Here is a 57671-nt window from a genome sequence, read left to right as displayed (position 1 = left end):
TTTCATATGTTTTACTTGTTACTGTCGAATTTTAGAGAAAGTGTATCTTTGGTAGATACCTTTACTTCCTCCTCTCCCTAAAAAATAAGTACTTATCTAAATTCAGATACATGTACCTGTTGATGCATCGTCTTATTTGTTTGATATCTAGTATAGATACTAGTGGTTTGTTTGTTGTGAGGAAGAGATGAAATTACATGCCGTCACTCAGATTGGAGCCAATACGTTTGGTTGCCGCATTAATGGCAAAGCCTGGGTACCTGAAGCAGATAAGCCTGTTGACTACGATACTATGCTAGTGTACGAATTTGAAAAATATCTAGATTCAGGGGTATTTCAGATTCGGGCATCTAATACAAAGCGGGGAGAGTATGTAGATTTTTCTCCAATGTAGCCGGATCGGTTGGTGCCTCTCCCATGGGTCGGACGGATAGCACACATGTAACTGAGGTTATTTTGGGTTTAGCAATGCCAGTATTTTAGCGATGACAGTGCTATATGTCAAGGCAATGTTACACTGACTCTTGTAGATTATCAGGCTGAAATTCTGTCAGGTACTTTTGCATTCAGGATTATTTCCTTACCTGATTGTGAGACCATTCATTTCACCGATAGACGGTTTGATCTGAAAACCAATTAACCACTTTATTTCTACTCTTATCTATACTATATCCAAAGATGTTGCAAAGGTTATATTTTGAACATATGGATTCAGATACAAGCAGTGGTCATTTATTACTAAAAGTTTCGACATATATGTGGCTTTTAGTATGGAAGTTTCCCTGAAAGTAGAATGTTGTAGGATTTATTTTAGATAGATAAAGGCTACCGTTTAAAATATTTGTGTTCACCCCGATACTGCAAGCCTACTGAGTCCTGTACTATATTTTGCACAGTAATATCTGCTTCACTACAAGACTCTGCAATCAGGTGGCTTTTACCATTAATCTTTAAAATAGCAATCTTTATCTGAGAGCTTCCATTTTGAATCATACCTACATATTTAACAGTTGGCCAGGCTATAACTACTTTGGGGGCAGGTACAGTGGGTGTACTGCTATGTACTGCCTGGATCGAACTCGTTGCCTGTGCTGGATGAGAAGTTATAGAGGGTGAAGGCTCTCTCCGGATTCTAGCAGGTCCTGATCCCAGAAAAGGATCACGATAGTTGACCAGTAAATGTACTGTATCTGGAAGAGTAGTCGTAGAAGTATGAAGTTTTCTGTTAGGTTCTGAATATGTATCAGGTACATCCTTTTCCTGTACAGCATCTACAATGCGATAAATGATAAGGCCCCATATCAGAATAACTGCCGGAAGAAGCACGAACATCATCTTTTTATTTTTCATGGCAAGTCCTGTTTAAAATAATAAGGTAAAGCTTCGCATTTCTGACAAACTACTGGCTTTACCACTGGTACTCACTGACTTCACTGCCCAATAATAGGTGCCTGCACCAAGGTTGGTAGTAGAAGATGTGATTTGATAGGATGTGGTTGTAACCGCTTTGGGATAACCTGTGATAAGTGTCTGTGCATTGGTATATAAGTAGACACTATCCCGTACAACCGCAGTAGCACCTCGCTGCCAGCTCAGTGTGACAGGTAGGTTTTGTAATGTTGCATTGCTCAGCGGACTCACCAGAGTTGGGGCTGTTGGATTACTCATGTCGATAGAGAATGTAAATGCCTGATCTGCTGCCTTGCTGGATTTAGCGTTCAGGGCTGTAACCTGCCAGGAATAACTGCGTGAGTCTGTAGCAAAGGTTTTAATAAATCTATTCGATGATAAGGTATCAATAGTTTCTCCATCCAGTTCAAATACATATCTATCAGCCATTGGTAGCGCTTCCCATTGAAATGTAATGGCATTACTTCCCTGAGTACTGTTGTTGGCAGGATAAAGCAGACGGAAACTTTGTTGACCCAGGTCAGAAGATGTATCAATGCGAAGATACCGCTCTGCTGATTGGGAAGTATAACCCGCATTTAAAGCTGTAAGGCGCCATTCAAAGCGTCCAGGCTGAAGTACGAGACGCAATGAGGTAGCTGAGGTTGTTGTGTCTATGAAATAATCAGAGGCCTCAAGCAAGGATGGTGAACCTATTTCCAGACGATACTGTCGGGCTCCTTCCAATGTTTGCCAGCGGAAGGTCTGGGTTACTTTAACGGAGGCTGCACTATCGGCAGGAGCCATCAAGACTACTTTCTTGTTGGTAATGTCCTGTTCAAAAATCTCGTCACAACCCATTACCATACATACACAGCTTATAAGAAATGCTGGCAGTATATAGGTAGTGTGGAAGTTCAGTAAATAAGTAATCGCATTATATGTTTTTTTCATGATAAAGCTTGATGTCAATGTAATTAGTGAGTTTCCTCAGATACTGATTTTTTGCGTTCGTACATCTGTTGCAGAAAGCATTCGGCATATAAGGTTCGTTTTTGATGGAAGATATCTTCCTGTACACTAAACTGAACAGAGGCTAGCCGTCCGGTTTCCAATTCGTATTCCAGCCGATGAACAATCTGTACCAGTGAAAGGTAGTCGCCCTGCAGTCTTACTGAGCGGGTGACAATGATATGGTTATTTTTTTGTTCTTCTTTGGCCGGCAATAACGCATCTATTCGTACACCATACTTGCGGCAAAGAGGTGTAAGGCCTGCCAGCAGAGGATCGGTTCGGTTGCTGTCTGCTCCTTCCGAAACCATATAGGCATTGGCACGCTGCATTTCCTGATGTAATCGGGCTAGCTGGTCTGGTGCGGAAGATCCCTGTGCTGCCTTGCGGGCAAGATCCTGATAATGCTGGTATGCTTCGATAGTAGGAGAGATGGCTATTGTATAGGCAATCCATAGAAAGATCACTACTACAAACCATAAAAGGCGGTAGCGTTTCTGATAGGAAAAGGATTTCCAGTTTAACAGGTTTTCAAACATATATAATCTGCTATCGTCTCTCTGAAATTTATGGAGTTTGGTAGGGTTTCAGGTATATCCATACTGTGAACATCGCTACACCGTTTTGCTGGTCGTACTGATAACCAGGTTGACTTACCTGACTTACCCAGGAGGCTTGTTCCAATATGGTCATCCATTCCCGAAGTGGTTCCGGTGTTGCACAGGCTCCTTTTACCAGGATTACATCCGGAGTAAACACAGATCGTTTTTCCTGACGGGATAAGGCTTCGTTTCTGGGATAGATGCTTAATTCTGTTAGCCGTATTCCTCCTGGCAGACTAGCTGCCAGCGTATCTGCAAAGAAGCTATGATGAGTAGGGGATAACCAGCCACTGGTAGCCAGAAAGTTTCGCTTTTCTTTCAGGTTCTTTACTAATACATTCTGTCGTTCAGAAGATTCCATCTGGTGACCTACCTGTTCTTCGAGTACAGATGCTGCCTGTTGAAAATGCTGAAAAAGAAAGAAGTTGAGTAAAAGTCCCAGAAATATAGCTATTAGTATACCTTTACCTGTAGTTTCAAAACGTTTTCGGTATTTCCACTGCTTTTGCTGAGCAGAAATAAACTCTGACTCAGCAAAAGGGGTTACGTTGCCTGTCAGTAATGTCTGAAAGGCGACTGCATAAGCTGTAGTCCATTCTCGCCCTATTATATCCTCTCCAATTGTAATGGTCGCTTCTGCCTGTGCTAAAGGATATAAGGCATATGGCCTGCCATCCTGGATGTTCAATACCTGACAGGCAGTAGGCAGGTTATTAGCTGAATCAGATACAATTGTGGCCAGAATAGATGCTGCAAAGGGGCCTAATGATAAGCCTGTTATGCCAAAGCCTGCTGTCTGCCATTGAGTAAGTACAGGGTCCAGTAAATCTTTGCGGATCAGTGAGGCAAAATCCTTTCCCGAACCTTCGGCAAGTTGTATATAGAAGTCCTTGGCTACAACACCTGGAACGGATTCTTTGATACGCTCCAGTAAAGGTTTACCGGATGTAAGAGGTAAAGATTTATGCAGAATACCTTTGCCATCCACACAAAGTGTATAGGCAACAGATTTAGGCATTTGTTCTGTAAATGCAACATCCTGAATCAGTCCCTGCCATTGTTTCTGAATAGTAATGACGCCCTTCTGTTGTTGCAATACTAAGCCATACCCCATCCATTGTCCGTCATCTGCACGGACCAGTGCAATACCTCCTGCCTGACGGGGAGGAGTGAGTATGTCTGGTAATTTTTTCATACAAATAAATTGACTACAATCCGAAACTGCTTAATACATCAGGGTCGGTTTAATGAATATCAACAAGCGTTTGTCACTTCTTTCACGTTTACGTGAACTAAACAACCATTTCAGGATGGGTATACGAGAAAGGATAGGAACTCCAGAACCGCTGGCAGACTTACGTGCCTCTTCCAGACCACCCAGGATAATCATTTCTTCGTTTTTAATTCGGATCATAGAGGTAAACTTTCTGGTTGCGTTACCAGGAGGAGCACCTGCTATGGTAGGGGCTGTAAAGTCTGAGAATTCCGCGTTTATGTCCAGTGTAATGTGTTCATCACCCGAAACCATTGGATTGATTTTAATACTCATATCCGCATTCACCTTATTATACCTTTGTGTAACAGAGGTAGTTGTTGTTACACTTCCCGTAATATTCTGTGTTTGCTCGAGATAATAAACCGACTGTCCTATGGTTAATGTTGCTTCGTGTCCGTTTAGTGTAGAGAGCTTGGGCGTAGAATGCACCTGTACATTGCTGTTTTGCTCAAGCGCTTTCAACTGAAGATAGAAGTTTGGAGTAACCCTGCCAATATTGACAAGGCCATTGGAAGACAAGGTACTTAGAAATTTATTAATGGCTCCCGAACCAATGGTCATATCCAGACCTGGAAATACTGTTCCACCTGTCTTCTTAGTCGAATCGGAGAGTAATGCACTGATACCTGTCTCTACAGAGAAAGACTTGTTGACCTCCATGACAATAACTTCAATCAGTACATTGAGTACAGGCTGGTCAATGGCTTTCAGAAAGTTGGTAATCTCTTCAATTTGTGGCAATCCCCCGGATAAGATGACACTGTTTAGTTCTTTAAAGATTTTAATATCAACTCCCTTTTTCAATTCAGGAGGAATAACCTCATCTATCTTATCTGCCGGACGAAATTGCATCTTAACTAAACGTGTATTCCGAAATCCTTCCAGGTTGCGTTCTCCGATCAGATAGATCCCATCCATCCGTTTCATTGTATGGCTGGTCCCCTGCAGCAAAAAGCTAAGCAGGTCATCATATCGTACATTCTGAAGTCGCACAGTGGTATTGCCTGGAAGATTGGAAAAAAGAACATAGTTTATATTTAACCGCGAAGAGGCTTCATTGATAATGTCTACAATAGGCACTCCGGATGCATCTACCGTGAGCCACTGATTCCCATCAGGACCTTGTTTTACATCGATAAACAGATTGTCTGCATTGTTACCTCCGCCACCTCCATTTCCTTGGCGGTTAGACGGATATCCTGCAGACACCAGTCCGTTCTGACCCAGACGGTTTCGTGATCCTGAGGCAGCTGCTGGACTATCATTGCCTTCCAATAAATAGGCATTATCGGAAGTCTTTACCAGACGCAATCCGTTTGCATACGCAATCTTATCCAAACCTGCTTCCAGTGGCATTCCTTCGATATAGCTACTTACCATTTTTCCATTGAGACCAGGAGCCAGTACCACATTTTTCTTACTAAGCCGGGTGAGTTGTCGGGCTACGGCAGGAAGGCTATCATTGGCAAGGTCTGCCACAAGTCGGTCATTTGAAATATCATATTGTATCTGTGGAATTCTGACCTGAGGCGTGGGTTTAGGCTCTGCAGGAGGCTGATAGCGTGAAAATGCCATGATCGTTCCTGTAAAACGAATATCCAAATTGTATTCCCTGCAAAGGAACAATAGCAGATCCTGTACTTTTACACCTGTAAAGTTGTTGGTCACCTTATTGTCCAGTCCTGGCTCTACACTGATATTAAGTCGGTGTGTTTGTGCAAGTCCACGAAGGAAGTCACCCAGAGAAGCCTCAGAAACGGTCAGAGAGGCAACTTCCCGTAATCCAGGGACCAGAGAGTCTGATAAGGCTCTCAATTGATTTTCTACCTGAAAAAGATATTTTTCCCTTTCCTGTCGTATTCTATTTGGGTCTTGTGCCTGCAGGGATGTGGCTACCAAGCTGTATAACAGAATAAGTAATAAGGATAAAATGCCTGTATATAATTTTTCAGTAAGTAACTTTCGGGTAAACAATTTTTTCGGTAATAGCGCTGGTTTCATTAGTAATTCAATAACAACGGGTATATCTCTTCCAGAGAGGTTTGTCCTGTTTCAAAAAGCGAAAAGGCATTTTCTGCCAGAGTTTTAACTTGTTTATTTGATAATAGATCGTCTGCATTCATTTTTCCTTCCTTTACATAGGTTGCCAGTTCATGGTCCATTGGGATCACCTCATAAATAGCTTTACGACCCTTGAAACCTGTCTGATGACACCGGGAGCAGCCTGTGGGTATAAAGTGGTGTGTTATGTGTTTGTTTGTTACAAAACCAGGAGGATACATACTTTCTTCAAAAGATTCTTTTTGTTTACAATCCGGACACAGCAACCTGACAAGTCGCTGAGCTACGGATGTATGCAGTGTGTTGGCTACCAGAAATGGAGGCACCCCCATATCGATCAGACGTGACACAGTGCCCCATGCCGAATTGGTGTGGATAGTAGAGAGCACCAGGTGTCCGGTAAGAGCAGCCCGAATAGCCATGTTGGCAGTATCCGTATCCCGTATCTCACCCACCATAATCACATCCGGGTCCTGACGCAGAAATGTCCGTAAGGCTGCGGCAAAGCCCAGGCCAATATTTTCCTTAAGTTGTACCTGGTTGATACCTTCCAGGGTATACTCAATAGGATCTTCAATGGTCAGAATATTACGGCTTTCCTTGTTGAGCAACTTAAGCGTTGCATACAAGGTTGTGGTTTTTCCTGAACCTGTAGGACCGCTGATCAGCATCATACCTGTGGGTCGTCGTATCCCTTCCAGATAGCGACGAAGATCCTGTGGTTCAAAACCCAGGACCTGAATATCTATACGTGTAGCATCCTGACTTAGAATACGCATTACCACCTTTTCTCCATGTAAAGTAGGTAACACAGATACCCGGATGTCAAAGCGATCTTCTCCCTGATGATAGAAAATCCGTCCATCCTGAGGCAGACGTTTTTCGGCTATATCCAGATTGGACATAATCTTGATCTGGTTAATCAGAGCCGGATATTCATGCTTTTCCAGTTGATACCGTTCTACCAGCATCCCATCAATACGAATGCGGATACGTGCCCTCTGCTGATACGATTCGATATGAATATCTGAACTGCGCAGGCTTTTGGCTTCCCGAATGAGTTGCATCAGAAAAGCTTCTCCTTCCGTATCGGGTTTGGAGGTTATAGCCGAAGAGCCTCTGGATTGTTTAGCGTCAGATACTTGTGTAGTAGGGAAATATCGTTGTAAGGCTTCTTCAATCAGTGATGTTTCTACACATTCAGCTTTAATTGACTGGCCTAAAACCATCTCTAATTCTTCTTCTGTTGAAGAATCAAATCTACTTTCATCGGCATATATATATAACGTAGACCCTTGTAATTCCTTAGGCAGGATACGATAATGCCATACCTGTGCAGCAGATAGCACCTGCATCATCTCTGCCGGAACTTTGAGAAATACGCCGCTATCTCCCGCTCGTTTGTCTACAGACTCATGCATGCTGACCTCCTATCTGAAGACAAGCAAAGAGTGGCGTAGGATCAAGTTTGCTAACGCCAACATAGCCTGCCATACACAATGCCTGCATGCCTGCCAAAGGGACAGTAGATGGATACGTTGCTGACAACAGCGAACGAAAAATCAAATGCCCTGCCAGCGCAAACAGCAAACTGAAAACCCAATAAATCAGAAAAGATACAGGTGTGAAAAACAAGGTGGGTACGATCCAGAAAAATACATCGCCCAATCCCAGAAATTGACCTACAGGTTGCGTGAGCTTTCGGTTCTTTACAGATACATACAGTGTTAAAAAGAAGAGTTGCCAGAAGATAATCAAAACATTTATACCCATCTCATACCCTACAGCTAGTACGCCATTTCCTGCATCTGCAAAGCGAATGATTATGACAATACCTGTCATGACAGCCCATAGCCATACACTAAGTATGCGGCTGCGCATATCCTGCCAGAAAGTGAGCAGTAATAATACTATCAGGGCAATAGTCATAACGGATGAAAGCAAGGAACAGAGTTGGTGTTACAGAATTTGTGTTCAATGATTAGTCAGGTGTTACTTCCCGTAAATTCTGGTTGTTATCCATTTCCCAGACATTCATTTGTCCATCTCCATCGAAGTCTACTACAGCTGTAGCACGAGCTGTGAATCCGTTTACCGATGCATCTACGATTTCTATTCTGTAGTTTGCTTTGCCCCCCTCTACTTCTGTCGAAAGCTTTTCGCTTTCAAAGCCAATGGCTTCTACACTCGAACTATATTTGGCATGTTCGTAGAAGTAAGTTTTCTCAAGAGTATATACATGTTTCAGTGCCTGTTTGGCTTCCAGGCTGCGTGTCCTACTAATCAGTGGCATCAGTACAGGTAACGCCAGCAAAATGAGAATTCCTACTATTACCAGTACAATGAGTAATTCTGTAAGGGTAAAAGCAGGTAATGTTTTGTGTTTGAATACGTTGAGTCTTGGTTTCATTTGTATTTTACTTCTGTAGAATTTCTCTGCAAAAAGCAAAATCTTAGATGATGAAACCACATGGTTTTTATTAAAAAAGAACAATGTATGAAATTGCTCATATTTAATTAATTATGAGAAGCATATGAGTAGGGGAAGATTGAATAACAATCCGTAATTATATCAGTGAACCATTACCTGTTGTGGAATACTATATACTAATGAGTGTGTATTTGAAGGCTTTGTGAGTGCTATTACGAAGAATAAATATAGTATAAGAATGATTGTGAAAAAGGAAGCTTTGCAAAGCCAATTTTTGTCTGTATCCAGGTAAAAGCACACATGTTCAGTACTTATTTTCTTCTCTTTGCGAGGGTAAACGTTAGTGTAATCTTTGTTTTTGAACCAGAATTCACCTGTTTTATGTATAGATAGGAAGATTTTTCTGATGTAAGAAAGCTACAGGATTATGATAGATGGGTAGTATTTTTATCGTTTTTTTTTACAAAAAATAAGCTTACTACATATACTCATTTAGTGGATTTGTATCCCGATCGTGATAAATATGATAAAATTTATGGTAGAACACGTGTAACTCAGCATTTATAGATTCTTATGTTTTTTTGTGATAGTTGATTTTGCTAGTCTTACTACTGTGTATAGAAAAAAGCGAAAATAAAGATATTTTGTATAGAATGTACTGTTGTTTTGTGAGCTTATATAGGAGTTACTTTACAATAAATATCCGGATAACAGAGATATTGAGTTATGCTTCAAAGTTCTAGTGGTGAGTTATATTATTCTACATCTTGTTCTAAAGTTAAAGTCAAAAGAAAATACTTCTATTTTTCTTTCGTTGCCTTATCTATTTTTCTTTCGTTTTGTGGCTGTGGTTCAGATATCCTGACAGCCAAAGAATACAAAGTGTATCTGAGTAATCCTTCCAATGGATTGGTGCAGTCTCACGCTATTGGCGATAAACTAAAGATGAGTGTACACTATATGCCAGCTGCCTATCTGGCCTATGGAGACATACAAAAATCCGGATTGGCTTTTACTCCTGCTTTGCTCGATAGTACACTCAAGTCCTATGCAGGTCATACTACGTTCTATCTAACCATCGAAAGCCTGAGTGAAAAAGTAGATCTGCAAAAATTCTTACAAAAAGATGTTTCGATTACTCTTTCCGATGCCTTAAATCAGTTGGATATGCAATTACCTGAAGATATTACCTTGCAGGTAGACAAGCAGTCGTATACACCCAGCTTGTGTATTCGGGAAAGTGCTCCCGGCCTGAATCATAAGATCACTTTTGTGACTGTTTTTCCTGTCAACCTAACATCCACACAAGCCGAAAAATGTATACTGAACTGGAAAGACCGTTTCTTTCAGCAAAGCGAGTTTGCTTTTATTTTTACAGTTTCAGATTTAAAAGTAACTCCTCAAATACGTGAGTAACACATAGATACATAGTACACACTCATGTAGTTTACATGTGAATTTTAGGAGGATATTTATATTTTTACCTTGCAGGAGACTTTATCTATAGTTTGCTTGTGTTAACTATTCCGTGTCCACAGGAAAGTTCCTATTCACTTACGCTGTCCTATCATAGTGGAGTCTCTCCTGAAGAAGCTTCCTGGATAGGATAAGGATGGTTTTGACACCTGGTTCGATAAATCGCAATATGCGGGGTATTCCAGATGACGATATGACAAATAGAGTAAAGTCTCAAGATGTCTTTCGATTACCAGCTCTCTGGCTAGCTTCTCATAGATCTTATGCCAGCAAGGCTTCTGAAAACTGCATACCGAGATAACAATAGCCTCTGTGCTTACGGTCTTCATCCAGTCTTCACGTTCTAAGGAAACGCCATTTATAAAGAAGGTATTGAGTATAAGAAGGCAGGTATCCTGCTGGATGGGATTTACTCTGCTCATAGCCAGTAAACGAATTTGTTTGAGGAACACCCTTCCAATCCGGCTCTGAATGGTGGTGGTTTATAAGAGTTATATTTTGCGCAGACATCGGAGTATAAACGTAATAGTCAACAATGAACGCATACCTGCCATGAATTCAGGAACAGTGGGATGTTCTCTCTAACTATTCATTATTCTCTTATTCCTTACTAAAATCATTATAAACTTCAAGAAAATAAGGGCAGGCTGGGTAGAATTCATGCCATTCCATATCTTCTTTAAATCCTTTGATCATGTCTGAACGGAGCAAGTCCAAATTATTATCATATTCTGACCAATCTATATTGTCATGAAATCCGGTATCATCAGTATAACGATATAGGAATGCAAGTAAACAAATAGCATCCGCCAACTCACTCATTGCCCATTCCGTATTTTTGAATGAAACAGTGAATAATACACTCCCGTCTTCTTCAATAGGAACAGATTGATATTGAAAATCACTTTCAAAATCGTCTCCATTATCTTTAGCAACCTCCCATATTGCTTGACCACAAAAAGCCAGGTTGAGATAATCAGATGCAATTTCAGCTCTTGAATGAATAGGCCATTGGGTTGTCTTGGGAATGGATATAAAAAATGTTTTCGAATCTCGTGTCCATAATATATTTCTCTGATCCCATAACAGGTCTTTTATCTTGTTTATAGTAAATCCTTTCAGGTCTTATAGCTTAATCATGAATGCAAATTAAACTGATTTTTTACTACTGTGTTATTATCTGGGAAAAGAAACAGGGTGGAAATTTTCGAAAAGAAAAATGGGTTCTATAAGCCCTTAGTGGGAAACAACTCGCTGGTGATAACACCAACGACGGAAATGAAAACCTGAACTTGGCTCTCTTTGTCCCAACGCAACAGACATTGCTTTCATTTTGGGTCCTAACGGACGTTCGAACCAGCCTCTTTCTATTTAAACCAGTCCCTTTTTTGCCCTAAAACCCTCATTTCCTCAAAAGATATGAGACAGGGTACGAGCATAAGCTGCCAGTTTGGATAAAGCCTATATCAGTTGCTGAACTTAGTCCGTATATAAAGTTGGACTAAATTCAGCAACTGCTCTCTTCGTAAATATATCCTTCCACAGATGCTATTGATATTCTATAATGTATTAATATTAATCACCAGATCAAAGAACGTAGAGCCTTCAAAATCTTTATCTGTGAACAGTCCTTCCACAGCAGGGGCATAGTCCTGGAAAGCACCATTAATGGCAACTCCCAACTGCTGACCGGTAACCTTGTCACGAGCCGTAATTTTATATTTACCTACAGGTATATCCTTGATACGGTAGTCATTTTCTGGCAGACCAACAACCAGGGTTTTGCCCGTACTGCCATCCACCAGCGGGCCCATAGGTTCAAGCGTAATTTCCAGGTTTTTATCATTGACGTTATCCGGCTGGGCATGTACTTCCAATGTACCACCCAGTGGCATATCCTCTGCATCGGAAGTGGTTGACCGGGGACCATTGAGGCGAAAGACAAAGTTACGTACTGCTCCATCATAGGCAGAAAATACCCCTTCCTGTTCAGGATATAAAGCCATCGTATAATTCTTCCCCTGATATTGAAAGGTGACTGTTCCGCTTACTGAATAGGAACCTTCTGCAATGCCTGTTGGCAGAGAAAATGAATAGTTGCCGCTCGCATCTGAATAACCAGTACTGTTTTTGTTGTAGTAATCAGTGCTGGAGGCCACAATGACTGCATTGGCAACGGGTTTGCCGTCTTTGTCCAGGACACGACCTTTTACCACTCCTTTTTCGGCCTGGTTGGGATTGCTGTCTGGCGCAGATGGACTGCAACTACTTATCAGCAGGGACAATACAAGTCCCATACAAATGAATATTTTAGGTTTCATAGTTCAACTTACAGCTGAATGTAAATGGATAGGTGATCGGATAAATCTGTATTGGATGATTCAAAGCTAGGACAGGTTGAATGGCTGGCGAAAGACTATCCGTTGGATTGGGGCTTTGGGTGAATTTACTGCACAAAGCAGGGGATGAGTTGTAAGCTAAATTGAAAACTTGTTTGAGTATTCAATTAAAAGCTTTCCTGAATTCCAGTGGCGACTGCTGAGTCTTGGACTTAAATAGCTTGCTGAAAGATTGGGAATGTTCAAAGCCCAGCTGATAGGCAATCTCGCTGACAGATAAATTGGCGGGTTAGATAACTTCCTACAAACCCGGATGCCCCAATGACCAGAATCTTTTTCATGTTTGATGTATTTGTTGGGTCAAAGGTCGGTACTATCCGGAAGAGGGATGTAGTCAAATTCGGTTTTGTTGTATCCGAAATCTGCTGAGTGGATAGTAGATTTGTAGGTTGTCAGATACCCTGCCACTCTGTTTTACAATCTATCCGGTTTACGTATCCTTTGCAAACAAAAGTTATCTTTCGAGTCAAGCTTTCCTACCATCAGATAGGAGGAGTATATACTGTGTTTTCTTGACGTCCCTATCATATAGCCCTCCCATATGTAGATAGAATCAATTCGCTGTTCGAGTTTTACAGGTGGATTCACAATACCCAATGCTTTATAAGTAGAATCCTGTGATTCATAGTACTGAAGCGATCGGTAGGGAAGATAAAACTGTTCTTCTTTTCCTTTTTTAATTTCGTAGGCCTGATCACCTTTAAACCTACTAAAATATGATACATGAAGGGATTCACTTTCTGTATATATTTTCCGTTTCTCATCTTTATATAGTGATTGTCTATATCTACCAAGATAGGGTCCAAATATAGTAAACTCTCCTATCAACAAACATTTGTTATTTGCATAGACAGCAATGCTTGAATCCAGCTGATTGGTAATAGATAGAATGCAATATTTATCATAGTAGTTGGCAAATAAGCCTTTTCGTTCACTATCTCCCAACTTTTCATTCATAGCTGCGATCGTGTTATCTTCCGGATGAATGATTTTATACACAATACCATCTAACTCTATCTCTTTGTTCTGCGGTTCTTTTTTAATAGTATCAGCTATATTGGAATCTGTACAGCCACTACCTGCAAGCAGACATATCCCTAAGGCTATTTTTTGCAGAAATGAATAAACTCTTTTACAATACATTGTTCTCTAGGTGTATAGCAAGTAGTGGTAGGTAGCCTACTATTATTTTATCGATTGTACTCTACATGTGAAAGAATTAAGGGCAAGGGGTTGTTGGTTACCCATTGTACACCCAGTTCACACAGTCTGGACGTATCGCCTGATCTTCGTTTAATTTTTCTTACAAGTTCTTGTGCCTCCACAATTTCAGAAGAGGAGAGGGGATTTCCCTCTTTAATGAAAGCAAGGAATGCATCTGCCATTTTCTTATACTCACTATCCCAATTTATGCCTCCATTGCCTTGTACTTCATTGGCAATTCGTCCTGTGATTCGAATCACCTCACCTTGTAGGGTTGCTGCCGGGCCACTGGAGGGAACCAAAAGATTCCAAAGTTCTGTATGTTGTTGTTGCCAGGTTTGAGTAGTAGTGGTTATAGGAGATTTTCCATCATGCAGTATTCGTTTTGCCACAGGTTCCACATCAAATAGCTGGTATAATTCTTCCAGAGCTGCACTTACCTCTTCCACATACTCCTGATTGAAACCAGCTCGGTAGAATTCGAACTGTTTCCCTATAGCGTGTACAAATCCTTTCATTTTGGGTGTTATTTGTACACCAGCCTGCAGGTATATTTTAGCTAGTTTTACAGTGTTAACAATATAGGCATTCCGACACATTTGTAATGCTTGTTCCAAAGGAGTATTGCCATCGGAATTGAGGGCATGTATGTATGCTCCATAGGCAAGCAAAAGCTCTGTATTCTCAACGTTATGGGCACTTGCTGCCGTATGCAGAGGTGTATCTTTATGGTTGTTTTTAGCATGTACATAGGCACCCAGTGTCAACAAACTTTTTATATTGCCATGTACACTACGTGACCGATTGTGTAGAGGGGTGTTCCCCCAGGTATCTGTGGCTTGTAAATATGCTCCTTGTTGCACTAACCATACAGCCAGTTCATGGGGACAGTTATCAAAGTCCAGTGCTGTTGCTTTTGCATACCCTCCACGAGCATCTGGCTCACATGTAGTAAACACTGCTTTCAGTGCCTGAAGATCTCCTGTGCTTAATAGCTCTTCAAAATTTTTGGGTAAGGTTTTCCTTTTCTTTGCCATGGCTTAGTATTAAATAGTCTGAGGTCTCCATGCGAGCAAATCTTCCAGGTAAAGATCTGTTGCTTGTTTCTGGTTTTAAAATGGGTTAAAAAGACTAATAAAGTAGAAAATAACACATAGTGCCGTTATAACACTCACAATACCTCCTATTTTCCCTATCAGCTCTGCTGGTAATGAAACAAAAATACTTTGAATGGAGCGAACGAACTGCCATCGTACGCACTTTCCATACAACTGGTATCTATTTTTAAAGCTAATTGTCGGGCTGAGGCATAGGCAACGCAATCCTCAAGGGTTGGTAAAAGGTAGAATGAATTTACTATATTTATAAACTGGGTTAAAAGCGGATTTCCACCTATGCGTACTTCATTGATCAGTGAGGAAAAAAAGGGATACGTATAGTCTTCATATACTACCCCATAATCATAGCCTATAAAAGTGAATCGAGGGTCTGGTAGTGTGGTATCCGATTCTTCACACAGATATAGTAGATTAACTGTTTGATCTGGGTAAGTACGAACAAACCAGTTGAAATACGATAGTACTTCTTCAAGTTCTATACAATGCCAGCTATCTTCATTATATCTGTCTATGGATGAGTTTGAGAACTCAATCCACTCATCTACGTTGGGATAAGTACGAAAGCCATCAAATCCCATGTAGGCAGTATTCTTACCTCTTGAAATCGGATGATTCAGCCAAATTAAGTCTGGCCGTCTTTCCACAACTACGTATCCTTTCAGATGCATCGCTTTTAATTGGTTTGATGGGGCTTCGCTGATTTGTATAGTATCATCATTGGACCTGTGAATACATTCCGACAGAATTACCTTTCGTCAAATCTACGTACTACTTTCTTTCCATTCACCACTACCAGGTTAACTCACTTCTATCTATTTCCAGACAAAAGTTCTCTGTAAAAATAGGAAATAATTGTAGTTGCCATAAAACGTTGTATTTGTTTAGCTACTTTTGTAATTGAATTGCTGTATTTATTCTATGATGAAAACTTTACAAGTTACTCTTTTATTTATACTTGTTACTATTGTATTCTCTGTTTCAGGATGGGGCCAGGAGTATACATTTAAACGGACTATAGGGAAAATGGCTATAGATGCACCAAATGATATAGCCGTAGATAAACAAGGCTTTGTATATGTTTCCAGTGATAATGGTTCTGTAGTAAAGATGGATCCAGATGGAGGTTATTATTCTACTATTGTTGCTGCTAATAAGACATCAAAGATATATGCATACACAGACTTGATAAAATATATAGCTTTGGATGCAGTAGGCAATATTTGGGTGACTGATGGCTATAATAACCAGATAACCAAATTGGATGCGCTTGGAAATGTATTACTTAAACTTGATTCAAAAGGAAATGGTAATGGGCAGTTAAACAACCCAGGCAAAATAACGCTGGACTCTGAAGGGAATGTTTGGGTAATCAATAGAGGAAACTCATGCATCCAGAAGTTTGATCCAACTGGCAGATTTTTAGTAAGATTCGGCTCATATGGAGATGGAGATGGACAATTACACACTCCAACCGGCTTGGCCATAGATAGTCAGGGAAATGTCTGGGTAGCAAATTACGGGAGCAGATGTATGCAGAAGTTTGACCCAACTGGTAAATTTCTGCTCAAACTTACCAATTTCATAGGGGATAATAACCGGGTAATCGATCCCTGGGGCGTAGTAATCGATAAGGAAGATAATGTCTGGATTATAAATCAATTGTGGAATTGTATTCAGAAATTTGACAAAAATGGCTTCGTGATATCCACAGTTATATCTTTTGGCTCACAGAATGATACATTTTATGACCCACGTGGAATCACTATCGATAATCATGGTACTGTCTGGGTAGCAGATTATCATTACAATCGTATTCAAAAGTTTGACAATATTGGAAATTTTATTGGCAACTATATATATCCCAAATCAAAAGATGGCGATTTTATATCTCCACGGGGGATTGCAGTGGATAAACAAGGTAATACATGGGTAGTAGAGCGTAGTAATCATCGTATTCAGAAATTTGATGTAGAAGGTAATTTCTTATTTTCATTTGATCCTGTTGCACCTGGTGATTATCCTCTTCACCTAACTAATCCTTATGGTATCACAACAGACGTTCAAGGGAATGTATGGATTACAGATATAGGCAACTGGTGTGCTAAAAAATTTGATTCCAATGGTAAGTTTTTACAAAGGATAGGTCATGTAGGAATTCTCATTGGAGAGCTTTATTCTCCAGGTGGAATAGCGGTAGACCCTCAGGGAAATGTATGGATTACAGATCTCACCAATCTTACAATTCAGAAATTTGATTCGACTGGCAAGTTTTTACTGGCAACTAAATATTATGGGGATGAGGTGCAAGAGATGCCTTATGGGATTACAACAGATAGACAGGGAAATATTTGGGTAACGAATTATTCTTCAAATAATATCAAAAAATTTGATACGAATGGCAATTTTTTGTTAAAGGTAGGTGGGATTACAGATGGAAAGTTCTCTTATCCTATAGGAATAACAACAGACTCTGAAGATAATGTATGGATTGCTGATAGTGATAACTATCGTATTCAAAAGCTGGATTCTACAGGAAGATTGTTATCTAAAATAGATATTCCACACTGTATGCCTACTGAGCTTGCTGTGAGTAAAGAGGGAGATGTCTATTGGACAAATCCTAAAGCAGGTGTTTTTGTGTACAGTACAGATCAAAAATCGTATATCAGTGGTAAAATCTATGCTGACAGAAATCAGAATTGTGGCTTTGACAACACAGATGCAGGGATTCCATCTATTACAGTAGTAGCGAATCCTGGTAAATATTATGCCAGCACAGATAAATTAGGCAACTATCGGATACCAGTGCCTGTAGGAACGTATACAGTGAGCCAGGTACTCAATGCAGACAAGATATTGCTACAACCTGTGTGTCCTGCCAGCAACGTATCCGAATCGGTTACAGTAGCTAAGGAAAAAGACCAGGTAACCGGTATCAACTTTGCCAACACGGTTATTGATGTGCCTCATCTGGAAGTATCTGTAAATTCAGATCGTCGCCGAAGATGCTTTACCAGCATGATGGCTGTTACCTATTCCAACACTGGGTATATAGCTGCTACCAATGTGAAGGTATATGTAAAACTGCCTCAGTATGTTATTTTTAAGTCCGCTAACAAACCATATACTATTGATGCAGATAACAACTATGTGTTTAGTATTGATAGTCTGAAACCTAACCAGTCAGGCAGTATTTATATCATGGATTCGGTAGCATGCGTGGCTAATATTACCGGACTGACACAATGTACCAAAGTCTGGATTACTCCTCCAAATGAGTATACCGCTACGCTACCCGCAAATTCACAATGGGATAAGTCGGATATTATACTAATAGGTAAGTGCGTGGGGAATGGTCGGGTACAGATGGTGATTAAAAACATCGGACAGTCAATGGCTGATAGTGCTGAGTTTAGAATATTGCTGGATGCTCAGTTAGCTTTTCGGAAGAACTATAAGTTAATAACAGGAGATAGTTTGGTGTTAAAAATACCTGCCAATGGCAAAACCATTCGTCTGGAAGCTGACCAGCGGCCGGATCACCCACGTAAATCCCAATCCAATCTCACTATTGAGGGGTGTATAGCTTCTACTAGTGATGTAGTGAGCAAAGGATTGGTAGATATACTGCCACAGGATGATATCGAGCCCGAGGTAGCCATTCAATGTATGCCAATCATTGATTCGTTTGATCCCAACGACAAACAGGTAAGTCCGGCAGGAACTGCCAATGACCATTATACACCAACAGATACAGAGTTGAAGTATACCATTCATTTCCAGAATACCGGAACTGATTATGCCTATAAAGTGGTGGTAGTAGATACCTTGTCTGAAAATCTGGATATAGCCACGCTGCAAATAGGAGCTGCCTCACATACCTATTCACTGAAAGTAAGTGGCAAAGGACAACCTGTACTAACCTGGACATTTTATAATATTAACCTACCCGATAGCACCCGTGATCAGGCAGGCAGCAACGGATTTATTCAGTTCTCAATCAAACCAAAAGCTAATCTACCAGAGAGGACTCTTATTGAGAATTATGCTGACATCTTCTTTGACTACAACGATCCGGTGCGTACCAATACAACAACGAACGTAATGTATGATGTGCCTAAGATAATTAACCCTGCCAATCAACTGGATGATTCGATTATTGACAAGGTAATGGCTTCTGAACCGGATGCCCTGAAAGGCAAGCTGAGCCTGTATCCGAATCCTACCCAGAGTCAGGTATGGATTCAGTCGGTAGATGCCTCTTTGCGTATTGAGCAGGTTAAAATCTATAACCTGCTTGGTGAGTTAGAGACTGTAAGCCTCTCTGCTACAGACAGCCAGGCTGTACAACTGAATATGCAGGCTAAGCCTAAGGGTATGTATCTGCTCCATATTCATACCAATAAAGGTACTTCCATTCAGCGCGTTGTCGTACAGTAGGAAAGTATGGATTGTTTTAACTTAGATGTAAATTATGTTCCGGACTATACATTTTATTACAGTACTACTGGTGTTATCCCTGAGTGGATGTATGCCTCGCGACCCCGGTATACCCATCAGTATTGAACACTTTCAGCGGCTATATGCAGAAGGTCAGATCGCCCAATTAACCTATACCGAAGACTGGGTTATACTCACCCTTACCAGAGAAGCTTCTCAAGAATATCGGCCTGCTTTTGAGATGGCAATCCAGCAGGGGACTATCCACAGTATGGATGAAGCCATTTTCCTGCTAAAAGTAGCCGATATAGCCCATTTGAAAAGAGAGATTGCAGCGGTTAGACGAACAAATCCAAGGGTGAAAGAAGTACCTTTGCGGGTAGTAGCCACACGATAAGATTTTGTAAAGAGCGATACAGACGGTTATATCAACAAAGGTTTGGATGTTTGTCTGAACCTTTGTTGTGGTTTGTAGTCATTGGCTTACTTTCCTGTTATTAGTAAGACTAGCTTAAAAAGAGCAAAAGAATCATCTGTAAGCATACATTTAAAGAGAAATATATATGAGCAGTACAATGGACAAGATAGTAACCTGTAGTATTATGTTGCTAATCGTAGGTGGTATTGTCTTCGCGGCTTATAATTCTATGGATACTTCTTTTAAAGGAAAACCTGTTCAAACAATCGCACTAATTAGTAAAAGAGTTCCTTTAGCGACTGGGTTCGGTGGTGTTTTTACCTATGATTCTTGCAGTACCATATTAGCGCTATCAGGATCTCATATGGTAGGTGACAGGTATTATGCCGAATATGATAGTGAAGATTGTGAAAACCTGAACGTATTTTATAATAGACCTGTCTTTTTAGAAGACGAAAAAACACATAAAACAGCAGGAGTGGTTCTAAGTGTAATGTCTGTGTCTGGTTCTGTTAAGTTTGAATATACTGTTGATGGGAAAGACTATGAACGTATTCAATATATAGGATCTGATTCTCTGAAAAACTACCCCAATCTAAGAGAAGGACAACCACTTGAAGTGACCTATTGGGTTGAAAACCCGGCCAGGTCTATTGTATATCTGGATAAGTAAATACTTGTGTGGAAATATATTTTGATTACTTTATGCATTGTTTCTTTCTGCCAGTTCATGTCCAGATAACCTATATTGAATATAAAAATGAAGTGGTAGATGTTTATATTAATTAACCTTCCAGTTGGGAGTAACCCCCAAGCCTTGTGCTGTTTTGTATTTCTAAGAGGCCGGGCAAGTATTCGCAGAAAGACAGACTTACCTACAAATACAATTCATAAGAGATTAGATAAAATAGAGCAATCACTTTTGGGAGAGTGACTGTCTCATGATGAAATAATCATCTGAAAAACATACGAATGAAAAACATACTATATACTAGTGTATTGGCTCTTTTATTGTCTTGCTCTTCGTCAAGCTCTGACGTTTCAGTGGATAGTGTCTATGTACATACAAGGAATCAATTGAAAATAGTGAATGGTGTTATTTTAATAGAATTACCGAATGGGGTTTCTTTTAATTGGGATAATGATTGCTCCAGAATTGTAGAGGATAGTTTGTATCGTTCACTCGTCACTACTTTTTCTACAAAACAACATAGCACTATAAGACTTATATTGGACTCAACTATAACATCTGCCAGGGTTTGCGCTTTTGATAAAAATTTATTGGTTGGCGATCTAGCATTTTTGCTGATTGATAAGATTAAGGGTATACCTTATGCCCTGGTATTAAACGTTCAGTTCGATGTTTTTCAGGCTGATTGTTACTATCCTGTTGGTTTGTTTTCTTATATTAACAAATATAGAAGTGAGGTGTATAAAAAAGTAGAATTGTACTTTAACCAGGATTTATCCTATAAACCTATATCGTATTGAGACTTGATTGCTTCTTATGGACAAGCTGAAACAAACAATTCTTGAAATAAATAATTTTGTTAAGAAAGACCTTTGGCAAGACTTTAAAATACTCGCCTTTGAATATGGAAGCTTGAAAATAATAGGAGGCATTGACTTGAGTTCAAATTATACAATTGAGATCACATTCATTGCTACCTCTTTTATGGAAATAAATTATACGTGGATGACAGATACCTCAAAAGATATGCTTATGCTGGCCTCTGATGAAGAAAATTTATATTTGAATGCTAAGTATCAGATCGAAGAAGGCTATACATTATTTAAGATTATCCCAGAGTATTTTGAGGAACAGGAAGATTTTGGATTCTTTGTTGCTGCTAAAGACATATCTTTTAAAACGGAAAAGGTATATCATTTCCCGCCTAAGTCTGACACAGATTTATGAAATAACCAAAAAAATCTTAAAGTTTTATAGCTCCTGTTGAATTTGCCAATGTTAGCTAGGCTCTAACTATGACTGGCTCACTTTATAGTGGAGTCTACAACTGCGAATGGCCATTTTATCCACAAGTAATCAGGCTATACAGCTAATTATGCAGGCTAAGCGGTATGTATCTGATCTATATTCAGACCAACAAGGGTACTTCGATACAGCGTGTTGTGGTGCAGTAGGATGAAGTAGTACAAATGGTTTTCTACTTATAAACTTTATAACACAAAAGATCTGGAGATGCATTCAGGCCTTTTGCTTGCTACCTTCACTGAAAAGAAACTTTAGTTTTGACTCTTCGATTGCCATCCAATCAGATAAAGGCTATTTTGATCTACACACTAAGTATGATGTAAAATTTATAAAAATTGTACCAGGTACTGAGTTCTGGTTGGAAATGAATTTTTACAGAAACCCAGGTCATTGGGTACCCGTTTCTGATCCAGTTGCCGGCAGCCTCCTTCTCAAGAACTGATTTCAAGCTTATAGCCTTTGCCACGTATGACAACAATCTTGATGTTCGGATCAAATTCCAGTTTTTTCCTGAGTTTTGAAATGAACATATCCAGACTACGGCCTACAATAACACCTTCATCTTCCCATATCTCTTTTTGTAGCCGGCTTCGCTCGATAGCCTCGTTAGGAGACAACGCGAAAATGCGTAGTACACGGGTTTCCGTTTTGGTCAGATCTATGGTCTTTCCATTGGTCAGGAGCTTACCAGTCTCTGTGTCGAACGACATTGATCCTAACGTGACTATAGCAGGACTGTCAGGTAAGGCCTTCGGTGGCTTAACAGATCTTAAAAAAATAAATCCAGCAAATGCTAAAACGGTCAGGCTGCCCAGAACATATCCATTCGTTGGGGTAATTATTCCGGTCGGTTTGAATTTAATATTAATCTTGTAACACGCCAGGGGTTGCCGTCTTCCGATACAGGCTACAATGTCATCTTTCTTATTTTTTGATATCATATATCCGTAGACTATGGTGGCATCGGCACAGTTGAGTACGTTGACAACATACTCACTTGCGAGCGGATCTTTGGCCAGCAAACGCTGGGTAGTATTTACCAGGGAGCCGGGTTGGAAAGCAAACGCATGTTCAAAGCTTATCTGGTATTCATTACCGGCAATCTTTTTTACCGGTAATACCCGTGAGGTACTGTCGCCCGACTGAAGGAGCAGTTCGTGTCCGATCCGGCGAAGCAGGATTTCCCTTCGGGCAGAGTCAAAGTCATCATTGCCGGTCATACGGAAAGCCACGCAGATTACCGAAATGAACAACAGAATCAATACTCCACTGATGTGTGTACGTTTCATGTGCAGGAAATTTCTTTTAACAAGCATACTGTCACGAGAATATTTACAAAGTTTACAGTATTATTTACAATCCAAATTTCTCAAGCCGAAGAATATCAAAGTAGATTTGCTGCATCAATTTTGACAGGAACTATCCTGATTTTGCCCAACCCCGCACGGTAAATCAGGATTGCTTCATCACCCTTAAAAAGCAAAAATACATAGATGAAAATTAAAAGAAACGTTTTGTTCTGCCTGATTATTCTGTTAACAGGAGTAATTTTTTTTGCTGTACAGGCACAGCAAAAAAATGACACGCATCATGCTAACTTTTCTGGCGAATGGAAATCCAAAGAGTCGATAAGTATGGGCGGAAATATTGTTTGTTGCTATGACTCGGGTGATCGTATGCTTGCTACAACAATGAAAATAACAGAGCATGCAGATTTTTTAACCATAGCCGTATCAAGCTCGTTTCCTGGTACAACGCCGGTTACAAGTCAGGAGAAGCTGACCTTCGACGGTAAAGAAAACCAAATTAATCATGGCCCGGAAAGAGGAAAGAAGTTTACCGTAAAGATGTCAGCTGATAGACAAACAATGACGGTTAACTCAACTGTACACCTGGGGGTTGCCTCTGCTTCCAATACCAGTGTGCTCGAACAAATGATTGTTTACGTAACGGAGGTTTGGAACTTGAGCAATGATGGCAAGTCTATCACTGTTCAGGCCAGTGCAAAATCAGACTTATACGGCAAAGTACGTTCCTGGAAGACCGTATTCCATAAGGCCAATTAGTATTCAATAACGTATTTATACAAGTCCGACTCCGAAATACCTTGAACGGATCTGATTTGTTAGAGGATTGATCTGTATTAGTTAAAACTACGAAAAATATGAAAAAAATTATCTATGTTCTGATCATACCGCTGGTTGTGGCAAGCGGACTGGCATTTGCCTATCGCGAAATCAAAAAGGAAACTTCTGAAAAATCAACCCCAAAGCCACTCTCTGCTGCGGAAAGGGAAGCTGCATTGAAAAAATGGGAAGCTACTCCTGACGGCATACAGTACAAAAAATGGGAAGCATCTGCCGAAGGTAAAAAAGTGCTTGCCGGGGCTGCTAAACTAAGGAAGTCTATACGTGATTCTATTCCTATGGAGGGTGTTGTAACCTCTCTTGCTCTTCCACCAGGCTCACGATTGGGCTTCGGATTGATGGTCAGGATTAATGGTGACGATTACATTCTTAGTTTTGGGCTACAACAGTCTACTGAATTTCAGCCATTGCATAGCCTGAAAGTTAACGACAAACTACTAATAAGAAGCCGTTTTGTATCGTACGCACCCAAGTATTCCTATCCGATCGTAGCGGGCGACTATGTGGAACGAGACAGTAAAATACTGTATAAGCGTGCCCCTCGCAAAGGCGGCTGCTGAGCAAATACATGATGAAATACATACATCTATTTGCTTTGCTCTTGGTGTTTGGTTTTTGCACTTCCTGCAACGGACAAGTCAAAACAAATGCATCCAAACCCATTCCTAACGTAATCAGAAACTTTAAACCGGCTTCTTTAGCTCCTGATTTTGACACAACCTTAGTTAGTCAGTATATCAGAAGTATTTTTCAGGACTCAAAAGGAAATATATGGTTTGGGACAATAGGCGACGGAGTTGTGAAATACGATGTAAAAACGTTGACTTACTTTTCTACCCCCGATGGTTTTGCTAACCAAACGGTTTATGCTATCAATGAAGATAAGGATGGAAATATGTGGTTTGGGACAGACCAGGGAGTTTATAAATATGACGGTAAAACCTTCAAAAACTATAATCAAAAAGATGGACTAACCCATGTAGATATAACCCGGAAAGGTATTCTTTTTGACAAAGCGGGCAATAGCTGGGTGGGTACTCATGGAGGAGTTTACCGATATGATCGCGTAGCAGATAGGAAAGGCCAAAAAAGTTTTTCATTATTCAAAGAACTAGGTGCGGTGAATATTGCGGGCATCATGGAAGACAAAGAGGGTACTATCTGGTTTGCTTCTTCAAATGCAGGTGTTTTTCGATATAAGCCTTCAGAGGGAGAAAAAAGTCTTGTTCATCTCAAAGAAAAAGAAAATTTAGGCGAAAACTACGCAGGCGGTATCGCACAAGACAAAGCAGGCAATATGTGGTTTACAATGAAAAGTGGTATTTGTAAATATGATGGTAAAACGTTTACATCCTATACTTCAAAAGATGGCTTGGGGGGTACCGAATTTTGGGGAATACTCATTGAAGAATCCGGTATTATTTGGGTTACAGCTCGCGGTAGCACCACAAGATTCGACCCAACGATTCCCTTACCAAATCCCAACGCATTTAAGGTTTTTACACCTGCGGATGGCCTGAATTGCTGTGTACAAAGTATGTTTCAGGATAAAGGTGGGAATATGTGGTGGGGTACTGGTCAAGGACTCTATCGGTTTGATGGTATTCGTTTCTATCAAGTCAAGAAGACTGGCCCGTGGTGATAGTAAATAGTCCTCCCTTTCTGGCGAAAGAGGACGCTCAATGCTGTCAACTTAAGGAAGTTTATTTCTTTTTTTCATATTTCTTTTTTGTCCTTCTGAAAGAAACTTGTGACAAATAGAGACATTTTTCCTTCCTGAGAGAATTACTCTCCAGTCGGAAAGGCCGCCGGTCTTGCCAAGAGATCCTTTCAGGAGGACAAAAAAGGTGTAAGGTCAAAAAAGAGAGGTTTTCCCTAAGGCCTTCAAAATTGAAAAAGTTCTGGGACAGGATAAGGCATCGGCTTGTGCCTACAGTGTGCGGGCAGTGCCTTGATTAGTCTTCGTCGGGTAGTCAGAGACTACCTGCCTGCAAAGTCGTATCTGTCCGCCACGGCAGAGTCAGAAGACTACACCTAACGACGGTTTATACAGCCTAAATCAAGGCAAACATATACCGGATGTGGGGAGCAAAGTGTATTTCCACCGCCTTTCTCGTTATCCTCGATGTTCAGGGGGACTTATCAATGTTGACCAAAAAGGGTGGTAGCCAAGAGGGCCAGAACAGTTGTTGCTGGCCCTCTTGGCAGGGTATAAAACCGGCCAAAAATCATTCATTAACAAATCCACTAATCGATAATCAAAATCCTCGGGATACGTTTCCCCTTCAATGGATGTAACACCCATTGGAATAATCGTCTGGATTGGGTTTTCTTCTGGAGTCGGACCGAACTAAATGACGATCAGCTTCGATCCCATCCGGCTTTTATCTATGGGTTTAAAACACGTAAGCCACAATTTGTAAATGGCAGGCGGAAGCCAGCCATAGCTCTTCTTCACTGGTAGGAGTAAACAAAGTCTTTCATGTAGGATAAGTTATAGACAAAACTAAAGAGGGTGGTTTAGCATTTTATTTGTTTTCAAAATATTCAAAGGCATCTATGATATCGAGATACAAACCATCAAATCCGGCATCCGTTATCTTTTTTACATAGGACTGATCATTTCCATAGATAATGTTTTGCCAGTCTTTGTTCCAGTAGTACACTTTATAATTACCTTTCCACTCCGGATTTTCTTTTTCGAGCCAGGCTGGTTTGTTGCTTTTCCAGGTATCATTCCAGTAGTAGCGATAATCTTCAGCTTCTCCAATACTCATATAGCAGATAACAAGTCGCTTTCCTCCATTTGCTTTTGTCTTTAGAGATTGAATTTCAGTATTCGAAAAGGCGATATCATTGAAGAATAAATCCATAATAATGGCATCATAATTAGTAGCTTTCACTGCATCCAGAAATGCAGCTTTAGAGGTATATGACGCCGTATTCAATACATACAGGAAATTTTGGGCTGCTGATAAATTGGTAATATTCTGATTATTTTCGGCATACGGTTTAACAGGATAGGCTGGAATATGATCCAGTTCGCGGTGATCTGCCGCAAATGAAATAAATCCCTTCTCTTTATTTTTAGTATAGGAATCATCCATGTAGGACTGAGTTGAACAGTAGTCTGTAACGAGTACCTTTACCTGATGATCTTTGGCTATGTTCAAAAAAGGAAGCATTTCATTCTGATCTGAAGCTTTGGTTGGTGTATTGTCATTATCATACCCATAAAAAAGGTCTTCCCGGCCTATGCCATCAATGGCTGTGATGTATGAAGTAGCTAAAGGGCCCTGTGGCTCACCGTTTTGGGTCAGTATCTGATGACCATTTTGAGGAATAATAAGCATACCTGCTTTTATACTTTTGCTATAAGTACTTATACCTTGTACAAAGTTTCGCATCTCCTGTTTAAACTCAATGCCTGATAAGTCAGCATTGGAGTCACTAACGTCGTCTTTTTTGCATGAAGTACTTAGAAGTAGAGGTGTTAGTAGAAGATAAAGGAAAGTATATTTCATAGAAGAAAGGATATATATGCGTTTACGAAAAAGAATCATGTTTGTTTCTGCTTTTTGCCTATTGGGATTCAGGAAAGATATACAGGTTTGAATACCAGAGGTATGATCTTGTTGGAGATCACATAAGGATGTTTGGTGATTGAGTGAGAGGGTATCTGAGGAGCTATTTCGGGTATTTTTTACTACCTGACAAGAGCTTTAAAAAGTCACTTTGTTGTGTGCAATCACATTATTGCTGCAATACACGGAACTAGTAAAGGTGTTTCGGGTGTATACATGTTAGCGACTAGTAAAAAAGTAAAAATGATAAACCATATTTCAATACAGCCAGAAAATATATTTTTGCGAAGGTTTGTTACAGAATTTGTGATTCTCGAAACAGAAAACGAACAACCCCTACGTAAAGAATTTGTTCCTAAAAATGGAATGGTTTGGGCTCTTACCAACTTGTCTGTTACTATTCACAACTCACAATACCGCAATTTTCTGATTGGCATTCAAACGGAACCTCTACCCATGAAATGGGAGAAAGGTAAAGGAGTTTTTGTCAGGTTTTCTCCCTATGGAATGAGTCGATTTACCACTATTCAAATTGATAAATTCGCAAATACTATTATTGAAAGTGATTCTGTATGGGGTAACAAAGCAAACGAATTGAACAACTGTTTACTATCTCATACGAATTTAAAAGAAAACATATCCCTTATTGAAGATTTTTTAATAGCACGTATCAGAAAGCCTTCAGACATAGAACAGGCTATTTTTGATATGGTTGATACATGGGATTTAAATGATGATTTATCGATCACTGAATTGAAACAAACCATTCCATTAAGTAATCGACAATTAGAACGTACATTCAAAAAACTGATAGGCGTCAATATTCAATCATACAGAAGAATTAGCCGTTTCCAAAAAGCATTTAAGCAAATGCAGTTTGAATATAACACCCTAACCGACGTGGGCTACAATTCGGGCTATTTTGACCAGTCTCATTTTTCAAGAGATTTTAAATTCTTCACGAACTATAGACCAAACCATTTTTTTGAAAAAGCCGATTTTTACCGCCAACTAAATAAACTAATCCGCACCAGTTCAGCCGTTTAGCAAGATGTCGCTAGTGTACAATTTTTTCAGTCAGGCAATAGTCAGCTTTGCAGTGAAAAACTATATTTATATGGCTGAAAAGATAATTGTAATGACAGGCGGCACTTCGGGATTTGGTGCTATTACCTCCAAAAAACTCCTGCAAGAACCGGGTACTCACTTAATTTTAGGCAATAGAAATAAGCGCATTGAAGGTGCGGAACACTTGCCTTTAAACTTAAAAAGCGTACGATCGGTAAAGGAATTTTCCTCTGCTGTAATTTCAACGATTGAAAACAAAAAAATTGACGTACTGATTTGTAATGCAGGAATAAGCATTCCAACTGTGGACACTAAAACGGAAGATGGGTTTGAAACAACATTTGCAGTCAATCATTTAGCCCATTTTTTGTTGATTGACTTACTGAAACAAAATCTTGCAGATACTACTAAAATTATTTTAACGACAAGTGGTACACACAATCCTGACGAAGGCTCTCGGGTTGCTCCACCAAAACACGCAAACATCTATTGGTTAGCCTACCCCGAAAAGGATGAAACGCTTGATGAAAAGGATAAAATTAATGCCGAAAGGGCTTATGCTTCTTCTAAATTATGCAATCTGCTAACTGCAAGGTATATCAATACGCTTACAGGAAATTGGGAAGGAATTGCTTATGACCCAGGACCGACTCCAGGAACAGGGCTGACGCAAAATCTTGGTATCGTCCGTCGCATTCTTTGGAAACTATTTTCGATTTCATTTTTAAGAAAACGGGTGTTTCCAAAATCGAATAGTATTGAGGATGCCGGCAAAGCACTGGCTGACATTGCACTTGGTAAAATAAGTATACCTGCGGGGAAAGAATATGCTGCATTGAGAGCGGGAAAAATGACCTTTCCTTTGCCTTCCGAACTTGCTCAAAAAGATGAAGTAATGGAGAAAGTATGGAATGATAGTAAAGAGATTTTAAATCTTTGAAAGAAGAAAATACCAATCGTTACCATTGTATAAGCGTAATGCGGGCTGAATAGCTAAATTGATTTGGCATTTAGCAAAGTTTACTGTGGGCGGTTAATGAATCGCTCCGAAATCCGCACTGCGCTTATACTTGACCGTTAGGGGCAACCAAGAGAAATAGTTATTACCACTGGTTTATTACCTCTTGTCGTGTGACGGATTACTTTTGTGTGAAAAAGGTTATTGACTCAACAGACCTGATTGAGGTAAATTGGTGACTCCAAACTTTTCTGAAGTAAATGTATGAAAGTATGCATCCTTTTCGTGTTTTGGTTGTCAGTGCTAGGCATCGGCTTGCTGGCTGGAGCTTGTAAGCGACAGGACTCTGTCTCACAAACGCCTGATACAACTGCTGCCCAACGACCAGGCTTCTACGTACAGGGGCGGTTCCTGTATGATCATTGTGGCAACCAGGTCCTGTTGCGGGGAGTCAACAAGATGAACGTATGGACCGACCGAACGGGGAGCTCCTTCGCCCAGATTGCCAAAACCGGTGCCAATTGTGTTCGGATTGTCTGGCTTGCCCGCGAGGAAAACGGGCAACCTACTTCAGCGGCTGAACTGGACAATCTGATTTCGCTTTGTGTTGCCCAACAAATGATTCCGATGGTCGAAGTGCACGATGCCACAGGTGAGTGGAGCAAGCTGGGACAAATGGTTGCATTCTGGAAACGATCGGATATTGTACAGCTTATTAAAAAACACGAGCAGTACCTGCTGGTCAATATTGCCAACGAGTGTGGTGATGACCAGGTGACCGATGCTCAGTTTATACAAGGCTACACAGATGCTGTGCAACAACTCCGGCAGGCGGGTATTCACACGCCGTTGGTGATCGATGGCTCGGATTGGGGAAAAAATCTTGAGCAACTGGTGCGTGTTGGAGCTGATTTGATACAGGCCGATCCGGCTAAGAACCTACTGTTTTCGGTACATACTTACTGGCCTATTGCTTTGGGGGCTAATGCACAATTTATCAGACAGCAATTTGAAGCGGCTGTCAATGCCAGCCTGCCATTTATTGTGGGTGAGTTTGCCGCTTATGGAGCGTACGCAGGGGATGAGAGTATTTGCGGACCCAATGGAAAGGTAGATTACCAGACCATTATCAGTGAAGCTCAACGGCTAGGTATTGGGTGGCTGGCTTGGGAATGGGGACCGGGCAATGCGGGCGGAGGCGATCCGCTGTGTTCAGTGATGGACATGAGCACAGACGGCCAGTTCACTAATTTGACAGGTTGGGGCAAAGAAACAGCCCTTACCCATACAAATAGCATTCAGAAAACGTCCATTCTGGCACCATTTCTAGTGAATAATTCACAATGTCCTTAACCCGATGTCCTTAAAAATTGCCGTTGTCCAACAAAACAGGTTGCATGTCAATCATCTAAGTAATGATCGCTTATACTGATAACCTTTTGTTAAAAATACATCATTTGAGGTATTGACTCTTAAGGAAACTAATCATTGTTTGCTTCCAGGTATAATCAATGGAATAGTTATCCAACCTGCGCATTCTTTTTGGTATATTTGTTACGAAAGAATGCAAAACATGCGTCTATTTACGAGTTAACGGTCAGGCTATAACGACACAAACCGACAAACAATGAAGGGAATAGTAGTAGCAATATTGACAATTTTACTCTTGACAAACTACACTAATTCGCAGTCAAATTCTGTTGACAAAAACGATAGACTAGAACTTGTTCTTGGACCAGACAAAGAATTACGTGAAGAGTATGAAAAACAACAAAAATTGAATAAATCCAAATGTTCTTTTGTTGACCCAGACACTTCTGTGGCTGGTATTAAAATAGGAGATGTAAAAAGCACTTTAGCTATTTTAGGAAAGCAAACCAAATTAGAAGGCGACTCTACTCATGTATTTTATTCGAGTGACAAAAAACAAAAACTTGGACTGACAGTGCATCCAGGAGACTATTACAGCCAGGTGAGTATTTTCAAAATAGCTTATTCGGACAACTCTACACAGAACTTCCGACAAATAAATACAAAGGAATTTAAGACTGAAAAAGAAATTAAACTTGGAATAAGCAAAAAAGAAATCATTAAAAAACTTGGAACTTGTTATGTAGCCAAAGACAGCACAAAAATCAGTATTGAACTTAATTACAGAATTGAGCTTCCAAATGACAGCAAAACAAAACTATTGACGAGCAACAATATGCCAACTTATTATGCAATTTACAGACTGAAAAATGATAAACTCGATTATATTGAATTTGGTTTTGAATATCCATAGACAAAAGAAGCCCGAACCGCTAACAGCCGTTTTGCAAAAGTGAACTAGTCACGACTTGATCGGACAGTTAGTGAAAAATTAGTAATCCCTTCACATAAAACCACTTTATTTTACGATACTGGACAAGTCCTATTTTTCTTTCACTTTTCTAAGGTGCATTTTTCTTGGATTAAACGTAGAAAAGTAGTTTTAGTACTCAGCTTTTTTTAATGCTGTCAAGGGAAGAATTTCAGTTTGTATTTCTCCATCTAGGGTTAACCATTTGCAGATGACATGTGGAATACTAGTCGGGTAAAGACCTGTAACTTTCATAACTGGTTTGTCTGAATTCACCTGATGTTTACATAGTACTCTATCCTGCATGTTCATATCGCTTATGTTCATATCACTTTCTTTTCTTTCCACATCCTTTGATGAAGAAGGGAATCTAATTTCTTCCGGCTGAAAGATTTCTATTTCCATAAAATACTTTTTGTCAAAATAGGCACAATGGAAAATCTCTTGATTGAACACCTTATCAGACGTTATGTGAATGATGGTCATTTGAGCACCAGACAGAATATTTTCAACAATATCACCTACTTTCAGTCGCGTATTGGCATCTTTCATTCGTTAAATAGAGAAGAATATGTTTACAAAGCATAGCCCAATAACGAAGTAAAAATAAATCCTATCAATACGTACTAGTACTCAATAATGATCGTATTAGTACGCATTAACAGGATTTTCAGCTTAGATTAACTCCCTATGACAAAAAAAATCAAATGGAAATAAAACTACATTCAGTAGCCATTGTAAAAAACACACGAAAAACCCCAACAGATGATTACTGGGAAGGGGTTGTTTCTGAAATTGAATTGGCAGATCATATTCCTACTGAAGCCTTTGATCAGATTTCGGATTTCTCTCATCTGGAAATAATTTACTACTTCAATCAGGTTGAAGATAGAGATATTGTTTTTTCAGGTCGACCAAGAGGTAATCCCGCTTATCCTTTGGTGGGCATTTATGGCCAACGAAAAAAAGACAGACCCAACGCCATTGGCTTGGCCACAGTCGAACTTCTGGAACATAAGGGTAGAACCTTAAAAGTCAAATACTTAGATGCAATTGATGGGACGCCTGTATTAGATATAAAACCAGTATTCAAAGAATTTGAACCAAAGGGGAGCTTAAAACAACCTTCCTGGGTAGAGGATCTAATGAAAAATTATTGGGAATAACTGTTTTGCCAAATGAAAATTTAGCGAATCCATAAAAGCAAAAGTAAACAGTATTCCGCTTCTCAAAGCGATCTGGGACTGTCTTTAGAGATGTGTATCTAAAGAATATATGGATGAGCCGACTTATTAAGGCGCAAAACGCAAGCCGGGCGGTTTCCTCATGACTGGCAACACCCGGCTTGGAATCAGTACTCTGGCATCAGCGCTAAAACACTGCTACTGATAGAAATAGGTAATCCCGTAAGGGCCCGCATTATAGATTGGATTGGTACAGGTAGCCACCAGACTTGCCGCATACCCGTAACCGCTGTCATAGGAGTAACTGATTGTTGCACTATAGGGTGTTCCTTGCTGGATGGTATAGCTAGTCACGTTGTTCTTGTACGAAAGCCACAGACCAGGCGTACCTTCTAAACGTCCCACCATGGTCACCATGAACCAAAAGGCAAGGTTACCTCTGGCAGAAATCCAAGGGCTTATTTTGCCATCATGCCCGGTGGCTTGAATATTGAAGTTTGCCGAGCCGTTTTCTCCTGTCCGGTAAAGAGTATTCAGGTTGCCATCTGCCAGATAGGTAAAAGCGTAATTGCTATGGGCTCCCGGATATGCAATATGAAAATAAGTAAGCTGATTGGATGTATTGTAGGTAAGAGTTTGGCCAAGGTAAAAGCTACCATTGATCAGACAGCTAGCTCCGGTAATCAGGCCATCTGAGTTGGTAGTTACATCGATAACTCTGCCATCTGCAGTAGAGGTAACTTTGGTCAGATGCCGACTGGCATCATAGCTGAAGTTCCAACGAGTGGTAACTAATTGTCCGTCTGAGTAATTTTTACGAGTAACATCTGCCATACTGGGAAATGTACTGCCACTCCGGTAATAAAACTGTATAAATTCATTAGCCGATAGAGAAATCCTGGAGATATAGGCAGACTGAATCTGGATGGGTGGTATAGTAAGGTCAAGCTTAGCTGATTTGTCGGTAACACTGGGCTGCGGCACTATGTCGTTTTCTCGCTGGCAGGAGCTGAAAAACAGAACAAGGGCTGTTAAAACAGAAAAAAGGATGATAGTTTTGATTTGAAACGTTTTCATAAAATTTAGATTTGAGAAGTGAAAAAGAAAAATGTTTACAACTCCCCATGCTTGTCAGTTGGTCTGTTACCCTAGATCCCGGTAGAAGGTTTTGTGGTAACACAACAAAGATAGCCCAACGGCTGGGTGGCATTCAAGACATGAACATGTGTATTTGACTGTCCGAAAATAGTGTGGTTGGAAAACAGTGTGGTTAGAAGATAGTATCACCGGAAAACAAAAAAATACCTACCCGGGCGGGTTTGCAAGCGCATGGATGTATTGATTCAGACTAGTTTGTTTCTCAAAGCTCTGTCAACGGCCTCGGAGCGGGAATGCACCGTAAGCATCCGACTCATACCGTCTTTCATTAAAGGAAGCTAATTTATACGTTTGTTTTATCATCCTGCAAACCTGGTAACTCAAGCAATAGGAGAGAATACGTGACGGAGTGGATGCTTACACTTGTTTGACGAACGTCTTTCCATCCAACTTTGATGGCTGTGATCGACAAGATTAATGCACGCTGGGGAGCAGGAACGGCTTTTCTGGCATCCAACAGCACGACTCAGTCCTGGCAGATGCTTTCGACGATGCAGAGTAATCGGTTTACCCTATCTATCCCAGAGAGGATATGGATATGATAGACACACAAGTACAATCATCTGAAATGTAAACATTCTGAATGAGTGATTTAGAAGTTTAAATTAGTAATTAGCAGGCTCATAGAAAATGAATACTTCCATATCCAATACTAAAAATTTCAACTAAACCTTATGTTCTACCTGCTAAAGAATAAATAGATGAGCTTTATCACGAATATTATTTTACTTTTTCCTGACATAGAAGATGAACTAGAAAGAATGAAAGAAGTGAATTCTTTTACGTATAGAGGCATACTCATAAATTTAATATCAATCAATGAGCCAAATCCAGAGGAATTTGTTACCTGGTATGGAGGAAGGAAAAAACTATCAGGTAATATGTTTATAGGCGCTTACAATTATTTCGATGAAGAAGGATTCAGACAACATTTATTTTCAAATGTAAACTGGGAATCGCCTGAATATGTTCAACTTATAATTAAAAGTGAGGCAGAATGGACATACAAAGTATATACTGATGCAGGAAAAACGCTGGTTTATGATTCAATTCTACAATAAAAAAAAGTTTGTTGTCAAACTATTACACCCAGAACTATTGTAAAAGTCAGGCGTTATTGTCTGATTTTGGTTTATAAGGATACAGTAACCATTTCAGATAGCTTACAATTGAGTAAATTGAATGACTGCAATTTCGAAGGTAAGTTCAGCAATCTGCTACCCAATCGAACACGGTTGAGAAAGCGGCCTACATGTTACCAGACGAATAGATACGATACCTACGCAATTAGTAGACAATACTTATGAAGGAACTCATCGAGTTAATAGCTCAAAAACATTGGGAAAGCGGTATAGATGTCAATCCACCCGCTAAGCTCTCAGAGATTGAAGACTTTGAAAGACTAGCTGGCTTTCTTTTGCCAGCCGATTTCAGAGAGTTTTATTTAACCTGTAATGGCTTTGCTTGCAATGAGGATATCTTTACTATGCTTCCGCTTTCTCTCATTAGGCAGTTTCCAAAAGACTATGGAGTAAACTGGTTTTATTTTTCGGAGTATATGATCTACTCAGACATGTGGGGACTGCGACTTACATCCAGTGGAGAATACGAAATATTTAATGGCAGCTATCCAGACAAAGCCTTGACAAACTCACTTAGTGAATTTCTTACGCGCTTTCTCAAAGGAAATGTCTTCGATACTGCTGGTCTATATGACTGGCATGACGAAATTGGAATAAATTAAACTAATCTCCCTGTAACAAGCCGGATAGGTACGTTCATTCGGTGAAGTAACTAATTTCCGAACGATACGAAAGTAAGCATGCGATGGAGTAGCGATTGCTGGTAACAAAAGTAATTAATAAGTTCGCCTTCTGCTAACTGCCTCTGGTGTAGAGCGAATGGTTACATAAACTTAGCAAAGACTCTTTGTGTTGAGATGTGTTTATATTTATTGAAAACTGAAAACAACTACAACTATCCAAAAGACAAGCGACCTTACTCGCTATATAAGGTGCAATTATGCATACGTACGGCTCGGATGCTTACGTATATTCTCTCCTAAAATCTATGGTAATTTCCAAACAAAAACTCCAAATCCATTGCTGGTAAACGTTGTATCCCCAAGGGAAATTTCTCCATAAATATCTCCTGCCACATATATAGTATTGGTATGGTTTAGAGCAATAAAAGGAGCAGATTGTGATTTATTTCCTCCTACCTCCTTTTCCCATAACAGCTCACCAGAAGGATTATACTTACCAATATACATATCATCTTTTTCCTCTCCGGTTAATGCATTCCAATCTGTTGGTAAAATAGAATAAGAAGAACCTGTGATATAAAAGTCACTCCCAGTCCCTAACGCCATTGCCATTGTATCATGTATTTTTTCACTGGAGTGCTTTGCCCATTGAATATCTCCTTTTTCATTGTATTTGGCACAAAAATCTACACCTTTTCTATTCGCAAAAGGCCATAGTGTTATGTGATCTAGTTTGACTACTCCGTCCACCCATCCTGTTAAATATAGATTGTCTTCAGCATCTACATCAATCGCTTCAACAGATACAACATCCAGCCTGGAGGTATCGCCTCCCTCTATACTTCTTCCCCAAAGTGCCTTTCCTGAATTAGAATATTTTGCAATAAAATAACCTTCCATATAATCTGCTGTCAAACTATCATTTCCTATGATCAAAGACTCAAAACCTCCCAGTATGTATATACTTCCCTTTTGACTTACTTTTAGTTGAAAAGGGGATACAGATTTTGATCCTCCTATATTTTTTGCCCAAGCCACCTTCCCCTCATGCGTATATTTCACAATAAAAATATCTGAATATGTATTAACATTTAAAGTGGTTGTATCAAAAGTCGCTGAATTATAAAATTCACCCAATACATACACATTCTCTTCTTTATCTACAGCAATACCCTTTCCTTGTATCTTTTTTCCCTCAACGGCAGTTCGAGCCCATACTAACTTTCCTTTGCTGTTATATTTAATCACAAAGACATTATTTTCTCCCATATATATATCGTAAATAGACATATACGAATGTAATACTGTATCTTCTACTAAGATAGATTTTGTAAAATAGCCTGTTACATAGACATTACCCGCATCATCTACAACCACTTGCTGTCCTTCATCCTGATTTTTATTACCTATCGTTTTTGCCCAAACTACTCTTCCTTCAGAATTATATTTTGCGATAAAAGCATCCCTATCCCCTTTAGAGTTTAGCCTTATTGTATCAAATATTGCACTTTCTGTATAATAGCCTGTAACATAAGTATTCCCGTAATCATCAACAGCCAATGAATTAAGAGAGGAGTGATGGTCTAAAAACTCTATTATATATGCCATAGGCGTTTTTAGTAATATAGGTTCGGCTATCTTTCCTAAAGAAAGCCCCATAGTAAGAATAAAAGAAAACAATAATTTATCTAAAATCATAAAATCTTAATGCGAAAAAGAGTTGAGTATAGAAGTTATATAATTAGTTGATTATCTCATCTAAGTGCCTTTCCAAAACTCTGTAGTATTTTCTTGCTTTTTGATATGTAGGATATATAATCATATATTCTCTCAGAAATAGTACATACTTAATTATCTTTTATCAGTTCGTAAGAGCAAACAATCTAAGCGTCCGAATAAGACCTTTAAATGGCGTTACCTTACTTTTTCCAACGGCTAGGAAGCTGCTCTGATTAGATTGCTTTGCTTGAAACGTTGGTAGATCCGAAACATTCGAGCTTGTAAAGGTAAGGTGGCTTTCATTCCGCAACGATATCAACTTGACTGCTCTCCGAAAATATGGTGTGGCTCGGACGGTATTGAATATAAGTAGGCGAGTGTCCTGCTGGATGGGATTTGCCCTGCTCATAGCCAGTAAATTAAACGAACTTGTTTGAGGAATGTCCTTCCGGTACAGCTTTAATGTAAGCATGCAATGAACAGCCTTGCTTATATTGTCCGCTCTTCGAATGCTAATTCCATCCTAATGAGGATTGAAACATCCTATCTATCCGCGATGCCCTATATAGGTAATCGGTAGTATACCTACTGAACAATACGCCTAAATCCGGGTGAATCTGTCTGATAGTGGCAGACCATATAAGGTTAGTAATGGTCGCACTACACCCAATTGGCATGACAAAATAAACAGAGAAGCCCACCCACATATACAATCTGACTACAACAAATACCAATTGAGATACATTTCATTGGACTGCAATACAGAATTTTGTACTTGAAAGTTATTCAGTTTTAAAAACAATAAAAAAATATGCAAAAAAGAAAATTAGGAAATAGCGGATTAGAAGTTTCCGCATTGGGCTTTGGCTGTATGGGTTTAAACTTTTTGGATGGCAAAGGAATAGAGAAAAAAGAAGCCATAGCATTACTCCGCAATGCAGTTGAAAGAGGCATCACATTTTTCGATACCGCAGAAGCCTACGGACCTTACACCAATGAAGAAATTGTTGGCGAAGCACTTCAACCGTTGCGTAAAGAGGTAGTCATCGCAACAAAATTTGGTTGTAAAAATGCCAGTCCGGCTGTAGGTCTGGACAGCAGACCCGAAACGATCAGAGCAGTAGCCGAAGCATCTTTAAAAAGATTAAGAACAGACTGCATTGATTTGTTTTATCAGCATAGGGTTGATCCCAATGTTCCGATAGAAGATGTTGCAGGAACAGTAAAAGACCTGATCCAAGAGGGCAAAGTAAAATATTTTGGTTTATCGGAAGCCAGTGGGAAAACCATTCGCAAAGCACATTCCATTCAGCCTGTATCGGCATTGCAAAGCGAATATTCTTTATTTTGGCGTGAACCCGAAGCAGAAATTATACCCACATTGGAAGAGTTGGGAATTGGCTTTGTGCCGTTCAGTCCTCTGGGCAAAGGTTTCCTCACGGGTATCATCAACGGAAAATTGGAGGCTGTAGACCGCAGAAATATCCTTCCTCGTTTCAGTGAAGAAAACATAAAAGCCAACATGGTTTTAGTGGATGCACTTTCTGAAATTGCCAAACAAAAAAACATCACACTGGGACAATTGTCACTGGCCTGGCTCCTGGCTCAAAAATCTTTCATTTCGCCAATACCAGGAACTACAAAGTTGTATCGTTTAGAAGAAAACATTGGCAGTACAAATGTTGTGTTCACAGCGTATGAGCTTGCAAAAATCGACACCACGGTAAACGGAATTACACTTGTGGGCGACCGCTATCCCGAGTTTTTGGCAAAACAAATAGACAAATAAAAGCTTGCAGTAATGCAACCTCTTAAAGGAAAGTAATAGTTGTTACAGGTGCAAGCAGTGGAATGGATAAAGCCCCTTATCGTGTTCCATAACTTTTCTGGAAACATGATTTGTAAATAAAGGAAAAGCAACCTTTCCTGTCCTCCTGTAAGGATCTTGTGACAAATAGAGTTGCGTTTGGTTTATGAAATATTCGTCCCCAGGTTGGTGTTATCAACAACCTGAACGATGGGAAAGTGGTTGTTGGTGATAACACCAACAACGGGCACACAATTATCTCTAGTTGGAAAGGCCGCCGGTCTTGCCATGTGATCCTTACAGGAGGACAGAGAGGGAGTTGAGAGGGTAAAAAAAAAAGAGATTTTTTTCCTAAAATTCTCAAAATTGAAAAATTTATGGGACATGGTAAGGGTTGGCCTTTGGCCTGTGTGGGGGAGGATCGGAGAAAAGTGTCTTTTTCTTTTGTCCAACACACAATGCTGGCCCAACAAATTCTCATTTGTTGTCCTTTTTTGGGCAAGCAAAAAATGAAGGAGCGGAGACATCGTTATTCGTCCGTCAAAACAAAATTGATTAAATTCGTAATCTGAAAAATGGAAAGACAAGCTGACATCAAGCATATTAAGAGCATATCGCAACTGATGCGGGAATTGGAACTTCCTGCACCTTTGCACCCATTGGTTGGGTTGGTGGATTACAATAAGGTTTCGATTGAAAAGTTTCCGAAAGGACAAAAAATAAGTCTTGATTTTTATAAAATTTCCTTTAAGTCTACATTTAAGGGACAGATAAAATACGGACAGGGACATTATGATTTTGAAGAAGGCGGATTGGCATTTTTGAAGCCTAGGCAAATCGTTTTTTCACCAACAGAAACAGAAAATTATGAAGGTTTTGCTTTGTATTTTCATTCTGACTTTTTACGAAATTATTCATTAGGAAATACGATACATAAGTATGGCTTTTTCTCTTACAATGTTTCAGAAGCCTTGTTTTTGTCGGCGAAAGAAAAAGAAATTATAGCCAATTTATTTACGACAATAGCCCACGAGTTAGCCAACAATATTGACGGTTTCAGCCAGGATGTTCTGGTATCACAACTAGAATTACTGCTCAATTACAGCAATCGTTTTTACAATCGCCAATTCATTACGAGAAAAGCGGTCAATCATGACATCATAGCTTCTTTGGATAAACTTTTAGAAAACTATTTTGAAGAAGAAAACAGTTTGAGAAACGGTTTACCATCCGTGAAATATATCAGCGCAGAATTAAAGCTATCGCAGCGTTATTTGAGTGATATGTTGCGTTCACTGACGGGACTCAATACCCAACAATACATTCAGAACGCCATCATAGAAAAAGCCAAAGAAAAATTATCAATGACAAATCTTTCCGTTTCAGAGATTGCGTATGAATTAGGTTTTGAACATTCACAATCGTTTAGCAAACTTTTCAAGACAAAGACAAATGTTTCGCCTTTGGAGTTCAGACAATCGTTTCATTAAAGATGGCAGAAAGCGAATGGAGTTTCCCCGTAAAAGTGTATATCTATTCGCTAAAGTAGCCATTTAGGAAGCAGTAGGCTTCCATGGGAAGGGATTAATTGGCCGAACTGATTACTAGGATGATTAGGTAATCGCTCTGGTATATCTTGTAACTATTCATAGGGATTGATGCCTTGTAGCTTACAGCTAACTACTACAGCTCAGGCGGATACGGCAGAGCCGTCTACCCGATTGGCAGTTTGTTGTTTTTTCATTCTGTTGGTCTTGCAAATTTCGCCATTTCATTCATTCCTTCGCCTGTCCTCCAAACATTGCGAAAAATCCATTCACTTATTTTCCATTGATTGTCTGTCTTAATGGCTTTTGTTGTCAAAACCCCACCTGCGTGAAAATGTTTCCCTTTAAGTGTCGGATTTTCGTCAACGTCGCCCCAAACGTGCATTGCCGTCAAGTTTATTCTAATTGTCGCTTTGTCGTTGTTAAGTTCTATGATAAAGTCGCTTGTCGTGTGTTGTGTCGCTTGGAAACGTGCAAAACTTTTTAGTTGTCCGTCGAGTATGTTGTGGTGTCCAATAGAAACTGCACCGTTTGGTTTTACAATTTGTCCGTCTGCGGTAAAAGTGTCTGCAACGATGCTTTTATCAAGTGTTTTTTCGTCAATAGCTCTGAAATAGCGAATGTGCAAGTCGCTAATTTTTGTCTTTTCAATTATATTTTCAAGTTCTTTTTCCATTGTCTTTTGTTGTCTGTTACTGTCTATGGTTTTGATTTTTACAATGACTGCCAACATCTGTGTTTACGAACTTCGTCTATTTCCTACTTATCGGAACCTTTAATTTAGGTTTATCAAAATTTATATTTGAGTTCGATTAACACTATTTCTGTTGTTTAAGTAATAGTAGGGATAAGTAGTATTATTTCAAAATTGTAGAACCTTTCAGACTACTATTTGCCAGTCCAACAGTCATTTTGTTTTATTGAGACTCTTTTGGATATAAAGGAACAGATGGAGGTACATCTTTCAATACTATTTGACAACAATGAACGCATACCCGCAATGAATTCGGAGACAGTGGGATGTTCTTTCTGAATATTCAGTATTCTCTTATTCCTTGCTAAAATTATGATAAACTTCAAGAAAATAGGGGCAGGCTGGATAGAATTCATGCCATTCCATATCTTCTTTAAATCCTTTGATCATGTCTAAACGAAGCAAGTCCAAATTATTCTCATATTCTGACCAATCTATATTGTCATGAAATCCGGTATCATCAGTATAACGATATAGGAATGCAAGTAAACAAATAGCATCCGCCAACTCACTCATTGCCCATTCCGTATTTTTGAATGAAACAGTGAATAATACACTCCCGTCTTCTTCAATAGGAACAGGTTGATATTGAAAATCACTTTCAAAATCGTCCCCATTATCTTTAGCAATCTCCCATATTTCTTGACCACAAAAAGCCAGGTTGAGATAATCAGATGCAATTTCAGCCTTTGAATGAATAGGCCATTGGGTTGTCTTGGGAATGGATATAAAAAATGTTTTCGAATCTCGTGTCCATAATATATTTCTCTGATCCCATAACAGGTCTTTTATCTTGTTTATAGTAAATCCTTTCAGGTCTTGTAGCTTAATCATGAATGCAAATTAAACTGATTTTTTACTGCTCTGTTATTATCCGGAAAAGAAACAGTGTGGAAATTTTTCGTAAAAAGGCAAGCTACTGTATCGGAAAGAGGTAAATTGCACTCAAAACCCGTTTTAAACTTTACTACGTATGCGAATTATTACGTTACTCAGTTTCTTATTTTACTCTTCAATCTGCTGTTCACAAACTCTTACGTTATTTGGAAAAATTTATGGTCGTAATGTTAGCAGCCACAACAAACTCTACTATACTACCATCTGATGAAGCACAGTTAATTAAATTATAATTAGCCAAAATACCAGTTAGCTTTCTGTGAAATAAAATCTTAAAGTTTTATAGCTCCAGTTGAATTTGCCAATGTTAGCTAGGCGCTAACTATGACTGGCTCGCTTTATAGGGGAGCTTACAGATATATCAATTCCCAGAAATGGAACAACTAATCCCCGTGGCTTCATATGGTAACTTTAAAGAAACAATTACCAATAATTGTTTTTCTCTTGATTTTAGTAAATGTCAAGGACTTGCCTCAACACAATACTGAGATATTGCAAGTTATAAGATGTAGCAAGGCAAATGGTCACACATACCTTTCTGAAAAACGGACATATAACCAAAAAAGGTTGTTGGAAAATCTTGTTGAATTTAATATTTATAATAACAGTGTATTAGATTCAATAGTCTTTACCTATGATAGTAAAAATAATTTAATCACTCAAATTGAGTATTTGCCTATAAATCAAGGAAAAAGGGTAAATACACAGTATGAAAAAGCAAATGAAATTAGTTATATCTATAATGAAAGGAACTCCTTAATAGATATAAAGGGCAATTTTAATACTGTTAAATTATACGAGCCAATTTTTCCCACTCTTCTATTTAAAGATCCTTTAAAACTTCTTGAAAAAGAGATAGGAGAAATAGACATAATAGTTAATAATGCCTACAAGAAAGATTCAAGAAAGCTAAAAAGAGATTCGGTAGCAGTATTAATCGATTCTTATAGCACAAATTGTCGCACTGAATTATTTTCACAATATGGTATTTCAAACGAAACTTTTCTAAAAAGAATGTAAGTTTCTTACACTGAAAGTAATTTATTATTAGATGATAAGTTTGTATTTGAAGATACAGTTATTGAAAGGAAATACTATTATACACATGGATTAATACAGAAGATAGAGGTAATTATTACAGTAGATAAAAAGAAAATATTCTATAAGGAAGTATTTAAATATAATTTCGTTTCTCAAAGAAAATAAAAGCAACCAAAAAAGGACACTCTGCTTAATGCTTCCCCACGCAAGCTCAACTCCTATACTCACTGAAAAAGGAGGAGGATTTAAGTTTATATCTGATGAAGCACAGTTAATTAAATTATAGTTAGCTAAAATACCAGATAGCTTTCTGTGAAATAGAATCTTAGCGTTTTATAGCTCCTGTTGAATTTGCCAAGACCACCTAGGCTCTAACTATAACTAGCTCACTTTATAGGAAAACTATGATTATCAAAAAGAGACTGGAGACTTTGGAACTACCAATGAAAAGAAACCTGAAATATCTAATTTATTTTTGTATACTGTTATTAACTCTTGTCTTTGTACATACTAATCCTCTTTCGGCAAAGTTTCTATTGGGATATCCTCAAGGAATGAGGTTATTACTTGAGTGCCTTACGTTTGGTGGTGCAATCTATAGTATTGACTCTGAGCTTTGCAATTGGTTCAAAAAAAGAATATATGGATTGTTTTTCTATCTGTTAGTACGATTAGTAGTATCATTTGTTTTTGCTTTTCTTCCTTTTGATATAATCATTAATACTCCCAATGCAAAAGGTTTCATTAACTATATCCTTATTCATAACTGGCGGCCTAATATCATATATTACCAGTGTATACTAACATTATTTCTTGTTGAGGTTGTAGTATCCTTTATAAACGGTTATAAGAGCACCCACTAGTCTCACAAAATCTGGTTTGAGAATATGCTCCGTTGTAAGAGTGACCACATTTGTCGGTAGAGAGATCCGGATGAAAAAGTTATGTACTAAGTATCTTGATGAAAATCAGACCCAACTTACTATAAGATGACAGCAAAAGAATTTACAGAACAATTAAAAGCAAAAACTCCGGATATAGACTTACTAATCGCGAGTGTAGGAAGTGAGATAGCACCAGTTATAATAAAAGAATATACGTGTTTACCTAAAAATGAGAGTTATCAGGAAAATACAAATCCCATTATTGAGCTTATTACAAATTACAAGAGTCAAATATCTCTCGGATTTATTGGTTTTATACAAGAACTTTCAACTATCAATGGGTTTATACACTTTGCTCTTTTTCAAGAAGATCTGGTACTACTAGATAAGGACTCTGATGAAATAATTGTAGTACTTCCAGATGATATATTTTTATTAGAACCTGGTCAGTATCCTGCAATTAGATTCTATTGTGCTCAAAATGCTTCATCTTTTCTGGAAGTGATAATTTCATATGCAGAAATCAATACTAATGAACTCTTGGGAAAGAGATATACTCTTCAAAAAGAGGAATTTCTGTTAGAAGAACTTTCACAAAAGGCTGGAGGGGAAAAGTATAAAAAGTTCATTTCCGTCTTATTAAATATACAAACACCTCAATCTTAGTATATATCTGACCTACATATTCATCAATCAAAACAATTAATTCCTTATTGGATAGTGATAAATTTAATCTACTTGAATCTGCACTTGATAAATATAATGTGGAGAAGCCTAAATAGTATCACCTTGTTATGGTTGTTTTCCGGATATATGGATGTGAAAACAACAACTGATACGAAAGAATTAGTTTGTGATAGTCTTATCTATTCTTTAGATAATCGGATTTCAGAAAATGCGATCGACAGTCTGGTAAGAGGAAAAACAGTTGTGATACAGAAGGAGAAAACTCAGGTAAATCCTTCTAAATAAGTAAATACTCATAGATAATATGAAAAAAATACTATATACTAGTATGTTTGCCCTTTTTATGTCTTGCTCTTCGTCAAGATCTGACATTTCAACGGATAGTGTCAATGTAGATACAGGATATCAAGTAGAAATAGTGAATGGTATTATCTTGATAGAATTACCGAATGGCGTTTCTTTTAATTGGGACAATGAATGCTCCAGAATTGTAGATGATAGTTTGTATCGTTCACTCATCACTACTTTTTCTACAAAACAACATAGCACTATTAAGCTTATACTGGACACAACTATAACACCTGCCAGGGTATGCCCTTTTGATAAAAATTTATTAGTTGGGGATTTAGCATTTTTGCTAATTGATAAGATTAAGGGTATACCTTATCTTAAGGCATTAGACGTTCGGTTCGATTCTTTTCAGGCTGATTGTTACTATCCTGTTAGTTTATTTGCTTATATTAACAATTCTAGACATGAGGTGTATAAAAAAGTGGAATTGTATCTTAAGTAGGACTCCAGACCCGTTTTAGTAAAGTATCCTGAAACGAATATGAGAGTGAATTTATACATTGTGAATGAGATGTAGGAAAGAATGCAGTAGGAGAAGCTAGAAGGTTATCTTTTCATTGCTCCCCGACCTTATTTTTTGTGAAAGCGATTACTAAGGAAGTTATACTAGAAATGATGGAATATTTATCAGCCCAACAACCTGGCTATTTAAGTCGAGTTCTACTACAGGTTAAGAAATGACATCTTCAATAATCTTGCAAAAGTCAGGCAGTACTGTCTGACTTCTGCTTTTTAGAGATACAGAAACTATTTCAGATAGCTTTTCACTTGTCAGCTCTCTTGTATATTTCTCAAAAATCATAGTAATACTTATCATCCTAATGAATGGATAGATTATCCAGTATAGAATAACCAGTGGTTACAAATTATAAAGAAAAAGGATTTGTATCTTAACCAGGATTTATTCTATAAACCTATATCGTATTGAGACCTGATTGCTTCTTATGGACAAGCTGGAACAAACAATTCTTGAAATAAATACTTTTGTCAGAAAAGACCTTTGGCAGGACTTTCAGGTATCTGTCTTTGAATATGGAAGCTTGAAAATAGTAGGAGGTATTGATTTGAGTTCAAATCATACAATCGAAATTACATTCATTGCTACTTCTTTTATGGAAATAAACTATGAGTGGATGACAGATACCTCAAAAGATATGCTTATGCTGGCCTCTGATGAAGAAAATTTCTATTTGAATGCCAGGTATCAGATCGAAGAAGGCTATACATTATTTAAGATTATCCCAAAATATTTTGAGGAACAGGAAGATTTTGGATTCTTTGTTGCCGCCAAAGACATATCTTTTAAAACGGAAAAGGTATATTATTTCCCTCCTAATACTGAGACAGATTTATGAAATAACCCAAAAAATATTAGCGTTTTATAACTTCTGTTGAATTTACTAAGACCAGCCAGGCGCTACTTACTACTAGCTCACTTTATAGGGAAACTTACAGTATGAATAAACAGGTAAAAGAGTTGTCGGAAAGGATCTATCACATTCTTTATACTTTTTCTTTAGACAAGCAAGCGACTCTCATACCAGATTCAATAAAGGAAATATTGGATACGATTGATAGAAACTCCTTTACTAAATTGCTTGTCTATACTTTAAAGCAGTATGATTCCGACTACTTTGTTCTGTTCATGTTTGCCTGTGTAGATTCGGGTTACTATGAAAACATATCCTACAGGAGTTTGAAAAATATCTTAGTTAAAATAGCTGATGATCAGACCGCACTCTATACATTCATTTCCTTCTTTTTTCAGTATTTAGATAGTAATCTTAGTAAGGAAACTGTAATCCTTGATAAGGGGTTATCCGCCTCATTTACAAATGAGTTATTTCCTGTTCGCTCTGGAGCCGTATTGTATAAACAATTACTACACTACCATTTAGATACAAGTGTTTCTGCATTCGATAACTTCTCCCAAAAGCTATTGGATGAGGGAGCGGGTAGGCGTGAGAGAATTATATATTCTGAAACTGAAGAGCAAATAGAATCTTATAGAATCATTTATCGTGAAATGAGACTGGATTTTAAATATTCACGAGTAAGTAAATTTTCAGGGCTATTTCGTTCTGCTTTAGGAATGTTATTTACTGAACAAGATCAGGAATTGTTAGAATTAGTCCACCAAGCTGCTATTGCAGGCGTTGAGAGTAGTTATTTTCCTGACCCTAAAGTACCATTTGATGTATGGGTATTAGAAAAATTAAAAGACGCAGATGAATGGCACCTACCCTATATATTAGACGTTGTGGGGCACACAAAAAATCCTTCATACAGTAAGTGGATAGATACGTACGCAACTCATGTTAATCCTGCGATAAGTAATGCTGCCAAGCGAGCTTTGGATAGATTAACAGTATACCTGATTTCTGACAAGATTATGTCCTGAGTAAGGTGTTTGTCGTTGCTACTAAAGAAGAACTTAAAGGATTGTTAGAACTTTACTTTTATCCAAAGAAATGATTATTACAAGTGAGGATTTTTGTTTACTTACCAAACCTATTTTCTCAGACTTGAGCATAGAGGTAATCAACTATATCAAATCGTTAGATTACACAGTACAATGTAAATATATTGATGGAGATCTATAATGTGAAATCACTAAAGAGGGATACTATGATCAACACGAGGAGGCACAATATGTTTTATTTGACGCATTTGTTGCGCCTATAATTGGGTATGATGAAACTGAAGTAGCCAAGATTGAAAGAATCCTAGGTATTTCATCTGAAGAGCCCATCTTCTTGATTGGTTTTGACATCAATATGATAAGAGGTCCTCAACTTATGCAGAAAGTCATAAAAGATTTAGTTCCTTTTTTACAACTGAATCGGTACAAAGATAGCCTGGTAATCGACTTTGAATCAAAGTTGTACTCCTTTGAAGAGTTTGAAAACGTGTGGGGAGATTATGATGCACTCAGTTGAATTTGATGAGCATCCCCTGATGGTTGTTGTCTGCAATAAGGCGTATCAGAAGGCTTTTTAGTACTTATATTCAACTAGTAAAAGATGCTCTATGGCATTGACCCGAATTTCATAACCAAAGTTTAGTTGCCTCCTATCATGAAAGAAGTAATACAAGTCTATACAGATGTTAAGGGATACAGTGTAAAGGGGGGAAACTTACTCCTGTATTTTAGTAATCGACACCTTTATTGGAATAACACCCTGATCACAGATGATCTTCCCGGATCTGATTATGAACTTTATACAGATGTTCTTTTCTATGTAAAAAAAGGTGGGAGTACTTATGTATATGATCTACGTGATGGGTCACAACGTTTTATCAATAAGCGGTATTTGTGGCGCTCTTATGTAGATGGTATCGGTTTATTTCTTGATAATGAAGAGTACGTTACGATAAGAGTGACAGATGGACAGGAGATTTCCCGGACAGTGTTTCCGAAAGGGGTTGAACGCATGTGTTTTAGCGACTATATTTTTCAGACAACATTTAAAAACGAGAAAAAAGAAATACTGCAATGTTTTGACCGGACTACGGGAGAATATCAATGGGAATATGATGCCAGAAAAGAAGGAGCCTATCAGGATTTTAGTAGGCGAGATAGTATCCATTCAGGTGAAATCCATAGAATTTTAGGAAGATATGAAGATATTGTGGTAGTAGCGGTTACAGGTGAACATCTCATGGCATTTGATGTAAGGACTGGCAATAAACGATGGCAGATAGATTCCGTAACAGGTGCCATTCCTCTATATTTGCAAAATAACCCGCGGCTGCCATCCGCAAGTGAGTTCAAACTAGACCCCATAACCGGAGTTCTCACTTCCTTTTATCAGGGTATCTATATTGAGATCGATGCCCGTACAGGTACAGCGATAAAAGTACTGAACGACTATACACACCTTACAGATACAAGAATGGAACTGGTACACTCTAATTGGTACAAAGAAGGTCCGTATATCTATTATTTTACAGATGGTTTTCGGAAGCGACTACCTCAACTTATTGCATATGATACAGATCAGGCAAAGGTGGTCTGGACACATATATTTGAGGGTAAGAGTCAAATAGAATCATATGATCGGTATGCATTGACAAAAATGATATATGATCGTGGACTTTTCTATGTGTGGGATATTAACCATGTTTTGACAGTGTTGAAGAACTGATCAACTACTCTTTTATACCTCCCAATGACCCTCTACATCAGCAGTACTGTACCAAAAGCGAAAAAGTAATAGAGTTCGCTATACTGCCTAAGTAATGTTGGACAATTGGGTAAAACCTGTATTTATTTCCTGCCGGGAGCTATTTTTGCGAGTAACATCATCCCTCAGTTGATAGTATTACTAACCTGAACGGTGGAAAAATCTGTAAAATCATTTCATAGCTATATTTCAATATCTGTTCTTATGAAAAAACAGTTAGGTCTTTTATCTATACTTGTTACTATCCTCTTCTCTGTTTCTGGCTGGAGCCAGCAGTATACCTTTAAACGAACTATCGGGAAAACCAATCTGGATTACCCTTCTGATGTTGCCGTAGACAAACAAGGTTCTGTGTATGTTTCCAGTCGGAATGGAGCTATTATAAAACTGGACCCCAATGGCTTCTATCAATCCGTTTTTGCCTCTGCAGTTTCGAAACCAAATTTTCCCTATCAAACAAAACACATTACGCTGGATAAAGAAGGTAATCTGTGGGCTGCTGACAACGACAAAAATCAGATTACCAAATTTAATTCACGTGGCGATGTGCTACTTCAATTTGGTTCGAAAGGGAAAGGCGATGGACAGTTTAATAGTCCCACGGGAATAGCTGTAGATAGTAAGGGCAATAGCTGGATTGCCGATTGTGAAAATCATCGTATTCAAAAATTTGATAAGAATGGTAATTTCTTGCTTCAATTTGGCTCAAAAGGAAAAGAGGATGAACAATTTGTATATCCTCAGGATGTGACAATAGATCGCGATGGAAATGTATGGGTTGCAGATACTGAAAACCACCGTATTCAGAAGTTTGATTCCAATGGAAAGTTTTTGCTGAAATTTGGCATTAATAGTATTGGTAAGGGAGAATTTGTGTTACCCTGGAGTATAGTAACAGATAGTGAAAATGCTATCTGGGTGGCAGATAAAGGAAATAACCGCATCCAGAAGTTTGACAAGAATGGGACATTTTTACTGGCATGCGGAGCCTATGGATCAAATGATGGTCAATTAAATACGCCAATGGGACTAACCGTTGACTCTAAAGGAATTGTTTGGATAGCAGATTGTTATAACTATCGTTTACAGAAATTTGATAAGAATGGAAAGTATGTTGGAAAATATGGCGATCCAGGATCAGCGAATGACCAGTTTAACAATCCGCAAGAAGTTGCAGTTGACACGAAAGGAAACCTATGGATTGTAGATAGTGGAAATAATCGTATTCAAAAGTTTGATTCAAACGGGAAATACCTTTTTACACTAGGCTCATTAGGTGCCGAAGATACTCAATTGAATAGTCCAACTGGCATCACTACCGATAGTCAGGGAAATGTATGGGTAACTGACTCAAAAAATTACTGTGTAAAAAAGTTTGATACCAATGGTAAATTCCTGTTAAAGTTTGGATCGAAGGGAAGTGGAGATGACCAGTTCACTTCTCCAGCAGGTATAAACATAGACCGTCAGGGTAATATCTGGGTATCTGATGTTGCAAATAATTGTATCCGGAAGTTTGATGCTAATGGAAAGTTTTTGTTAAGGATTGGATCAAATGGAAACAAAGAGGGGAAATTTAGTGATCCATTGGATATCGCAACAGATAGTCAGGGAAATATGTGGGTTGTAGATAAGAACAATCAACGTTTACAAAAGTTTGATGCCAATGGTCAGTTTTTATTGGTCATTCAAGCTTTAGGCCTTAGTGATGGACAGTTTCGTTTTCCTGCTAGTATTAAAATAGATCAGGAGGACAATATTTGGATATCAGATTTAGATTATTTTCGTATTCAGAAGCTGGATGCTACTGGAAAATTTTTATTGAAAATAGATGTTGCTATGAACAATCCTCTCAGTTTTGCTTTAGGAAAAAATGGGGATGTGTATTGTACAAGTCCTCGTACAGGCGTGATGGTGTATACTCTCAGTAAAAAATAGAGGACTGATGACTCTCAACTAAGTAGACAGGCTAAACCTTGTTATTCGGGATCTTGTGGTTCGTCTGGCATTAACTCACTTTATTCCACCCAGAACTAGTGTAAAAGTCAAGCTCAGTGTCTGACTTTTGCTTTTTAGGGATACAGAAACCATTTCAGATAGCTTACAATTGCGTATAAAGTAAGCCTTCGACCAGCAATGTGTTTGCCAGTTAACCTAAATAGAATACTTTGCCTGCTTATTAATTATATAAAGGCTGATGAGTTAGTGATCCGTATGCATCCGGGCAAATACATGTCCTCACTCGAATAGATACAAATCACTGACTTACTCTTATCCAATTTTATCCAACAGCACCAGTCCGAAGACCGGTGCCAATCTGGGCTAGCGAAGATCCAATTTAGCTTTCATGTTTTTCGCTTTTCAATTAAAAAAAAAGTTACTATAAACAGTAAGATACTTGTTATATGGAACGGCAAACTGGTATCTCCTAGAATATGTATCCATATTATATAGCTCAGAATACTCGATGCGATCCCAACAAAAAAACCATATAATGAAGATATAATTCTGTTTTTTTTACTAATGATCATAAAAAAAAGTGCACTCGATAAAACAATAGAATATAATCTAATAGATAATCCTCCATCCTTTCCTTGATAATAAGAAAGATCGGATGACTTAATTTTAAAATCAATCCATGCAACGATCGAAGATATAATTATTAAAAAAAACACTACTTTGATTTTACGCTCCATATTTTATTTTAACACTGTCTCACTTTGATTATTTAAATTAGTTGTTGCCTTTGTAGCAACAGCCTCTGCTGCTTTTGAATTGTACCCGTCCACCTGAGTACCGTGAAAAGGCTTACCCTTACTTTTTCCATCGATTAGGGAGTAAATTGGAGAACTTACCTTCATAGTCTGAACTGTTGAGTTTCGCTAGTACGTCACTTAGCCATGCATGCGGATTAAGGTTATTACGTTGGCAAGATCCTAAAAATGAATACAGTATAGCTGCGTTTTGAGCAGCCAGATATGAGCCTGCAAAAAGGTGATTTTTACGACCTAAAGCAATAGGGCGGATTATGTACTCGACTGCATTGTTGTCGATTTGAAGATGACCGTGATAGAGATAGACGGTGAGTTTATCTCAAATCCCGAACGTATAGGCAATCGCTTTCCCAATGGGACTACCAGGTAATACCTTTGTGTACTGCTCTTGCAAATAGATTTTGAGTTTGTCATTGTATACTTCATACCCATCTGTCTGAAGCATGCCCTGGCAGTTGGTAAGCAATTGAGCAAGGCCCTTTTGTCCTCTCTCAGTTTGATGTCACACAATACAAGGTCTGCAACAGGAGCATGGTAAGCCCATAAGTAGCCTAAATGACAAGCTCCTTTCTTGTTTGCATCCTGTACCCTTAAGGTAGTTTCATCGGTTTGACTGTATTTGTTAGCTTTGTATAGGAGTGCTTACTTGGGCAAGAGTACTAGAGGATTCAGTAGGATTGCTTTCTTGTTCAAAGCGTTTACACCAATAGATGAACTGGGCTGCTGTAATGCCTTCTTGCCGACAGTAAGCAGCTCGGGTTAGATTGCTTTGCTTGAAACGTTGGTAGATCCGAAACCTTCGAGCTTGTAAAGGTAAGTTGTCTGTCATTCTGCAAAGCTAACCTCCTACCTGTTCCGAGTAAAGACGGCTTGGCTCGGACGTATACATATATTTTGTTAAGACTGCTCGGTAGTAGTTTGAAAAACGATAGACGTTTAGTTATATGCGAAAACTTGCTTTGGTTATTTTGTTTCTAGTAACAAGTATACGTGCAAAGGCTCAGTGGGCCTGTGATGATATTATGACATTGGTTAATACTAAGTGGATACTTAATACCTATAAGCGTGTGGATGATTCAGTGAAATTAAAAGCGCCAGATCCACAATATATGATTGCCTTCTGTGAAAAAGGATGTATAGAATTTTATGTAGACGGAGTAGTAATAGGGACTGGGTATTATAAAAGAAATAAAAGGAGATGTTATGATATTGAGCCAGGTAAGGCAGTCAGACGGTATACTCCCGGTTGGGCAGCGAAGAAACCCAAACTCTTTGATACCTATTTCTCTCATTTTTACTCGGATATGATAAGTGCTTTTATCCTGCTGATAAGGGATAAAACTATAGAGCTGCATTTTAGTAATGATCCTGGAGATTGGGGATGGTTACGATTTAAACGAGTGTTGTTGTAATTTCGTCAGGTTGGTATATAATCAAATAACAGGTAATATGCGTTTGGGTAGTACAAACAGGTTAGTAAGATTTTATCTTCTTTTACTGATAGGGGGTATATGCAGCTCCTGCCGTTTGCAGTATGTGTTTGACAAGACTCCAGATGAACTAAGAGGAAAGAAATGGGTGCTAACTGAGTTTACCCATCCTGTTTCTGGTATCACAGAAGTGATAGATCCTACAGCATACCTGACGGGGTGTACGCATAAATTTGAAGTGGAATTTCTGGATAAGGGTGTGATGCGAACTATGGTAAACACAAAGCATCTGTCATTGGGCTATTACCGGGTAAAAGATCGAAAGTTTAGTGTTATCAATTCCAGGGTAAGTTCAGTATGGGTAGATGCGTCCGAAGAGTGCCATTCAGATGCAGTAGACAGAGGTGAATTTTATAGAATGATGCTGTCCACTAAATCGTATCAGATAGATAATGAAAGTCTGATCATTAACTTTTCGATACGAAGTACTAGCCTTTCCAGAGATGGAATATTGAAGTTCAGGAAAGTAAATGGGCTTTCTGAATAGGCTTCCATCCCTATTAGTTCTGGGAGAGAATATGATTGTCTTGCAAAGAGGCTATCGTTTGAAATATTTTTGTTCACCCCGATACTGCAAATCTACCGAGTCCTGTGCTATAGTTTGCACAGTAACATCTGCTGTAATGATAAATAACGTTGATCTTATAGGGAAAGGTTTGGTGAAAACACGATGAGCTTATTATTTAAATTAACACTATATGTTTGAAGTAGTAATTGGTAGAGATCCGGACCCGTATGAAAATTATATACTCTACTTTCACTGTGATAGTTATTACCTTCTTGAATTCTTAATGATTATGCTTGATGCAAATCTTCAAACTGTGTTGATGACTGAAAAGCAGTTACGTTTTGAGGGAGAAGAGCTTTTTCTGCTTCAGCAAACAATAGAAAAATGGTTACGGGAACAGTTAGTGATCAGACCCTCAGATTGGTTCTTAGAGTATGAACCTGTACTGATTTTAGGTGAAGAAGTACATCTTTGTTCAAAACTGTTAAGAACAGATCATGAGATTGAAAAACTCCATATACTCTATGAATCCATTGGGGAAACTTTACAAAGGGGACTAGGAATGGTATTTCTTCTGACGGAAATTTTAAGATAGATTTACTAAATGATACCTTACACTTGCCAAAGTCAGATTGTACAGTCTGACTTTGGATTTTTAGGGATACAGAAGCCATAACGATCTCCTTTTAGGTAAACTCAAAATACCTTCAGTTGTTAGCTTCTGGCTAACTTCTCATAAATTTCTCATAAATTATAGTAACACGAATCATCCTAATGAAATGATACGTAGATGAGGGCTCTACTGGTAATATTTTGGCTGAAGAAACAACAAAAGTAGTTTTTGATTTTACTTTCTCCCTGTAGGACTTCTATACGAAAATAATAATATATCTATGTTGAATTTTGAGGTTTCAGATATCTATTTCAGCGCATCCAGACTGTATGAAGGATATCTGGAAGTAGTTTTCTATAATTCTTTAAAACAAGAAAGTATCCATGTAGAAGGATATAATGAGATCTGGTATGAAACTGGAAATATCATAAAGGAAGAGTATACAAGAATAGATTACGCCAAAAAAATTAGGTATTTGGAAGAAAAAGCTTGTAATTAATCAGATTCGGTCTTCTTTTTATAATGGGACGTTTATCTTATTTGACAATGGGGATATACTCAGAATTCATCTGACAGATATACAAGGAGAGATAGAAGAAATTATCCGGATTGAAACGCCAGCCACTCTTTCTCCTATGGAAAGAGGTAGTATAGTAAAGATGTTTACTAAAGCTGATCCTGTTATTCCTTCCCCTCACAAGAGTGAAGAATAAAAGGATTCTTCTCATAGATTAGCTCATGGGCTAAGCCTGCTTTACAAAGAAAAAGCATAAATCGGTATGTTCAGAACAATCAGGGTGCTTCTACTCAGCGGGTTGTGGTGCAGTAGAGAATAAGTTACTGATAGATTTTCTGTCTGAGGCAATTTATAGAGTATAAAACCATAAAGCACAAAGCAAAAAGGTTCAGAGGTGTGATCCAGTCTTTTTTTGCTGTATACCTGCTTTGGAACTGCATGGTTACATTAGTATTTTACTCTTTTCTAACGTTATAGATAATCTCCTTCTCCAGGATCTTTTACTCCTGTTATAAACTAAATGTTTTTTGTATAAATTATAGATAAACTAGAATTTGCTCAGAATGCAGAAATAGATTAAAATTTTTATCGTGTAAGAAAGATACAGCATATTAAAGAATGCGTGAATCTTTTTCATTTCCCTCTCTTAAAGATAGAACAGATACTTTTCTGGGAATGTTTAAATAAGATAAATTCTGCAATAGTATACGTGTAATTTATCATTTCTATACTTCTTCATACATTCATCTATTCTCTTTTATTTATTTTTAGTATTACTGTTACAGTGTATGAAAGAATGGCAAGAGTACAACAATTATCAATGCGAACTAATGTTGTTTTGCAGACTTTATATGTGTTACTTTATATTGAATATCTGATAGCAGAGATAGTAGTTTATGGTTCAAAGTATTATTGTTAATCTGTACTATTCTTTATTTTATTCTAAAGTCAGAAAAAATAATTTCGGGTTTTCTACATTCATCTGCAAAGACCATTTCTTTCAGCAAAGTGATTTTGCTTTCTCAGTTTCAAATTTAAAAGTAACTCCTCAAGTACGTGAGTAACACATAGATACGTATTGCATACTTATGTAATGAATATGTAAGTTTTAGAAAGATATTTACATTTTTTTCTATTATTGTATTTAGGATACAGATTTAAAAATAAATTTATGTTTACCCGACCCCGGTCACTTTATCGCTGCATTGCCTTTGTTCTCCTGTTTTGTTTTCTGTTTCAGATTGTTGCCCCCACTACTGTACTGGCTTTGACCAGTGGTCCTTCACAGCCCGAGTTTTCAGGTTTTGAATCGGTCTCAACCAGTGAGATGGTCAATCCCTTTACAGGAGATTTTACCTATAACTTACCATTACTGACCGTTCCGGGACCACAGGGAAGTTCCTATCCACTTACGTTGGCTTATCATAGCGGAGTGTCCTCAGAGGAGGAAGCATCCTGGGTAGGATATGGTTGGTCCCTGACTCCTGGTTCAATAAATCGCAATATGCGGGGTATTCCAGATGATGATAAGGGAAATAAGGTTAAATACTGGAATAAAATGCCTATTAACTGGACAGTTTCTGCTGGAGGAGGCGCTTCTGGAGAGGTATTTAGTAAAGAACTTCCTGTTTCAGCCGATGTAGGAATACGATACAATAATTATAATGGGTTTGGCTACAACACCTATGTAGGCATGAGTACAAAACTATTTAATGGAGCGACCAATGTAAGCTTAGGACTAAGTGGTTCGGAATCTGGCCGAAGTTTTTCTGTAGGAGTAAGTCCTTATAAGAGTTTGGCGGGGAGTTTAAATCTTTCCCTGAATGAATCTCCCGATGGACTAACTTTTGGAGCAAGTTATAATCCGTAT

57 protein-coding genes and 2 pseudogenes (1 of these 59 running past the window's edge) are annotated in these 57671 nt (G+C 38.6%); 33 read left to right on the top strand and 26 right to left on the bottom strand.

Annotated elements, in window-relative coordinates; genetic code table 11:
• Nucleotides 1-187: 187 nt before the first annotated feature.
• Nucleotides 188-394: a hypothetical protein gene (locus tag QNI22_RS11325; protein ID WP_314510746.1), complete on the top strand. Its 207-nt coding sequence runs from the start codon at nucleotides 188-190 to the stop codon at nucleotides 392-394.
• Between the two features lie 431 nt (nucleotides 395-825).
• On the opposite strand, the gene QNI22_RS11320 is transcribed toward QNI22_RS11325, so the two are convergent.
• From QNI22_RS11320 to QNI22_RS11285, 8 genes are read right to left on the bottom strand one after another with little or no spacing between them, the layout of a single operon-like run.
• Entirely contained in the window at nucleotides 826-1350 is a 525-nt protein-coding gene (locus QNI22_RS11320; RefSeq protein ID WP_314510745.1) for a hypothetical protein, read from the bottom strand.
• Between the two features lie 12 nt (nucleotides 1351-1362).
• Nucleotides 1363-2343: a fibronectin type III domain-containing protein gene (locus tag QNI22_RS11315; protein ID WP_314510744.1), complete on the bottom strand. Its 981-nt coding sequence runs from the start codon at nucleotides 2341-2343 to the stop codon at nucleotides 1363-1365.
• Between the two features lie 23 nt (nucleotides 2344-2366).
• Nucleotides 2367-2939, bottom strand: coding sequence for a hypothetical protein (locus QNI22_RS11310; RefSeq protein WP_314510743.1), 573 nt, complete (start codon nucleotides 2937-2939; stop codon nucleotides 2367-2369).
• A 28-nt stretch (nucleotides 2940-2967) separates the two neighbouring features.
• On the bottom strand, nucleotides 2968-4197 hold the full coding sequence (locus tag QNI22_RS11305) for a hypothetical protein (protein WP_314510742.1): 1230 nt from the start codon (nucleotides 4195-4197) through the stop codon (nucleotides 2968-2970).
• A 30-nt stretch (nucleotides 4198-4227) separates the two neighbouring features.
• Nucleotides 4228-6279: a type II secretion system protein GspD gene (locus QNI22_RS11300; RefSeq protein ID WP_314510741.1), complete on the bottom strand. Its 2052-nt coding sequence runs from the start codon at nucleotides 6277-6279 to the stop codon at nucleotides 4228-4230.
• Nucleotides 6279-7760: a GspE/PulE family protein gene (locus QNI22_RS11295; RefSeq protein WP_314510740.1), complete on the bottom strand. Its 1482-nt coding sequence runs from the start codon at nucleotides 7758-7760 to the stop codon at nucleotides 6279-6281. Before QNI22_RS11295 ends, QNI22_RS11300 begins: the two co-directional genes overlap by 1 nt.
• Entirely contained in the window at nucleotides 7753-8283 is a 531-nt protein-coding gene (locus QNI22_RS11290) for a hypothetical protein (RefSeq protein ID WP_314510739.1), read from the bottom strand. Before QNI22_RS11290 ends, QNI22_RS11295 begins: the two co-directional genes overlap by 8 nt.
• Before the next feature lie 37 nt (nucleotides 8284-8320).
• Nucleotides 8321-8749 carry a type IV pilin protein gene (locus QNI22_RS11285; protein WP_314510738.1) on the bottom strand — a complete coding sequence of 143 codons (429 nt, stop codon included), beginning with the start codon at nucleotides 8747-8749 and terminating at the stop codon, nucleotides 8321-8323.
• Nucleotides 8750-9496: 747 nt separating this feature from the next.
• Here QNI22_RS11285 and QNI22_RS11280 point away from each other — a divergent pair.
• Nucleotides 9497-10186 carry a hypothetical protein gene (locus QNI22_RS11280; RefSeq protein ID WP_314510737.1) on the top strand — a complete coding sequence of 230 codons (690 nt, stop codon included), beginning with the start codon at nucleotides 9497-9499 and terminating at the stop codon, nucleotides 10184-10186.
• 134 nt (nucleotides 10187-10320) lie between these two features.
• Here QNI22_RS11280 and QNI22_RS11275 read toward each other — a convergent pair whose 3' ends face one another.
• The 7 genes and pseudogenes from QNI22_RS11275 to QNI22_RS11245 form a co-directional block, all read right to left on the bottom strand.
• The gene (locus tag QNI22_RS11275) at nucleotides 10321-10668 is read right to left on the bottom strand and encodes a hypothetical protein (RefSeq protein WP_314510736.1); all 348 of its coding nucleotides are present in this window, start codon (nucleotides 10666-10668) and stop codon (nucleotides 10321-10323) included.
• A 178-nt stretch (nucleotides 10669-10846) separates the two neighbouring features.
• Nucleotides 10847-11068, bottom strand: coding sequence for a hypothetical protein (locus QNI22_RS11270; RefSeq protein ID WP_314510735.1), 222 nt, complete (start codon nucleotides 11066-11068; stop codon nucleotides 10847-10849).
• A gap of 737 nt (nucleotides 11069-11805) precedes the next feature.
• Complete coding sequence (locus QNI22_RS11265) at nucleotides 11806-12567, bottom strand: carboxypeptidase-like regulatory domain-containing protein (RefSeq protein WP_314510734.1); 762 nt, start codon at nucleotides 12565-12567, stop codon at nucleotides 11806-11808.
• A gap of 181 nt (nucleotides 12568-12748) precedes the next feature.
• Nucleotides 12749-12868: pseudogene (locus QNI22_RS11260) on the bottom strand (helix-turn-helix domain-containing protein); the annotation flags it as partial.
• Nucleotides 12869-13059: 191 nt separating this feature from the next.
• Nucleotides 13060-13788 (bottom strand): hypothetical protein, encoded by a 729-nt coding sequence (locus QNI22_RS11255; RefSeq protein ID WP_314510733.1) that lies wholly within the window; start codon nucleotides 13786-13788, stop codon nucleotides 13060-13062.
• Nucleotides 13789-13835: 47 nt separating this feature from the next.
• On the bottom strand, nucleotides 13836-14885 hold the full coding sequence (locus QNI22_RS11250; RefSeq protein WP_314510732.1) for an ankyrin repeat domain-containing protein: 1050 nt from the start codon (nucleotides 14883-14885) through the stop codon (nucleotides 13836-13838).
• 158 nt (nucleotides 14886-15043) lie between these two features.
• The gene (locus QNI22_RS11245) at nucleotides 15044-15634 is read right to left on the bottom strand and encodes a hypothetical protein (protein WP_314510731.1); all 591 of its coding nucleotides are present in this window, start codon (nucleotides 15632-15634) and stop codon (nucleotides 15044-15046) included.
• Between the two features lie 250 nt (nucleotides 15635-15884).
• Here QNI22_RS11245 and QNI22_RS11240 point away from each other — a divergent pair, with 250 nt between their 5' ends.
• From QNI22_RS11240 to QNI22_RS11220, 5 genes are all read left to right on the top strand, one after another.
• Nucleotides 15885-19406, top strand: coding sequence for a DUF7619 domain-containing protein (locus QNI22_RS11240; RefSeq protein WP_314510730.1), 3522 nt, complete (start codon nucleotides 15885-15887; stop codon nucleotides 19404-19406).
• A gap of 34 nt (nucleotides 19407-19440) precedes the next feature.
• Nucleotides 19441-19803, top strand: a complete 363-nt coding sequence (locus QNI22_RS11235) for a hypothetical protein (RefSeq protein WP_314510729.1) — start codon at nucleotides 19441-19443, stop codon at nucleotides 19801-19803.
• Nucleotides 19804-20008: 205 nt separating this feature from the next.
• Complete coding sequence (locus QNI22_RS11230) at nucleotides 20009-20497, top strand: hypothetical protein (RefSeq protein ID WP_314510728.1); 489 nt, start codon at nucleotides 20009-20011, stop codon at nucleotides 20495-20497.
• Nucleotides 20498-20796: 299 nt separating this feature from the next.
• Nucleotides 20797-21315: a hypothetical protein gene (locus tag QNI22_RS11225; RefSeq protein ID WP_314510727.1), complete on the top strand. Its 519-nt coding sequence runs from the start codon at nucleotides 20797-20799 to the stop codon at nucleotides 21313-21315.
• 16 nt (nucleotides 21316-21331) lie between these two features.
• On the top strand, nucleotides 21332-21742 hold the full coding sequence (locus QNI22_RS11220) for a hypothetical protein (RefSeq protein ID WP_314510726.1): 411 nt from the start codon (nucleotides 21332-21334) through the stop codon (nucleotides 21740-21742).
• A 509-nt stretch (nucleotides 21743-22251) separates the two neighbouring features.
• On the opposite strand, the gene QNI22_RS11215 is transcribed toward QNI22_RS11220, so the two are convergent.
• Nucleotides 22252-23109, bottom strand: coding sequence for a winged helix-turn-helix domain-containing protein (locus QNI22_RS11215; RefSeq protein WP_314510725.1), 858 nt, complete (start codon nucleotides 23107-23109; stop codon nucleotides 22252-22254).
• Nucleotides 23110-23313: 204 nt separating this feature from the next.
• Here QNI22_RS11215 and QNI22_RS11210 point away from each other — a divergent pair, with 204 nt between their 5' ends.
• The 3 genes from QNI22_RS11210 to QNI22_RS11200 all read left to right on the top strand — a co-directional run bounded on the left by QNI22_RS11210 (nucleotide 23314) and on the right by QNI22_RS11200 (nucleotide 25609).
• Nucleotides 23314-23886: a hypothetical protein gene (locus QNI22_RS11210; protein ID WP_314510724.1), complete on the top strand. Its 573-nt coding sequence runs from the start codon at nucleotides 23314-23316 to the stop codon at nucleotides 23884-23886.
• Nucleotides 23887-23984: 98 nt separating this feature from the next.
• The gene (locus tag QNI22_RS11205) at nucleotides 23985-24527 is read left to right on the top strand and encodes a hypothetical protein (protein ID WP_314510723.1); all 543 of its coding nucleotides are present in this window, start codon (nucleotides 23985-23987) and stop codon (nucleotides 24525-24527) included.
• 8 nt (nucleotides 24528-24535) lie between these two features.
• Entirely contained in the window at nucleotides 24536-25609 is a 1074-nt protein-coding gene (locus tag QNI22_RS11200; RefSeq protein ID WP_314510722.1) for a ligand-binding sensor domain-containing protein, read from the top strand.
• Between the two features lie 886 nt (nucleotides 25610-26495).
• On the opposite strand, the gene QNI22_RS11195 is transcribed toward QNI22_RS11200, so the two are convergent.
• On the bottom strand, nucleotides 26496-27491 hold the full coding sequence (locus tag QNI22_RS11195) for an endo alpha-1,4 polygalactosaminidase (protein ID WP_314510721.1): 996 nt from the start codon (nucleotides 27489-27491) through the stop codon (nucleotides 26496-26498).
• A 216-nt stretch (nucleotides 27492-27707) separates the two neighbouring features.
• On the opposite strand from QNI22_RS11195, the gene QNI22_RS11190 reads away from it, so the two are divergent.
• From QNI22_RS11190 to QNI22_RS11175, 4 genes are all read left to right on the top strand, one after another.
• Nucleotides 27708-28598 carry a helix-turn-helix domain-containing protein gene (locus QNI22_RS11190; protein ID WP_314510720.1) on the top strand — a complete coding sequence of 297 codons (891 nt, stop codon included), beginning with the start codon at nucleotides 27708-27710 and terminating at the stop codon, nucleotides 28596-28598.
• 70 nt (nucleotides 28599-28668) lie between these two features.
• Nucleotides 28669-29559, top strand: coding sequence for an SDR family NAD(P)-dependent oxidoreductase (locus tag QNI22_RS11185; RefSeq protein WP_314510719.1), 891 nt, complete (start codon nucleotides 28669-28671; stop codon nucleotides 29557-29559).
• A gap of 318 nt (nucleotides 29560-29877) precedes the next feature.
• Nucleotides 29878-30930, top strand: coding sequence for a glycoside hydrolase family 5 protein (locus QNI22_RS11180; protein WP_314511144.1), 1053 nt, complete (start codon nucleotides 29878-29880; stop codon nucleotides 30928-30930).
• A gap of 274 nt (nucleotides 30931-31204) precedes the next feature.
• A complete protein-coding gene (locus QNI22_RS11175) occupies nucleotides 31205-31861 on the top strand; it encodes a hypothetical protein (protein ID WP_314510718.1) in 657 nt (218 codons plus the stop codon).
• Between the two features lie 189 nt (nucleotides 31862-32050).
• On the opposite strand, the gene QNI22_RS11170 is transcribed toward QNI22_RS11175, so the two are convergent.
• A complete protein-coding gene (locus tag QNI22_RS11170; RefSeq protein WP_314510717.1) occupies nucleotides 32051-32470 on the bottom strand; it encodes a hypothetical protein in 420 nt (139 codons plus the stop codon).
• A 155-nt stretch (nucleotides 32471-32625) separates the two neighbouring features.
• Here QNI22_RS11170 and QNI22_RS11165 point away from each other — a divergent pair, with 155 nt between their 5' ends.
• The gene (locus QNI22_RS11165) at nucleotides 32626-33084 is read left to right on the top strand and encodes an SAM-dependent methyltransferase (RefSeq protein WP_314510716.1); all 459 of its coding nucleotides are present in this window, start codon (nucleotides 32626-32628) and stop codon (nucleotides 33082-33084) included.
• Nucleotides 33085-33300: 216 nt separating this feature from the next.
• On the opposite strand, the gene QNI22_RS11160 is transcribed toward QNI22_RS11165, so the two are convergent.
• The gene (locus QNI22_RS11160; RefSeq protein WP_314510715.1) at nucleotides 33301-34179 is read right to left on the bottom strand and encodes a hypothetical protein; all 879 of its coding nucleotides are present in this window, start codon (nucleotides 34177-34179) and stop codon (nucleotides 33301-33303) included.
• A gap of 482 nt (nucleotides 34180-34661) precedes the next feature.
• Between QNI22_RS11160 and QNI22_RS11155 the strand changes: the two genes are divergently transcribed.
• The 3 genes from QNI22_RS11155 to QNI22_RS11145 all read left to right on the top strand — a co-directional run bounded on the left by QNI22_RS11155 (nucleotide 34662) and on the right by QNI22_RS11145 (nucleotide 36004).
• Nucleotides 34662-34802, top strand: coding sequence for a DUF4113 domain-containing protein (locus QNI22_RS11155; protein ID WP_314510714.1), 141 nt, complete (start codon nucleotides 34662-34664; stop codon nucleotides 34800-34802).
• A 159-nt stretch (nucleotides 34803-34961) separates the two neighbouring features.
• Nucleotides 34962-35321, top strand: coding sequence for a hypothetical protein (locus QNI22_RS11150; RefSeq protein ID WP_314510713.1), 360 nt, complete (start codon nucleotides 34962-34964; stop codon nucleotides 35319-35321).
• A gap of 242 nt (nucleotides 35322-35563) precedes the next feature.
• Nucleotides 35564-36004, top strand: coding sequence for an SMI1/KNR4 family protein (locus QNI22_RS11145; RefSeq protein ID WP_314510712.1), 441 nt, complete (start codon nucleotides 35564-35566; stop codon nucleotides 36002-36004).
• Nucleotides 36005-36328: 324 nt separating this feature from the next.
• Here the strand turns inward: QNI22_RS11145 and QNI22_RS11140 are convergent, their stop codons facing one another.
• Nucleotides 36329-37684 carry an SBBP repeat-containing protein gene (locus QNI22_RS11140; protein ID WP_314510711.1) on the bottom strand — a complete coding sequence of 452 codons (1356 nt, stop codon included), beginning with the start codon at nucleotides 37682-37684 and terminating at the stop codon, nucleotides 36329-36331.
• 871 nt (nucleotides 37685-38555) lie between these two features.
• Here QNI22_RS11140 and QNI22_RS11135 point away from each other — a divergent pair.
• Both QNI22_RS11135 and QNI22_RS11130 read left to right on the top strand, forming a co-directional pair.
• Nucleotides 38556-39533 carry an aldo/keto reductase gene (locus tag QNI22_RS11135; RefSeq protein WP_314510710.1) on the top strand — a complete coding sequence of 326 codons (978 nt, stop codon included), beginning with the start codon at nucleotides 38556-38558 and terminating at the stop codon, nucleotides 39531-39533.
• 593 nt (nucleotides 39534-40126) lie between these two features.
• Nucleotides 40127-41041 carry a helix-turn-helix domain-containing protein gene (locus QNI22_RS11130; RefSeq protein WP_314510709.1) on the top strand — a complete coding sequence of 305 codons (915 nt, stop codon included), beginning with the start codon at nucleotides 40127-40129 and terminating at the stop codon, nucleotides 41039-41041.
• A 250-nt stretch (nucleotides 41042-41291) separates the two neighbouring features.
• Here the strand turns inward: QNI22_RS11130 and QNI22_RS11125 are convergent, their stop codons facing one another.
• Nucleotides 41292-41774 (bottom strand): nuclear transport factor 2 family protein, encoded by a 483-nt coding sequence (locus QNI22_RS11125; protein ID WP_314510708.1) that lies wholly within the window; start codon nucleotides 41772-41774, stop codon nucleotides 41292-41294.
• A 372-nt stretch (nucleotides 41775-42146) separates the two neighbouring features.
• Nucleotides 42147-42686, bottom strand: coding sequence for a hypothetical protein (locus QNI22_RS11120; protein WP_314510707.1), 540 nt, complete (start codon nucleotides 42684-42686; stop codon nucleotides 42147-42149).
• A 465-nt stretch (nucleotides 42687-43151) separates the two neighbouring features.
• Between QNI22_RS11120 and QNI22_RS11115 the strand changes: the two genes are divergently transcribed.
• The 9 genes from QNI22_RS11115 to QNI22_RS11075 all read left to right on the top strand — a co-directional run bounded on the left by QNI22_RS11115 (nucleotide 43152) and on the right by QNI22_RS11075 (nucleotide 51837).
• Nucleotides 43152-43769 (top strand): hypothetical protein, encoded by a 618-nt coding sequence (locus tag QNI22_RS11115; protein ID WP_314510706.1) that lies wholly within the window; start codon nucleotides 43152-43154, stop codon nucleotides 43767-43769.
• A gap of 1010 nt (nucleotides 43770-44779) precedes the next feature.
• The gene (locus QNI22_RS11110; RefSeq protein WP_314510705.1) at nucleotides 44780-45340 is read left to right on the top strand and encodes a hypothetical protein; all 561 of its coding nucleotides are present in this window, start codon (nucleotides 44780-44782) and stop codon (nucleotides 45338-45340) included.
• A 96-nt stretch (nucleotides 45341-45436) separates the two neighbouring features.
• Nucleotides 45437-45646 carry a hypothetical protein gene (locus tag QNI22_RS11105; protein WP_314510704.1) on the top strand — a complete coding sequence of 70 codons (210 nt, stop codon included), beginning with the start codon at nucleotides 45437-45439 and terminating at the stop codon, nucleotides 45644-45646.
• Nucleotides 45647-45665: 19 nt separating this feature from the next.
• Nucleotides 45666-46154: a hypothetical protein gene (locus tag QNI22_RS11100; protein WP_314510703.1), complete on the top strand. Its 489-nt coding sequence runs from the start codon at nucleotides 45666-45668 to the stop codon at nucleotides 46152-46154.
• Nucleotides 46155-46656: 502 nt separating this feature from the next.
• Nucleotides 46657-47067, top strand: a complete 411-nt coding sequence (locus QNI22_RS11095; protein WP_314510702.1) for a hypothetical protein — start codon at nucleotides 46657-46659, stop codon at nucleotides 47065-47067.
• A 101-nt stretch (nucleotides 47068-47168) separates the two neighbouring features.
• The gene (locus QNI22_RS11090; protein WP_314510701.1) at nucleotides 47169-48113 is read left to right on the top strand and encodes a hypothetical protein; all 945 of its coding nucleotides are present in this window, start codon (nucleotides 47169-47171) and stop codon (nucleotides 48111-48113) included.
• Nucleotides 48114-48510: 397 nt separating this feature from the next.
• Nucleotides 48511-48651, top strand: coding sequence for a hypothetical protein (locus QNI22_RS11085; RefSeq protein ID WP_314510700.1), 141 nt, complete (start codon nucleotides 48511-48513; stop codon nucleotides 48649-48651).
• Nucleotides 48652-48789: 138 nt separating this feature from the next.
• The gene (locus tag QNI22_RS11080) at nucleotides 48790-49860 is read left to right on the top strand and encodes an outer membrane protein assembly factor BamB family protein (protein ID WP_314510699.1); all 1071 of its coding nucleotides are present in this window, start codon (nucleotides 48790-48792) and stop codon (nucleotides 49858-49860) included.
• A 243-nt stretch (nucleotides 49861-50103) separates the two neighbouring features.
• Entirely contained in the window at nucleotides 50104-51837 is a 1734-nt protein-coding gene (locus QNI22_RS11075; RefSeq protein ID WP_314510698.1) for a virginiamycin B lyase family protein, read from the top strand.
• A gap of 876 nt (nucleotides 51838-52713) precedes the next feature.
• Here QNI22_RS11075 and QNI22_RS40275 read toward each other — a convergent pair.
• The 4 genes and pseudogenes from QNI22_RS40275 to tnpA form a co-directional block, all read right to left on the bottom strand.
• A complete protein-coding gene (locus QNI22_RS40275; protein WP_419836229.1) occupies nucleotides 52714-52851 on the bottom strand; it encodes a transposase domain-containing protein in 138 nt (45 codons plus the stop codon).
• A gap of 24 nt (nucleotides 52852-52875) precedes the next feature.
• Nucleotides 52876-52980: pseudogene (locus QNI22_RS40265) on the bottom strand (IS66 family transposase); the annotation flags it as partial.
• 12 nt (nucleotides 52981-52992) lie between these two features.
• Nucleotides 52993-53118 carry a hypothetical protein gene (locus QNI22_RS11070; protein WP_314510697.1) on the bottom strand — a complete coding sequence of 42 codons (126 nt, stop codon included), beginning with the start codon at nucleotides 53116-53118 and terminating at the stop codon, nucleotides 52993-52995.
• A 177-nt stretch (nucleotides 53119-53295) separates the two neighbouring features.
• Complete coding sequence (gene tnpA / locus QNI22_RS11065; RefSeq protein WP_314510696.1) at nucleotides 53296-53502, bottom strand: IS66 family insertion sequence element accessory protein TnpA; 207 nt, start codon at nucleotides 53500-53502, stop codon at nucleotides 53296-53298.
• Between the two features lie 115 nt (nucleotides 53503-53617).
• Here tnpA and QNI22_RS11060 point away from each other — a divergent pair, with 115 nt between their 5' ends.
• The 4 genes from QNI22_RS11060 to QNI22_RS11045 form a co-directional block, all read left to right on the top strand.
• Complete coding sequence (locus tag QNI22_RS11060; protein ID WP_314510695.1) at nucleotides 53618-54085, top strand: hypothetical protein; 468 nt, start codon at nucleotides 53618-53620, stop codon at nucleotides 54083-54085.
• 115 nt (nucleotides 54086-54200) lie between these two features.
• Nucleotides 54201-54650 carry a hypothetical protein gene (locus QNI22_RS11055; RefSeq protein ID WP_314510694.1) on the top strand — a complete coding sequence of 150 codons (450 nt, stop codon included), beginning with the start codon at nucleotides 54201-54203 and terminating at the stop codon, nucleotides 54648-54650.
• 211 nt (nucleotides 54651-54861) lie between these two features.
• The gene (locus QNI22_RS11050) at nucleotides 54862-55266 is read left to right on the top strand and encodes a hypothetical protein (RefSeq protein ID WP_314510693.1); all 405 of its coding nucleotides are present in this window, start codon (nucleotides 54862-54864) and stop codon (nucleotides 55264-55266) included.
• Nucleotides 55267-56972: 1706 nt separating this feature from the next.
• Nucleotides 56973-57671: the beginning of a hypothetical protein gene (locus QNI22_RS11045; RefSeq protein ID WP_314510692.1), read on the top strand. 4599 nt of this gene lie beyond the right edge of the window; only the first 699 of its 5298 coding nucleotides appear in the window; the start codon lies at nucleotides 56973-56975; the stop codon falls past the right edge of the window.

The sequence above is a fragment of the Xanthocytophaga agilis genome (genome assembly GCF_030068605.1).
GTDB lineage: Bacteria > Bacteroidota > Bacteroidia > Cytophagales > 172606-1 > Xanthocytophaga > Xanthocytophaga agilis.
This window is presented reverse-complemented; position numbering and strand designations above follow the sequence as displayed.

Excerpts from the sequence above, each read along its gene's own strand:
- QNI22_RS11185 (WP_314510719.1), top strand. The coding sequence starts at position 28,669 with ATGGCTGAAAAGATAATTGTAATGACAGGCGGCACTTCGGGATTTGGT.
- QNI22_RS11140 (WP_314510711.1), bottom strand. The coding sequence starts at position 37,684 with ATGGGGCTTTCTTTAGGAAAGATAGCCGAACCTATATTACTAAAAACG.
- QNI22_RS11235 (WP_314510729.1), top strand. The coding sequence starts at position 19,441 with ATGTTCCGGACTATACATTTTATTACAGTACTACTGGTGTTATCCCTG.
- QNI22_RS11275 (WP_314510736.1), bottom strand. The coding sequence starts at position 10,668 with ATGAGCAGAGTAAATCCCATCCAGCAGGATACCTGCCTTCTTATACTC.
- QNI22_RS11320 (WP_314510745.1), bottom strand. The coding sequence starts at position 1,350 with ATGAAAAATAAAAAGATGATGTTCGTGCTTCTTCCGGCAGTTATTCTG.
- QNI22_RS11050 (WP_314510693.1), top strand. The coding sequence starts at position 54,862 with ATGTTTGAAGTAGTAATTGGTAGAGATCCGGACCCGTATGAAAATTAT.
- QNI22_RS11220 (WP_314510726.1), top strand. The coding sequence starts at position 21,332 with ATGGACAAGCTGAAACAAACAATTCTTGAAATAAATAATTTTGTTAAG.
- QNI22_RS11145 (WP_314510712.1), top strand. The coding sequence starts at position 35,564 with ATGAAGGAACTCATCGAGTTAATAGCTCAAAAACATTGGGAAAGCGGT.
- QNI22_RS11085 (WP_314510700.1), top strand. The coding sequence starts at position 48,511 with ATGCAGAAAGTCATAAAAGATTTAGTTCCTTTTTTACAACTGAATCGG.
- QNI22_RS11075 (WP_314510698.1), top strand. The coding sequence starts at position 50,104 with ATGAAAAAACAGTTAGGTCTTTTATCTATACTTGTTACTATCCTCTTC.
- QNI22_RS11090 (WP_314510701.1), top strand. The coding sequence starts at position 47,169 with ATGAATAAACAGGTAAAAGAGTTGTCGGAAAGGATCTATCACATTCTT.
- QNI22_RS11215 (WP_314510725.1), bottom strand. The coding sequence starts at position 23,109 with ATGAAACGTACACACATCAGTGGAGTATTGATTCTGTTGTTCATTTCG.
- QNI22_RS11195 (WP_314510721.1), bottom strand. The coding sequence starts at position 27,491 with ATGAAATATACTTTCCTTTATCTTCTACTAACACCTCTACTTCTAAGT.
- QNI22_RS11070 (WP_314510697.1), bottom strand. The coding sequence starts at position 53,118 with ATGCTTCAGACAGATGGGTATGAAGTATACAATGACAAACTCAAAATC.
- QNI22_RS11080 (WP_314510699.1), top strand. The coding sequence starts at position 48,790 with ATGAAAGAAGTAATACAAGTCTATACAGATGTTAAGGGATACAGTGTA.
- QNI22_RS11205 (WP_314510723.1), top strand. The coding sequence starts at position 23,985 with ATGAAAAAAATTATCTATGTTCTGATCATACCGCTGGTTGTGGCAAGC.
- QNI22_RS11135 (WP_314510710.1), top strand. The coding sequence starts at position 38,556 with ATGCAAAAAAGAAAATTAGGAAATAGCGGATTAGAAGTTTCCGCATTG.
- QNI22_RS11115 (WP_314510706.1), top strand. The coding sequence starts at position 43,152 with ATGGTAACTTTAAAGAAACAATTACCAATAATTGTTTTTCTCTTGATT.
- QNI22_RS11245 (WP_314510731.1), bottom strand. The coding sequence starts at position 15,634 with ATGCATCTGAAAGGATACGTAGTTGTGGAAAGACGGCCAGACTTAATT.
- QNI22_RS11105 (WP_314510704.1), top strand. The coding sequence starts at position 45,437 with ATGTGGAGAAGCCTAAATAGTATCACCTTGTTATGGTTGTTTTCCGGA.
- QNI22_RS11200 (WP_314510722.1), top strand. The coding sequence starts at position 24,536 with ATGATGAAATACATACATCTATTTGCTTTGCTCTTGGTGTTTGGTTTT.
- QNI22_RS11280 (WP_314510737.1), top strand. The coding sequence starts at position 9,497 with ATGCTTCAAAGTTCTAGTGGTGAGTTATATTATTCTACATCTTGTTCT.
- QNI22_RS11255 (WP_314510733.1), bottom strand. The coding sequence starts at position 13,788 with ATGTATTGTAAAAGAGTTTATTCATTTCTGCAAAAAATAGCCTTAGGG.
- QNI22_RS11100 (WP_314510703.1), top strand. The coding sequence starts at position 45,666 with ATGAAAAAAATACTATATACTAGTATGTTTGCCCTTTTTATGTCTTGC.
- QNI22_RS11130 (WP_314510709.1), top strand. The coding sequence starts at position 40,127 with ATGGAAAGACAAGCTGACATCAAGCATATTAAGAGCATATCGCAACTG.
- QNI22_RS11230 (WP_314510728.1), top strand. The coding sequence starts at position 20,009 with ATGTTGCTAATCGTAGGTGGTATTGTCTTCGCGGCTTATAATTCTATG.
- QNI22_RS11270 (WP_314510735.1), bottom strand. The coding sequence starts at position 11,068 with ATGAGTGAGTTGGCGGATGCTATTTGTTTACTTGCATTCCTATATCGT.
- QNI22_RS11170 (WP_314510717.1), bottom strand. The coding sequence starts at position 32,470 with ATGAAAGATGCCAATACGCGACTGAAAGTAGGTGATATTGTTGAAAAT.
- QNI22_RS11150 (WP_314510713.1), top strand. The coding sequence starts at position 34,962 with ATGAGCTTTATCACGAATATTATTTTACTTTTTCCTGACATAGAAGAT.
- tnpA (WP_314510696.1), bottom strand. The coding sequence starts at position 53,502 with ATGACAGACAACTTACCTTTACAAGCTCGAAGGTTTCGGATCTACCAA.
- QNI22_RS11315 (WP_314510744.1), bottom strand. The coding sequence starts at position 2,343 with ATGAAAAAAACATATAATGCGATTACTTATTTACTGAACTTCCACACT.
- QNI22_RS11160 (WP_314510715.1), bottom strand. The coding sequence starts at position 34,179 with ATGAAAACGTTTCAAATCAAAACTATCATCCTTTTTTCTGTTTTAACA.
- QNI22_RS11210 (WP_314510724.1), top strand. The coding sequence starts at position 23,314 with ATGAAAATTAAAAGAAACGTTTTGTTCTGCCTGATTATTCTGTTAACA.
- QNI22_RS11095 (WP_314510702.1), top strand. The coding sequence starts at position 46,657 with ATGGACAAGCTGGAACAAACAATTCTTGAAATAAATACTTTTGTCAGA.
- QNI22_RS11305 (WP_314510742.1), bottom strand. The coding sequence starts at position 4,197 with ATGAAAAAATTACCAGACATACTCACTCCTCCCCGTCAGGCAGGAGGT.
- QNI22_RS11225 (WP_314510727.1), top strand. The coding sequence starts at position 20,797 with ATGAAAAACATACTATATACTAGTGTATTGGCTCTTTTATTGTCTTGC.
- QNI22_RS11120 (WP_314510707.1), bottom strand. The coding sequence starts at position 42,686 with ATGATTAAGCTACAAGACCTGAAAGGATTTACTATAAACAAGATAAAA.
- QNI22_RS11295 (WP_314510740.1), bottom strand. The coding sequence starts at position 7,760 with ATGCATGAGTCTGTAGACAAACGAGCGGGAGATAGCGGCGTATTTCTC.
- QNI22_RS11285 (WP_314510738.1), bottom strand. The coding sequence starts at position 8,749 with ATGAAACCAAGACTCAACGTATTCAAACACAAAACATTACCTGCTTTT.
- QNI22_RS11165 (WP_314510716.1), top strand. The coding sequence starts at position 32,626 with ATGGAAATAAAACTACATTCAGTAGCCATTGTAAAAAACACACGAAAA.
- QNI22_RS11175 (WP_314510718.1), top strand. The coding sequence starts at position 31,205 with ATGAAGGGAATAGTAGTAGCAATATTGACAATTTTACTCTTGACAAAC.
- QNI22_RS11325 (WP_314510746.1), top strand. The coding sequence starts at position 188 with ATGAAATTACATGCCGTCACTCAGATTGGAGCCAATACGTTTGGTTGC.
- QNI22_RS11110 (WP_314510705.1), top strand. The coding sequence starts at position 44,780 with ATGACAGCAAAAGAATTTACAGAACAATTAAAAGCAAAAACTCCGGAT.
- QNI22_RS11250 (WP_314510732.1), bottom strand. The coding sequence starts at position 14,885 with ATGGCAAAGAAAAGGAAAACCTTACCCAAAAATTTTGAAGAGCTATTA.
- QNI22_RS11310 (WP_314510743.1), bottom strand. The coding sequence starts at position 2,939 with ATGTTTGAAAACCTGTTAAACTGGAAATCCTTTTCCTATCAGAAACGC.
- QNI22_RS11265 (WP_314510734.1), bottom strand. The coding sequence starts at position 12,567 with ATGAAACCTAAAATATTCATTTGTATGGGACTTGTATTGTCCCTGCTG.
- QNI22_RS11240 (WP_314510730.1), top strand. The coding sequence starts at position 15,885 with ATGATGAAAACTTTACAAGTTACTCTTTTATTTATACTTGTTACTATT.
- QNI22_RS11060 (WP_314510695.1), top strand. The coding sequence starts at position 53,618 with ATGCGAAAACTTGCTTTGGTTATTTTGTTTCTAGTAACAAGTATACGT.
- QNI22_RS11300 (WP_314510741.1), bottom strand. The coding sequence starts at position 6,279 with ATGAAACCAGCGCTATTACCGAAAAAATTGTTTACCCGAAAGTTACTT.
- QNI22_RS11125 (WP_314510708.1), bottom strand. The coding sequence starts at position 41,774 with ATGGAAAAAGAACTTGAAAATATAATTGAAAAGACAAAAATTAGCGAC.